Consider the following 57,671-nt stretch of genomic DNA (forward strand, 5'->3'; position numbering starts at 1 on the left):
TTGATAATTATTGCGTCGCAGTTGTGGATTGATGAATCAAATATTCTTCGATGATTTTCCGCTGATCTTTCGCAACATCGTTTATTAATTCCAATAATTCTTTGATGTTTTTAATTTCGGTCAAATGACTTACGCCAAATTTTCTTTCATCCGAAATCACTTGATTTTCCAATTCGGCTTTTCTTTTTTCTAACAAATCGACAACGTGATCTTCTGGTTTGATGTGGCTTTCGATTCTGGTTTGCTCGTCCAAATCTTGTTGGAACAGTAGGGAAGAGGTTCGCAAAAGTTCAGCCGAAATTCTAATTTTCCAATTCTGGAAATCGATTTCCGGAAACTCGTGACCAGATTTTGCGTATTGTGATAATGAAGCTGTGTAAGCGGTGATCAAATGCGTTGTGGTGACGAATTGATGAACCGTTTCCAGTTTTCTCTGTTGATTTTTCGGATCAGAAATCATCCTTTGAAAGTTGTCGGAAAGATTGGCCAAATCGATGATGGCATTTTTTCTTTTCAGTCGGAAATCCTGATCGTCCGGTTCATTATCTAAAAAATGATCCATCACCGATCGGAAATAATCAAGGTTGCTTTTGGAAGATTTTTTCATTAATGCCAAATTCTGCGTGTGCTCCCAAACCGGCAAAATAAAATAAGCGACTAAAAACGTCACGATTCCTCCAATCGCCGTATCCAGCAATCTGTCTTTGAAAATAAGATTGATGTTTCCGGGTCTTAAAAAATTGAAAGACAGGAAAATATAAATCGTCATAAAGAGAACTGCCCAAAAATAATTGGACTTCAACAAACTAAAACAAATAATCATACTCACAAGAAGAATGACCAAAAGCGCAGTTGACTCATCCACAAAATGTAGAATGATATAAGCGATAATTGCACCAGCCAAAGTTCCAAAAAAACGGACTAAATTTCTGTGTTTCGTGGTGGAATATGCGGGTTTTAAAATGGCAATGATGGTAATGAGAATCCAATAGGAATGCCCAATCCCAAGAATTTCAAATTGAGAAACGATGTAACCGATCAGCAATGCTATAGTGACTCTGGTTGCGTGGCGGAAATGTCCGGATTTCAAAGAAAAGTTGGAAAGAAAAACTTTGAAATTCAGTTTTTCTTCTTTTGGTAAAAACTTGGAATAATCTAATCCTGATGACAAACTTTTCGCCAATTTTTTGTCCTGAGAATTGACTTTGAGAATCGTGTTGACTTCATCTGTGATTTCTGTAATTCTCATCAAAACCTGACGCATCATCATAAAATCTTCCAAAGTTTCGGAGGAGAATTTTTTTGAACGATAATCGAAAAACTCGTCGTAGATTTTCTTCAGTTCATTATCGAAATTCGTGATTTCTTTATAAGGCAAACCGCTTTGGAGAGAGATTCCGAGATTGGTAATTTCGTCTGCCATTACGAGAAGATAATCGTGGATATTTTGAAGCAAAACCGTATCTCCAAAAGTCTGATTCATCTTTTTATAATCATTTTCGGAGGTCAGAAGTTTGTCGTAAAGATCGATGGAATTCAGAAACATCAACATCAGAATTCTACTTTGAGTGGTAGATTCGTTGACGATTTTTCTGGTTTTGAAAACAATTTCTCTCGTGTCCTCCTGATGGTTTTTAATCTTGACTTGTTGAGAAATCAGTTGATTTAATAACGCATCAAAGTCCGGATTTTTGGTGTAATATTTTGCTTTGATTCTGAGATAATCTGCCAATTCCAAATAATTCTCGCCAACCACTTGACCCGCCAATTTATATGGTTGCAATCTCGAAACAATCAAAAAAACAATGAAAAACCAGAGACAACCCAAGAAAAATATGAATGAGCTTTTGAAAATATCTTCACCCGTGAGATGTCCATCGATAAAGATACTGAGGACAACAAGTGCGATGGATCCGAAAGTTGCCAATCGCATCCCATAAACGCCAATCATCGAAAATAAAAATCCGAAGAAGATGATTTGAAGATAAACGGCAATCGGAAATTCCTTGAGCAAACTTGCCAAAAGTGCAATCAAAAAGAAACTGACAACAGAAAGCAGAAGTGTGTTTCTCCTTCTGATGTAAGGTCCCGGCTGATCTGTCAATCCCACAAAACTGGTTCCGAGTGGAAACAAGAAAAACTCCTTTAGCAAACCAAACTGCGCCAAGATGATACTTGGAATCACGATTGCCAAAGCGATTCTGGCTCCGGAATAGATGTATTGGCTGGTGAGAAATTTTTTGAGTTCGGAACTGTAGTTCATTTTGCAAATTTACAGAAAGTAATGGTTTAATGAGATATTGAGGATTTAAGATAAAGTTAATTTTAAATTTAATCAAAAAAAAATGCCAAAGCGAAAAAGCTCTGGCAAATTATTTTTTTGATGACATATCAATCATCATTTATCGATCATCAATTATGACTAATAATCCTGAGCGTTGTAAGTTTCGCTACCGATGTTCCAAGTCAATCCAAATCTTAGGGTGTTATCCAAAGCTGTATTGATTTTTGAAGTATTGATCAAATAAGAAAGATCCAACCCGAAAGATGCATATTTGAAACCCACACCAACTGTGGCGTATTGTCTTGCACCTTGCTCCGGCGCTTCTGCGAAATATCCAGCTCTCAATGCAAAAGTCTCATCATAAGAATATTCTGCCGCACCACTGAACATAATACTTTTCTTGTTTTTGAAAGATTTCCCGATTCCATCAATTGGACCAACGTTTGGAACTTCGCCAGTTACTTCGTCTGGCCCAGGAACCAATATTTTAGAAGCTTCACCACTTAAGCTGAAACGGTTCATATCATCGATTAATAAGTCATAACCAAGACCCAATCTTGCCATTGTAGGAAGGTAAGATCTAGATTCCTCATCACCTGTATAATCTAATTTTGGACCCAAATTTTGGATTGCCCAACCTCCTTTCACACGACCTTCATATCCACTGATACTCTCGTGTTTTGGAGACATATAGTAACCGGAAACATCTACTGCAAAAGTATTAGCAGGTTTGAAACTGCTGTCTGAATTGAAACTCCCGAAATCTGAACGGATGAATTTACCAGTCACTGCCATAGAGTAGTTGTCTGTCAATTTCAAACCGTATGCGATATCAATTGAGAATTCGTTTGGTTTTACAGTTCCGTTGTCACGTACGTTATTACCAGCATCCAACTCAGTCAAGTTCACTTCTCCCATATTGAAATAGTACAAACTCGCACTCAAAGTAGAACGCTCGTCATCTCCCAAGAAAGTGTAGAATGAACCGTAAAGCAAGAAAACATCACTTGTCAACTTACTCATATATGGTGTATAACTTACGCCGACACCGGATGAAGTCTTAGCAAACGGATATTTTGCCGCATTCCAGAATTGAGAAAATACATCTGTAGAGGTTACAACACCTTGGTCTCCCATACCACCTGCTCTTGCATCTGGAGAGATTCTTAAAAACGGCGCTCCTGTAAGTACAGGTTGTACACCGCTCTGAGAAAAAGCAAAAGCACTCACGCCAATTCCTAATCCAAGAAATAATTTTTTTGTTAAATTCATTTTTGTTCTTTTAAGGTAAAATTTACCGATATATTGATGTTTTATTTTAATAATACCATTTTTTCAACAGCAGTCGCACTTCCTGTGCATTTTTCCTGATTTTGGCTGCGTGCAAATATCTTAAAAATATATGTACCTTTTGCAACGGTGTCGCCAAAATCATCTTTTCCGTCCCATTCAATTGCTTGTCTTGGTGTTCTGAAGCCTTGTAGGAAAGGTTCTGCAGAAACAGAAGTTGAAAGTGTTCTTACTATTTTTCCTGTAATTGTGTAGATTTGAACATTCACATCCAGCGCATCATCACAATTATGCTCAAACTGAACGTATGTTTTGTTTGTAAAAGGATTTGGCCAGTTCAAAAGTCGGTTGACTTCCAGTTTTTTCTCGGATTCATCTTTTACTACAAAGTTTAACGTAGATGAGGTAGAATTATTGTTGATGTCCCAAACTTTAAAAACCAATTGATGCTCGCCTGGCGTCAGATTTCTAAGTGGGAAAGTGACGGATCCTTTTTGATAATCTTGCAGATTGCTTGTACAGCCGTTTCCATCGCCAGATGAAAAATAATCATTCACAGAAGTTGTGTTGATCACATCGCCATCCAAAACGAAAGTAATATCGTGACCAATTCCTGCACCAGTAGAATTGATTCCCATATTATCTCTTACACAAGCCAATAGAACAGGGTTTTGATCCGCAATTCCACCATTCGCAAAATTGGTATTATTAAGATAAAGATTCACTGCTGGTGGTTCAGCATCATTGATTCCGTCTGGGTTGATGTCTCCTAAAGATTGTACTCTGTTGGTAAACACGTCGAAAGCATTCGGGTTTGGACTTGTTCTGTTGAAGTTGTCTGCATATGCCAATATTCTTCCGTTTCCAACTTCATAATTAATGTCTTTAGGAACATAGAATTCTACAGTGTAAACCCCATTGACTACAGTTCCAGATGCTTTTACAATAGCACTTGGTTCTTCATCAAAAGTCAGTTTATTGTTTAGAGCCGAATAGTTGTCATTATTTAAAGTTGTTTTTTTAATTTTCTTATCAAAGATATTAATCGCCACACGTCCGTTGAAAGTTTCATCCGTCGTTGTTCCATCTGCTTTTACCACGTGACCTTTTATTTTTACAAAATCCAAAGCTCTGATTTTTCCCGGAACAGGAGTTTCCACCTCATCAATTTTTAATAATCTTTTCGGTCTGCTCAGTTTCATTGCCGGATCTCCCAAGAAGTTTACTCTCAATGGATCAGAAGAGTCACCATAGCTCGATTTATATTGTCTTTTTGCAAGAAGGTGTGCGTCTCCCAGTGGCATAAAATCATCACTATAAAGCTTGAAAAGATTATCAGTAAATAGAAGTGTGAACTTTCTACCATAATCTACTGTAATGGCGCGGCTGGAAGTAATCATTGTTGCAGCACCGCCCGTAGAATGTTTCATCAACTGTTCTCCTACAGAACTTGTGGAAGGCTCATCCCACAACGTAAATTCGCAAGTAATGGTCGAAACCAATGGAAATCTGCTGTAAACCGAAGTGAAGTTGTTGAAACCCTGAACCTCAGTAGAAGTTAAGACTCTTTCCTGCGCCCAACCATTGATTCCACCATGTCCGAAATAGAAAAGATACAAACTGTTCCCAACATCATTCGTAATCGCTTGATTAATCTGAGGAAATCTCTGTCCACCAGCGCTCGTAACTGCCGGGAAAGCATCCAGATACAATTTTCTGATGTTGTACTCTGGTTTGTCTGTATTGGTTTCGAAGTTTTGTTTAATGGCATAATCCACTAGGAAATGGAAAGGCCCTGGAATGACAGTACCATCAGCTCTTGTAGGTCCGCTTCCTTCAAAATCATCATCCGCAACGAAATCCAGTTTCATTCTCCATTCTCCAAAAGGCGAGGATTGGCCAGGAAGTGCGTTGTAATAAGCCAAAGTTTTATCGATCATCGTTTTGGCTTCCTGCACATTGGCTGCTGGGAGTCTTCCGATTGGAAGATCTGGAAGATTCTGATAAAGATATCTTTCTGTTTGTGGTTTTGTCATCACAAAATAATCATCACTCACGTAGGAACTCTTCACATCTGCACTGGCTTCACTTTGATAACTTGGAATTACATCTGTGTTGCCAGCAATTCTGTTTTTGAAGTCATAAGAAGTATCTCCTATTAATAGAACATATTTAAGAGAGCCAGAAGTTGTATTTAATCTGGTGATAAAATCACGGATTGCTGTAATGTCTTTGCTTCCGCTGCTGAACTCATTATAAACCTTGTTGACATCTACAATCTGAACATTGTAACCGTTTTTGGTCTGATGATAAGTGGCCAATCTCTGAGCCTGATTGATGTAAGCCGGCTGTGTAAGGATCAGATAATCTACATTGCTAAGCGATGCAAGATCCTGATTTTCAATTTTTGCAACAAATATTGGGTCAAAACCAGAATCGTTGCGGAAAGCAACAAATTCATTGTTAAAAGTCAGGCTGTTTGCCAGATATCCAAAGTTGAAAACAGAATTCTGACTGTTTTTGTTGGTTACTCTTTTGGCATTTGTTACATCGGAGACATCCCAAACCTGATCCATTCCTGCGGCATTGCTGATGGAGAACCCATACAATTCATTTGTGCCTTCTCTGATGTCAAATTCTCGGAAATTCATCTGAGTATTGTTGAAGTTCAGATTCTCTTTGTACTGTACTTCTGCATAATCAAAGTAAAATTTCGCAATAGGATTGGAACTGATATTGGTTGTGTAATTAAACTTAATACTGGTTCCGCTTTGGTTGCTCAATGTTCCCTCAGATCTAAGGGCAACAAAACTTTCGGAATTACTAGCCAAAGATTTTTCATCTGTAAAAGTATTGACATTCACAGTGATTCTCCCGGATTGTGCTTCACGACCTACAACCTGCGTTCGGAATCTGATAGCATCATTTGGATCTATGGGACTTCTGGTATTAAAAACGATTTCACGATTTCCTGTGATGACATCGCCCGTCCAGATTCTTCCCAGTTTTTCAAGATTAAATTTTTCTTCATTAATGACTTGATAATCATCATAACGCGTTATCAATTCGGCAGGCAAACTGTTGTCCACCGTCTGAACTCTTTTACCCGGTCCAATATCGAAATTGATGAAGTAATAAGAGAAATCTTCGTAAAGATTCACAAAATTGTTAGAAGAATCATTTCTATTGTCAATTCTTTTGTTACCGTTTCCGTTTCCAACATCGAAGAGGTTATAACCATTAGGGCCTTGTGCGTAGAAAAGGGCATAATCGTTGTCATTCCAAACGCCGTCATCTTCGCCTATCACTTGGATGGCATCTTCCTGCAGGGCGCTGTAACGGAAATCCTGATTAAACTCTGGCAACATCAATCCACCATTACCATAGATACGGAAATTTTTTGGATTAATGTTCGCAGAATTAATTCCGTTTTGCTGCAAAAACTGTTTTGTGATTTTGAATATTCCGGATTTATCAACTTTAATTTTATAAAAAGTTCCAGATTTCAGTGGATTTTCTGTAGTTCCGGATTTATTAGCGCCTTTATATAAGGCAGCACTTTTTTCACCAGTTTCGGTAATATTAAAAGAAATTAATTTATAGATTTTGTTATTTTCAACCTTCAATGCCTCTACATTAATGCCCGCGCTTTCTGCTTTTTCGGTTTCATTGTAGAAATAATAAACACTGCTTTTCGGTTTTGTAGAAATTGAGTTGATTTTCAAATCCTTAATATCTTTTGCAGGAAGCGCTTCCCAAACAAACTGATCCAAAGAAACCTGATTGGTCGTTTTAATATTAAGATTTACAAAGATAGAATTGGGCTCTACCTGATAATTGTAATTGCTAAAGAAAGGATAAGTTACCACTTCGGATCCGTAATCCATTTGCTTGTAACCATCCCAAGTCAGAGAAATCTTTTGAGAATAGCTAAATACAGAAATCACGCTAAGGACAAAGATGTAAAATTTGAATTTCATCAAAGGTATTTTAATTAGAATACAAAATAAACGAATTTTTTAAAAAAATGGTATATAATAAAATTAAATTATCTGCGTTTTATCAAAAAAAGGTAAACAATATTTGATTAATTAAAGAATTTACTTTTTCTTTGTACTTTGAAAATTTCTATATCAGATTATGAAAAAAATAAGGTTGTTTTCGATCATTACTTTAAGCTCTGCATTACTTTTGGTAAGCTGTGGAGGTGGTGGTAACACTAAAAAAGGTGGTGGAACAAAAGGGTTTGTAAGCAAGACCGGATGGAAACCAAACGAAAAAGATGGTTGGTTCTTCTCTGGCAAGCAACAAAAACCTAAAGCTTGGCCAGGAATGGTGTATGTGGAAGGCGGTACTTTTACCATGGGATTGGTAGAAGACAACGTAATGCACGACTGGAATAACACACCAAGAAGAATGCAGGTAAGTTCGTTCTTCATTGGAGATACAGAAATTACAAACTCAGAATACAGAGAATATACAACTTGGCTTAAGTTCGTATTCCCTTCTTCTGATCCTAGCTTCAAGCATATCTACTCAGGATCTTTACCAGATACTTTGGTTTGGAATAATAAATTGTCTCGTAACGATTACGCAGAAACTTATTTCAGATCACCCGAGTTTGATTACTATCCAGTAGTTGGAGTTTCTTGGTTGCAGGCTACAAAATATTGTGACTGGTTGACTGAGAGAGCTAACGAAAGAGCCCTTATGAAACAAGGGGTGATAGCAAAAGATATCTATTCTGGCGACAAAGCAGCGACTGCAGGTGCGACTTTCAATATGGATAAGTTCAAGTCTAATGATGCAGAACTTGATGCTTACGTGGATAAAGAAAAACTTCAGAAAAGAAGTGGTATCAAAACTTCCAACGAAAGAATTGCTGCAGCCAACAGAAATGCAGTTTCTGGAATTGTGGAAAAATTCAGACTTCCAACAGAAGTAGAGTGGGAATTTGCTGCACTTGGTCTTCAAAAACAAAGAGATTATAACAACTACCTTGGTAAATCTACTCAGATAGAAAGCATCAAAGGTAAAAAAGGTAGAAACCGTGGGATGTATCTTGAGAATTTCAAAATGGGACGTGGAGATTACTCTGGTGTTGCAGGCTGGAAAAACGACGGATCTCCAACTACGGCTGATGTGAAACAATATCCTTCCAACGATCTAGGAATCTACGGAATGTATGGTAACGTTGCAGAATGGGTAGCGGATATCTACAGACCGATGATTGATGAAGAATTCAGTGATTTCAATTATTTCAGAGGTAATGTTGTAGTACAGGCTGTGAAAAACGAAGATGGATCTTACAAAAAAGTAGGAAACATGGAAATCAAATATGACACTCTTGCAGATGGTCGCTTGGTTTACAAAGGATTGCCAGGAGAATTTGAAAAGAAAGTTGTAGAAGATAACAGAAACTACAGAGATGGTGACTACCAATCTTCTTTGGATGCAGGAGGAACGGCGCCAAGTGATAGTACAGAATACAATATGTACAACTCTGTGAAACCAACTTTCATTGTTGATAAAAGCGGAAACGTAGTTCTACAAAAATCTAAAAAACAAGCAACTTCCCAAATCAATGATTACAGTAGAGTAGTGAAGGGAGGTTCTTGGTTAGATTCAGCATATTGGTTGGATCCAGGTCAAAGAAGATTCAAAAACCAAATGAAAGGTTACGGATGGATTGGTTTCCGTGTAGCACAAGATGCTAAGAACAACAAAACAAAACGTACAAAAAGATAATTCTCAAGTACGACAATTAATACAAAAACAGCAGAATTTCTGCTGTTTTTTTGTTTCAAATCAACCCATTTGATTATTTTTGAATTATGAATATAAGTGAATTTTATCCAATCTATCTGCAAAGCAAAAACGTTGTGATAGACAGCCGCAAAATAGAAGAAGGCAGTATTTTCTTTGCCTTCTCTGGAGAAAATTATAACGCTGCGGAAAAAGCCAAAGAAGCGATTGAAAAAGGTGCATTGGCAGTGATTGTAGAAGATGAAAACTATTACGATCCGGAGAATCATATCTTTTATGTTCCTTCAACGTTGATATTCTTACAACATCTATCCATATTACACAGAGATCAGCTTGATATTCCAATCATTGGTCTTACGGGAAGCAACGGGAAAACTACAACCAAGGAATTGATCAGTACAGTTTTGTCCAGCAAGTTCAAAACGCAATTCACTTTTGGAAATCTTAACAACCATATCGGAGTTCCTTTGACTCTGCTTTCCATCAGAAAAGAACACGAGATTGCAGTCATAGAAATGGGTGCAAATCATCAGAAAGAAATCGAAATGCTTTGCGAAATTGCAAAGCCAAGCATTGGTTACATTACCAATTTTGGGAAAGCGCATCTTGAAGGTTTTGGCGGTTACGAAGGTGTAATCAAAGGTAAATCTGAATTGTATAATTATTTGATTCATAACAATCAAACAATTTTGGTTAATGATAATGACGCCATTCAAAAAGAAAAAACCGAAAATTACGCTTCAAAAATAACATTCGGAACATCAAATTCTGATTATCAATTTCAAGCAATCTTCAAAGATCATTTTGTTGGAATTAAATATAATGAAACCGAAATATTCTCCAATCTGACTGGAAAATATAATTATGATAATATCTCTGCCGCAATCGCTTTAGGATTACATTTCAATTTGAGTATCGATGAGATAAAGACGGCGATAGAGAATTACATCCCATCCAATATGCGTTCTCAGATTCAGAAAAAGGGAGAAAAAACTTTGGTTTTGGATACGTATAATGCCAATCCGAGCAGTATGCAAGTCTCTTTGGAAAACTTCAAAACATTCGAAGGTAGTAAAATTGTTATCATTGGCGATATGCTGGAACTGGGCGAAGAAAGCCAGAAAGAACACCAGACGATTTTGGATTTTGCACAATCTTGTAATTTCGATGAGATCATCACAGTTGGACCTCATTTCAAATCCGTTTATCCATCAGTTAATGCGTTTCTGAATACGTCAGAATTGATTGAAAGATTACAACTGATGCCAATCAAAGAAGAAAATATCTTGCTGAAAGCTTCCCGAGGAATTGCCTTGGAAAAGATTATCGAGTTTCTATAAAAAACAGCAAATCCTCAATTACGATTGAGGATTTTTACTTTTAAAGTCATTAAGAATTAGCTTAATATTTTGGAAAGTTGAAGGCAAAATCTCGCTTTCTATTTCTTCCTCATTTTTCCATCCCACTTCGGTGATTCCTTCTTCTATTTGCGGTTTCGGTGTTCCGGTTCCGTTGTAGAACATCTCAAACCAATAAGTTGTTTTCAGGACTTTGTCGCCATTTCTTTCCGTGTAGATGTGATAAGTTGAGTTGATGAAATCCTTCAGTTCCAGATCAAAAATCCCGCATTCTTCTTCCACTTCTCTAACGGCTGCAAGTTCTTTGGATTCGCCTTTTTCAATTTTCCCTTTCGGAAGATCCCATTTTCCCAAACGATGGATGAATAGGATTTTATTTTCAGGATTTAAAACAATACCACCGGCTGCCTCGATGTTTCTGAAGAAACTTTTGAAGTCTGCCCACAATTGCTCAATGTCATTATGATAAATATTCAAGCCTTGCGATGCCGTATTCGTCAGTAGATCTACCGCAAATTCAAAGCTATGCGTTCCATCGTAATTCAATGTTTTAGGGCTGTCTTGAGGCTCTTGGCTCAAAACTATTTTTTTTTCATTGATAAAAACTTTATACATTTGTACGGCTTTTGATATAAATACAAAAATATAAAAAATGAATTTAGAAGGACGAAAAATTATAGTAAATAAATCTTCATCAGAATTGGCAGGAATGCTGAAAAATCCAGAAGATTACAAAGATCTAATGCCAGATGGTCTTCAGAAGTTTGAAACCAGCGCGGACGGATTCAAATTTGGATTGAAGGGAATGCCGGAAATTGCGTTGAAGATTGATAATGTGTCTGATAAAGAAGTCGTTCTGAAATCTGCTAGCTCAAGCTTGGATTTTGCTTTGACAGGAACAATGAATCCTTTGAATGAAAGTCAAACCGAAGTTCAGTTGTTATTTGAAGGGAAATTCAATCCTTTTATCAAAATGATGGTGGAAAAACCACTTCAAAATTTCATCAATTCTTTGACAGACAAGATTGAGCAACTGTAGAATTTGAATTTACAATCTTAAATACTAAACCTTTTAGAGTTCAAAATTCTGAAAGGGTTTTTCGTTATATTAAATCCAATTTATTATTTTTATTGAAAACTTAAACGATGAAAACCATTAATGAGATTTTAATTTGGGGTATTATTTCAGTAATAGTAATGTTTTTATTAAATGTTTTACTTGAAAATATATTACCAAGAACATTTAATTTTTGGATTTATGATTCGCTTTCAAGTCTAATAATTTCTTTGGTTCTGATAATTTTGTTTTTGATATTAAAGAAAGAGTGTGCTGGATTTGAATTGTTTCTAAGATATTCTTTCGCTAATTTTCTAATTATTACAGTTTATAACTTTGTGTATGCACTTAAAATTAGCTTTGACGAAGTGAGATTTTGTGTACAAGAAAAAATATCTAATGAACAGCTTTATCAAGCCTGTTTTGCTTCCAACTTTTTGGTTTTTATTTCCACACTTTTCTTTTTGATTCTATTTAAAGAAAAAAATGTGACAGTTTTTACTAAAAATTCTGTGATTTATATGATAATGGTTTTGATTCTGATATTGGTTTTTAGAGCTCAGGTTTTGTTTGCAAAAACAATTGATTCTATTCTGACTATCTTATAAACTAATTAGCAAATCAATCCGGACGAGTGATCCGTCAGACTTCCGGTTGCTGATGACAAAACATTATTGAGATTCTGTAATCTCAAAACGCCCATAAAAGCAAAAATCAAAGCTTCTTTATATTCAATGATTTCTCTCGCGGGAATTTGGATTTCGGTTTTGGTCTTTGCTTTTATTTTTTCAATGAGATAGCTGTTGTAAGCTCCCCCGCCGGTTATCAATACATTTTTAATTTCAAATTCTTCCAATATTTTCGCAATCTGAACTGCAGAATGTTCGGTGAAAGTTGCCAAGAGATTTTCCGACTTTTGATTTTTCATCAATGGTAAAACTTGAGAATTAATCCATTCGATTCCCAAAGATTTCGGTGCTTTTTCTTGATAGAAATTTAATTGATTCAATTCATTTAAAAGTTCGTAATCGATAATTCCAGATCTTGCCAAATCGCCATTTTCATCATACTTCTTTCCGAGTTTTAAAGCCAAATCATTAAGGATAATGTTGACTGGACAAATGTCAAATGCAATTCGTTTCCCATCTCGTTTCAAAGAAATGTTGGAAAATCCACCAAGATTGAGACAAGCATCAAACTCATTAAACAATAACTCATCACCAATTGGAACCAACGGCGCGCCGTTTCCGCCAAGCAAAACATCTTGACTTCGGAAATCGTAAACGACGGTTTTATTGGTCTTAATTCTAATTGCTCGTCCATCACCAATCTGCAACGTGAATTTGTTTTTTGGTTGATGAAAAACTGTGTGTCCGTGTGAGGAAATTAAATCTAAATTGCTGATACTATTTTTAATGATAAATTCTTGCGTTTTCTCGCCAAGGTAAAATCCATAATCGGAATTGAGTTGCAATAGTCTTTCGCTGGAAAAGTGGATGGCATTTTTCAAATCATCTTCCCAATTAGTGGAGTAGGCGATGGTTTCGCATTTCAGAATCTCAAAAGTCCAATTGGAATTGTCCCTTGTGAATCTGGAATAACAAATATCCAAACCGTCCAGACTGGTTCCAGACATCAAACCGATGGCGTAAAAAGTTGACATAATAAAAAGTATTTATCGAATATCTAAATTCTAATCTCTAACTTCTAAAATCTAAAAATTACTTGCTTGTCGCAGGCAAATTGGTAGAATTGAAACTTCCGGAATTGTTGAAGAAAGTATATTCTGAAAAGTCGTCTTTGGCAACCATTCCGTGTGCACCAACCAAAATATTGCCGTCTTTGTCCGAAACGAAAACGGTGTCTTTGGTGTACATTTTTTTATTTCGCTTGTCCCAATTGATGGTTTCGGTGACGAAAGTTTGTCCTTCTGTCGTGATGATCTTTACTCGGCCTTTTGCAAAATATGAATCTCTTTTGATATTATTTTTAGCATATTTTGCCCAGACTTTCCCAGGAACTTTCGGATTTTTTTTGTCGAAGAATTCCAGATAGATTCCTTTTTTCGCTTCCACGTAAGGCGAATCTATCAACTCGTAACTTTCCAGCAATGGTGCTTTGAATCTTACTTTCACCACGCCAGAATCTCTCTGGATGATATTTGCGTTGTGAATGATTTGTGAAGCGAAATTGGTTTTCTTTCCCTTGTTTACTTTCGTCATATCTTCTTCACAAGACTGCATAAGAAAAAACATCAGCAACAAAAAGAATTGTTGTGATGTTTTTAAATTAAATATTTTGAAACAATAATCTTTCATTAGATTATCAATGTTCGGTTCTTAGTTGTATAGTTTCTTGTTAAACCATTTGTCTGCAAAATTCACACCTATTCTTAGATTGATGAAGTTTTGGCGGATCATATTGTTCTCCAAAGTTCCTCTTTTTCCAACTTCCAGTCCAATATCCAAACTGTTCATACGGTTGATAACGCTCTTTTGGAAAGGAAGCGTAACGCCCGCTGTGATTGCCATTTTGTTGATATTCGTCCCGTTGAGTTGCAGATTTCCTTTTTCGTAGTAAGCACCATAACGGTAAATCACTCTAGAAAAATAAGAACGGAAGTTGTTGAAGTTTGGCAAGTACCAACCTCCCACAGAATATCTGTAAGAATCCTGGTAATAGAATGGCTGACCAAGGAAATTGATGTTTTCTCCTTTTTTATAATCCACCTGAGTTCCTAAAAACCATTTGGTGTCTTTGCCATATCCAACCCCGATAGAAGCTTCTTGTGGTAAGAATTTTTTATCAAAATTAGATTGCTGTTCTACTATGTTTTCGTAAGCTTTCTGTTCTCCTACAAGATAATAGTACGTACTGTTGGTGTACATACTTTTCAAATTTCCGCTGTTGCCAATCGTGTAAGTTGCTCCAAACGTCAATTTGCGGTCATTCGCCAATTTCTTTTGATAAGTTGTTCCCAGCGTGAAATTGAAAGCTTTTACCCTGTAACTGTTAGCATATCCACTGATTAATTCGGCACCTGTAAAAGCTACTTCCTCAATATCCTGAACTTTTCCAAAATAGAAGTTGGATCTCAAACCTACAGCAAACTCTGTATTGATTTGATAAGAAAGCGCCGCTTGAATAGTGTTCAAAGAACCTTCACCACGGAAATTGTGAACTTCCGTTGTTTCGCTGTTCAAAGCTTTGCTGGTTACGATGTCATAACTTTTGGAACTGTATGGCTGGAATCCCATTCCAAATTTTACCCTTTTGGAAATCGGAAAAGCAATACTGATATTTGAAACATAGGTAGAATGTTTTTTCGAATCAATATTATTAAAGTCAGACTTGTAATAATTATTCTCATTCGTGCCTTCAACTTTCAGTGTGGTAAGTTCTAAGTTGGTATTAGCAGCTGGATTTCGGAAATTGAAACTGTTGTTAAAATCCCAAATATAAGCCGTAGAGATGCCTCCCATAGAATTGATCTCAACTGTATTATCATATTTCACATCTCCAATCCCATAAGCGCCGTACGGTGAGTTTCCAATACTTTGCGCATTAAGGAAATATCCTGCAACCAATGATGATAAAACAAAAATTCTTTTCATAAATTGATATTGATTGTTTTTTTTAAAGTCAATTGTCATCGCTCAAACGCCAGCTGTGGTTTAATAATTGGATTTTAGCGACTTTTTCCTTTAAAATTTCAATCCGCAAATATCTTAATTAATAATGAATTGCAAAAATATATTTCGGTTAAAGTTTGTTAAGGGATGGGCATTATAACTTGAAACTGAACGTTGGAATATTTGATATATTTTTCAAGAACTTAAAAATTGAAATCTTCCATCATCAGACATCCAACTTCCTGCTTTTTTCTATCTTTGTCATTATGAAATGGGAACAGATTATCGGTCAGCAATCCGTAAAGAATCTTTTGAAAGACAGCATCCGGGATTCCAGAGTCGGGCATGCGCAACTTTTCGTAGGCGAAGAAGGCTTTGGCGTTTTACCTTTGGCTTTGGCAATGGCTCAGGAGATTTTCGAGAAAGAGAATCCAGCTTCTGCTCATAAAATTGAGAATTTGAACCACCTCGATTTGCATTTCAGTTTTCCGGTTTTTACAGAGAAAAACGTATCGTTGAGCAAACGTTTTTTCGATAATTTCAGAGAGATGGTTCTGCAAAATCCATATGCATCATTCGATGATTGGACGAGTTTCTTGGAATCGGAAAACAAACAGTTTTTCATTTCTGCAGACGAGGCAGAGGATATTGGACAACGATTCACACTCAAAAGTTTCGAAGGTGGAAGCAAGATTCTCATCGTTTGGCGAGCTGACAAAATGAATGATGCGGCTGCCAACAAAATCCTGAAATTCCTGGAAGAACCACCGAAAAATACCTATATTATTCTTTGTGCACCAAGCACCAATGATATTCTGCCAACCATCTTGTCCCGATGTCAGTTGGTTAATATTCCGAGAATCAATGACGAAGATATACTCAAGAGCCTGCAAAATGTAGAAGCGGCAAAGGAAATAGCGTACGAATCTCAGGGCGATTGGAATCTTGCAAAATCATTATCAGAAAACAATGTAGTGACATCTGAGTTCGAAACCTTATTTATACAATGGGTTCGGAATGCCTTCCAAGCGAAAAAGAAACCCGAAGTTCTGCGAGAAATTGTAAAATGGGCGCGCCAAATCTCAGAATGGAATCGTGAGAAGCAAATGAAATTCCTCAATTATTGTATTGAGATTTTCCGTTTGGCAATGCTTCAGAATTATGGTAATGATAATTTGGTTTACAAAAAACTGAGTGAAGGGAATTTCAACTGGTCAGCATTTTCAAAATTTATTCACGGAGCCAATATCGTTTCCATTGTTGAAGAAATCACCGATGCTTCTTACCATATTTCCCGAAATGCAAATTCCAAAATCGTTTTGACAGATATGGGGATTAAATTAACGAGATATATTCATAAGGCTTCGAGTTGACCTGTATTAATCAGTTTGTACTCTATTTAGTAATAAAATAATTCCAATCTTTGAACAGTAATATCCGAATTTCCTTACAATGAATGATAAAAGAGAAAACATACTTTCCGCTTCCATAGAACTGCTTGTATCAAAAGGTTTGCACGCCATTACCGTTGCCGAAATTGCAGCCAAAGCAAAAGTGGGAATTGGTACTTTCTACAAACATTTCAAAGACAAAGAGGATTTGGTGCAACAAATGTGGATTTGGCAAAAAAAAGACGAAGCCGATTATATTTTTAAAGATTATTCAGCAGAAAACTTATCTGTTCGAGAGCAGTATTTTTTTCTTTGGGAAAGAGTCGTTCGCTATTTTGTTGAGCATCCCACAGAGTATTATTTTTCTTATCAATTCGCTTCGTCCAATATTTTAAATGACGAAATCAACAGCATTGCGATGAAGAGATTTCTCGTTTTTGATGAACTCTACGAAGAAGGTTTAAAACAAAATCTATTCAAACCTTTGAAAGCTAAGCATCTGAGATTGTTCACGTTCAGTACAATCAATGGCTGGATTCTTTGGGCAAAGGATGAGCAGATTCCGTTTACAGACACTACGATTCAATTATTTTTACAAATGTCTTGGGACTCAATAAAAAATTAACTTTTTTTTAAGTTCTTTAACTGACTGAATATTCATTCAGTTTTTATAAATTTGCAATCTAATTTTAAAATACTTACACAAATGTCTAGAAACGACTTAAACGGAAAAGTAGTGTTGATCGCAGGTGGTGCAAAAAATTTAGGCGGACTTTTAAGCCGTAATTTTGCAGCTAAAGGAGCAAAAGTTGCGGTACATTACAACAGCGACAGTACAAAAGCAGATGCTGAAAAAACTTTAGCAGATATTACAACTGCAGGAGGAGAAGCCTTTATTTTTCAAGCAGATTTAACCAAAGTTGAAAATATTTCAAAGCTTTTTGAAGCTACAAAACAAAAATTTGGTGGTATTGATATCGCCATCAACACGGTTGGAATGGTCTTGAAAAAACCTTTCTTAGAAACCACAGAAGCCGACTATGACACGATGTTCGACATCAATTCAAAAGTTGCTTACTTTTTCATTCAAGAAGCTGGAAAACATTTGAATGAAAATGGGAAAATCAATACGATTGTAACTTCTTTGTTGGCGGCTTACACAGGTTTGTATTCCACGTATGCAGGAGCAAAAGCGCCAGTTGAGCATTTTACGAGAATGGCTTCAAAAGAATTTGGGGATAGAGGAATTTCAGTTTCTGCAGTGGCTCCGGGACCTATGGATACGCCGTTTTTCTACGGACAAGAAGCTCCGGAAGCAGTCGCTTATCACAAATCAGCTTCAGCTTTGGGCGGTCTCACAGACATCAAAGATATTGCGCCTTTAGTAGAGTTTCTCGTAACCGACGGATGGTGGATTACAGGACAAACTATTTTTGCTAATGGAGGCTACACAACTAGATAAAATTATTAATTTAGCGTAATTGAAATGGATTGTTGTTTTTCAATAATCCATTTTTTTAATTAAAAAAATACTTTATGATTTTAAAATTAATTAATTCCGCCCTTATTCTCGTTGCCGTTTTTATGGGCTTAAAACAAGGTTACGCAATGTTTTCCGGAAAACCCGAAATGCTTGAAATGTTCAGCAAATGGAATTTTTCTAAAACTGCCGTGATGATTAACGGAGCAGTAACGATGATTGCAGCTTTATTAATTCTCTTCCCAAAAACTTTTGTCTGGGGAAATTTTCTGATGGCTGCAGGAATTTTAATGATTATTTGCCTACAATTATTAAACAAAGATTTGAAAGGTGCAGCGATAGAAATTCCGTTTCTCTTACTGAATCTTGTAATTATTTACTTGCAACATCCACTAACAAAAACGAATTAATTCAATAAAAATTTAAACTTAAAAAATACAGAAATGAAATACAATTTGAAAATCAACGAAGAGTTACAACCAATTTTAGACGTTTACACCAATCAACCCGCACCACCGGAAGGAATGCCTTTGCAAGAAGTTTTCAGAGGTGCACTGCAACAAATGGCTTCTCAAATAAAAGTGAGCAGTACGGATGAAGTTAAAGTTGAAGACAAATTTTTCACTAACAGTGACGGTCTTGAAACCCAAATCAGAGTGTTCACACCGACGGCTGGAGAAGCTCAGAAACCTTTGCTCTATTGGATTCACGGTGGTGGAACAATGAGTGGTTTGCCAGAACAGGAAGACCCGGTTTTGTACAATTTGGCTTTGGAATTGGGTTGCGTGGTAACTTCGATAAATTACAGATTGACGCCCGAAAATCCTTTCCCAAAACCATTAAATGATTGCTATGAAGGTTTGTTGCACGTAGTAAAGAACGCTGCTGAGTTCAATATTAATGCTGAAAAAATAGTTGTTGGTGGCGGAAGTGCAGGTGGACTTTTGACGACTTCAGTTTGCATCAAAGCAAGAAACGAAAACGGGCCGAAAATTCTGTTGCAATTGATGCAATATCCAATGCTAGATGACCGCGACGATTCTGACAGTAACAAAGAAATTACCAGCGTTGGCGTTTGGGATTCCTGGATGAACCATTACGGTTTTCAATGTTACCTGAAAGGCGTTCCAGAAAGCGATTACAACAAAGCTGTTCCCAACCGTATGGAAGATTTGAGCAATTTGCCAAAAGCATTTATCGCCGTTGGAACGATGGATTGTTTGCGTGATGAAGGCATTGAATATGCTCAGAAATTATCCGCTTCCGGTGTTCAGGTTGAGCTCCATATTTTACCAGGAATGGTGCACGTTTTCGATGGAATTGCTCCGGAAATCTCAATGTCAAAAGATTTCTGGAAAGCCAAAACCAATGCTTTGAAAAGAGCTTTCGAAGCGTAACCAATCAGCAATTTAAATCGAAATATTAAATCCGAAAGACAATGATTATATTGTCTTTTGGTTTTTAAAATCAATACTACATTCACGAATAATGAAAAATAAATTTATCATTATTTTAACTGTATTCTGCTTATTAACAGCTTGCGGACAGAAAAAAATCGAACAAAATAAACCTATCAAAACCAAAAAAAAACAAATAATGGATTTAAATAAAATCACCAACCAAACCGTAAAAAAAGCCATCGAAGCTTTACAAGAAAACGATAAAACTAATTGGTATTCGTATTTTACAAAAGATGCCGTTTTTACCGACGACGGAAATCAATTAAACTTAAAATCATTTTTTGATAATGCTTTTAACCATAAAGAAAAATTCCTAAGTATTGATAAAGTAGAAAATGAGGGCAAAAATTTAGAAGGCAATTTCTTCGCTGGACAATGGGGAACTTTCAGAACGTATTTTAATTTCCACATCAACGAAGAGGGAAAAATAGAAAGATTAGATATTGGACAAGCGAAATAAATTGTTTATAAAACAAAAAAGTTAGAGCTTTTTTTCAATTTAAATTGAAAAGTTTTGTTAACCACATTGACACATTTTTTTCATCTAGTTTTGAGACAAAATAGTAGTGAGTTTAGTCCTATTTTATCTTTTTAAAAGTGAATATCGCGCTTTTTCTTGTGTCTATGTGGTTTTTGCTAATTTTTTAAACAAGCTATTAGTTTGTGGTGATTTTTTATTAAATTTAAACACACTAAAACCTTGAAAATGAAAAAGATAATTCTATTCGCTTCCGTTGCATTCGCGTGCGGTGTTTTGTTTGCCAATATTTTCAATTCGATGGTTATTTTTGAGGCTGCGAAGAGTGACATTCCAAATTCCATCGTTGCTGCGAGAGAATATTTCAAAACTGTGAATCCTGGAGATTTCTTCAAAATATTTTCTCCTGCTGCTCAGATTTTGACATTATTATCATTGATTTTGTTTTGGAAAACGGCGAAGTCTGCCAGACTTTTTCTCGGAATTGCTTTGTTGTGTTATATTTCAGGAGATATTTTTGCCTTCACATATTTTCATCCTCGGAATGATTTGATGTATCTTTCTGAGCCAATCCTTGATACAAAAACGCTTAAAGCGATTGCGTCAGAATGGAGTTCTATGAATTGGTTGAGATCATTTATCCTTTTTGTTGGCGTTGTTTTTTCATTCTTGTCTGTCGATAAAATTTATTCTGCAAAACAATAAATTTTTGCTTCAATAAGTTTTTTTCTTTTAATCACCCTTGAATATTAGCATTTTAGATTTTATTTATGATGTCTATAATGTGTTAATAAAAAATTAATCAAACAAATGTTTGATTGAGTCTGTTTTTTGATTTAACTTTGCCTGGTCAAAAAATTAATTATGCCAACAAAAGAAGAACATATAATGATGGTTGCAGAGAAACTCTTTGCTGCCAACGGTTATAATGGAACTTCGGTACGAGACATTGCGGCAAAAGCCAAAGTGAATGTTTCGATGATCTCCTATTATTTCGGTTCTAAGGAAAACCTGATGGAAACACTTTTCCGTTGGAGAATGGAAGAAGGACTCAACTTTGCCAAACATATTGTTGAAAATAATGACTTGAACGAGATTGAAAAGTTGGATGCTTTTGTAGATAATTTTGTCAACCGTGTTCAGAAATTTAAAGATTTCTATCTCTTGATTCACACGCAGCAAGTCATTAGCCAAAACAAAAATATTCAGAATTTTCTTAAAGATTCGAAAATCAATTACATAGAAATCAATCAAAGAATTGTAGAAATTGGTTTGGAAAAGGGGATTTTCACCAAAAGACCGTCGTATCATCTTTTGCAATGCACCATTTCCGGAACCATCTTCAACGCGATGCACGGCATCAAAATGTACAAAGATTATCTGAAGAAAAATAATTCAGATTTTGATGAAAAACAATACGAAAATCAATATTTCCTAGAAGCTGCCAATCACGTGAAAGCAATTGTCCGAGCTTTGATTGGCTATCAGGAAAAATAATAAATCTCAAATTACAATTATCATAATGCGAACAATGAATAAGCTATTGACAGCTATTATTCTTGTTGTAACTTTTGGTGTGCTTTCCGCTCAGGAAAAACGTAAAATAAGTTTACAAGAAGCAGTTAAATTAGGAATCGAAAACAGCAAATATCTAAAAATAGATCAAGCTCAAATCGAAGAATCCACAGCCAATCTTTTGGCAGCGAAGAACAAGCAATTGCCGGAGCTGACGGTTTCTGGAAATTACTTGTACTTGCCACTAGAACCAAATGTTGATCTGAAAATCCCAGGAATGGCTGGTGGCGGACCAAAAGTGAGCAACGTGCTTTATGGCTCAGCGAATCTTTCGGTGCCGATCTATGCTGGAGGCAGAATCAAATATGGAATCAAATCGGCTGAATATCTCGTAGAAGCTTCCAAACTGAATGCTGAAAACGACAAAAATGCCATTGCCTACAACATTTCCCAAGCTTATAATAATTTGTTCAAAGCGAATGAAGTAGTGAAACTCTTGAAAGAAAATTTGACATCGTCTCAAAAAAGAGATGAGTCTTTCATTAAACTAGAAAAAAATGGCGTGATTGCCAGAAACGATCGGTTGAAGGCGCAACTTCAAACGTCGAATATCGAATTGCAATTGATGGAGGCGGAGAACAATTACAGCATCGCCAACATCAATATGGATTTGCTTCTCGGACTTCCAGACAACACGGAAATCGAGGTTGATTCTAATTATATCGGAGAAGACGATCTTGGAAAACCAGATGATTATTATTTGAATTTGGCGAGAGAAAATCGGAATGACATCAAAGCTTTGGATTATCAAAGAAAAGCCGCAGCGCTTGGAAGCAAATCTGCAAAAGCGGAACATCTGCCTTCATTGGCTTTCACTGGTGGATATGTTGCCGCAGACATTCCAAAACTTTTGACCATCACCAATGCTGTAAATGTCGGCGTTGGAATCCAGTACAACCTTTCGAATATTTGGAAGAAAAATTCAAGCTACGTCCAGTCAAAAGCCAAAGAACAAGAATTGGCAGCCAACAATGATTTGCTTAATGACAATGTGACTTTGGAAGTGAAACGCGATTATCAAAATGATCTTTTCGCCCACAAGAAAATCGATGTTTACCAAAGAGCGCTGGAACAAGCTGAAGAAAATTACCGAATTACATTAAACAAATACAACGCGGGTCTGGAAACGATCACAAATCTTTTGGATGCGGACACTGCAAAAATCACTGCAAACGTCAACGTCATCACATCAAAAGCTGATGCGGCTTTGGCTCACAAAAAATTATTACAAACAACTGGAACGATTAATAATAATTGATTCAAAATAAACTTTAATTAAACTTAGAACATAAAACTTTAAACAAAATAATGGCACAAGACAATATAAAATTCGAACAGGGAGAAGTTCCTGTAAAAAAGAAAAAAAGCCCGGTTTTCTACATCATCGTTACTGTTGCGGTTTTGGTGGCAATTTTTTTTGGTTTTAGAGAATATCAATACAGCCAGGTTCACGAGGAAACTGACGACGCACAAATCGCTGCAGACATAAGTCCCGTGATTTCCAAAATTTCTGGTTATGTTTCAGAAGTTAAGGTTAAGGACAATCAATTCGTTAAAAAAGGCGATACACTGATTATTCTTGATAATAGAGATCAGAAAATGGCAGTTTCTCAAGCAGAAGCCGCTTTGGGAACAGCACAAAGTAATGTTACATCTGCGCAGGCAGGCTCTCAAGCTGCAGCTTCAGGAATTAATAATTCTAGAGCAGCAGTCCAAACCGCTAATGCACAAATCGAGGCAGCAAAAGTAAATGTTTGGAGAACAGAGCAGGATATGAAAAGATATTCTGAATTGGTGAAAGACCACAGCATCACGCAACAACAATTCGAGCAGGCTTCTGCCGCGTATCAATCCGCTCAAAAACAATTGCAGGTTTTGGTAGATCAAAAAAATCAGGCGAATGTGGAAACGGGTGTTGTAACGTCTCAGTCCAATGCGACTTATCAAAACATCGGTGTTGCCAATTCTCAACTGAAACAAAGACAAGTGGACGTGGAAAATGCAAAACTTAATCTTTCTTACACCGTAATTACCGCTAAAGAAAATGGCTATGTTTCTAAAATTCCTGTTCAGGTAGGACAGTTTATCCAAGCTGGCTCACAGTTATTCAGTTTGGTAATGAGCAATCAAAAATGGGTGGTGGCAAACTACAAAGAAACTCAGGTTGAAAAAATGATCGAGGGTCAAAAAGTAGAAATCGAGATCGATGCTTATCCGGGACAAAAATTTCAAGGGACAATCAGTTCATTCTCTCCTGCAACGGGTTCTGCATTTGCATTGCTTCCTCCGGATAACGCAAGTGGGAACTTCGTAAAAGTGGTACAGAGATTACCAATCAAGATCACCTTCGACAATCTTAACGAAGATATTATGAAAAAACTACGCGTTGGGATGAATGTTCAAACTGTGGTTTCATTAAAATAAAAAATTAGGAAGCTGGAAGTAGGAAGCACAAAGTTTTAAAACCTCCATCCTCCAACTTCCATCTCCCAACTCAGAAATTATGCAAGACGATTCATTAGTAGAATATGGATTTCGCAGGGTGATTGTTACCGTTACTGCCATCGTTTGTGCACTTTTGGAAATTGTGGATTCCACGATTGTGAATGTCGCTCTAAACGAAATGAAAGGTAATCTCGGCGCCACGTTGTCCGAAGTAGGCTGGGTGATTACAGCTTACGCCATCGGAAACGTAATCATTGTTCCGATGACGAGCTGGCTGTCTCAGCAGTTCGGACGTAGAAATTACTTTGCCGTATCCATCATTATATTCACAGTATTCTCTTTTCTATGTGGCAATGCGACCAATATTTGGGAGCTCGTTTTTTTTAGATTAATGCAGGGGATTGGCGGTGGAGCACTTTTGGTGACCTCACAAACAATCATCACAGAATCTTACCCGGTAGAAAAAAGAAGTATGGCTCAAGCAATCTACGGATTGGGAGTTATTATCGGTCCCACTTTGGGTCCACCTTTGGGAGGATATATTGTTGACAATTACAGTTGGCCGTATATTTTTTACATCAATATTCCTTTGGGAATTATCGCAACATTATTGACATTACAATTCATCAAGAGTCCAAGATTCGCAGAGAAACGTTCGGCTTCGGATGTCGATTGGTTGGGGATTGGATTGTTGGCAGCCTTCGTAGGTTCATTGCAATATATCTTGGAAAGAGGTCACGAGGACGATTGGTTTGAGAGTAAAGCGATTGTGGTTTTAACAATCACAGCCGTAGTTGGATTTGTATTATTCATCTGGCGGGAACTTACCTTCAAATATCCGATTGTAGAACTCCGTGTTCTCAAAAACGGAAATCTAAGGATTGGAACGATTATGTCGTTCGTTTTAGGATTTGGTTTGTATGGCTCTACGTTCATTGTTCCGCTTTATACGCAGAGTATTCTGGGTTGGACGGCGTTACAATCTGGAGCTTTGATGATTCCGGCAGCGCTGACAACCGCTTTTATGATGCCAATCATTGGAAAACTTTTGACCAAAGGCGTTAAGCAACAGATATTGGTAGCATTAGGATTATTAATATTCTTCATCTACAGTTTCTGGGGCTACAAAATCATCACGCCAGACACAGGAAAAGACGCTTTCTTCTGGATGCTGATTGTGAGAGGAATGGGACTCGGATTATTATTCATTCCGATTACATCATTGTCATTGAGTACATTGAAAGGTCCTGAGATTGGACAAGGCGCCGCGTTCACAGGAATGATGCGTCAGTTGGGAGGTTCATTTGGTATCGCTGCCATTACAACATTCATTGCCAACAGAAGTCAGCTTTATAGAAGCAACCTTGTGGCTCATCTAGATGTCAATGATTTAGACGTTCAGCAGCGCGTTGCCGGACTCAAAGCCAGCTTTATGGCAAAAGGAATGTCGGCGGACAAAGCACTTCAATCCGCTTATCAAATCTTGGATTACGGCGTGACAAAACAGGCAACAGTTTTATCGTATATGGATGTTTTCCTTTATTTGGGGATTGCTTTCCTGATTTGTATTCCGTTTGTGTTGTTCGTGAGAGAACGAAAAGGCAAAGGCGAGAAAATCGATCTCAGCTCAGTACATTAATATTTATTTTTAGTTAATTGTGTAAAACTCAGGATCAGAAATGATTCTGAGTTTTTTTGGCATCAATTTTTCTGCTAATCTGCTAATTCTGAATCACTTCAAAATCAAAATTATGATGCCTCTCTATTCTCAGATCATTTATTTATTTTTAATTGCAATCCCTATTTCTTGCGTCGTTTGGACGGTGACGCAGGAAGAGATTTTCCGAGAACCAAGAGAGTATTGCCAAAAAGTTTGCGGAAGTGCGCAATCTATCGTGAAGCGAAAATTCTTTTACCTCTTTACTTGCGAATATTGTTTCAGCCATTACATCAGTTTTATTTTTCTTGTCATCACGCAGTACAAGCTACTTTACGAAGATTGGCGCGGTTATCTTCTCGCATTTTTCGCCTTGGTTTGGATTGCCAACTGGAATATGAGTCTTTTCGGCTACCTCAGACAAAATCTAAAAGTCGAGAAAATCGAAGCCAAACTAAAAGACATCGACCTCAAAGACGTCCAATCAGAAAAACAATAAATCAAATTTTCAGGAGCCGGGAACCTGCTCTCCGTTGCAATCTTTTTTGCATCACGATTGGTCAATCAAAAGTTCTCAAAGCCTACGCAAAAAAGGATTTCCTCTACGATCAGGGCTATGGGATTCGATTATCTTCCAACTTCCCAAAATCATTTTCAACATTTCCCATCTTTATTCTTTTTACTTTTTTTCTTGTCTCTTTATTTTTTTAAATCCATCCCAACTTTGTCGCCATCGCACAAGCTTCCGTCATATTCCCGACGCGCAGTTTTTCAAGAACATTCTGTCGGTGCCGATTCACCGTATTGATGCTGATAAACAAAAGTTCCGCAATTTCTTTGCTTCGTTTTCCATCCTGAATCATCTTCAAAATTTCCTTTTCCCGAACCGATAAAAACGCAGAATTCCCAGCTTCCGTCTGATGAATCACCGAACCATTCGCTGTGTTGATAATCATCCCGTGATGAAGTGAAGAGTTCAGAAAATCAAAATGATAGAGACAAAGCGCCAGTTCTACATTTTTATCATTTGCGTTGGTGAAGTAAAACATCTTGTGGAGAATCGCTTTTTGGTTTAGATTGTCGGCAATTCTCAATCTGCTCACCACGCAATAATCTTTGTGCGCTTCAAAAGGAATCGTTTTGATGAACTGAAAAAACTGAAGCTCCAGCAAATGTTTCTGCAAAACATCTTCATTATCTAATTTTGCAAAAAGTTCCTCTTCCCAAATGCTTTCAATCTCCTGAGTATCATCTTCCTGAAAAATATTTAATTCATCCGCTAACTTTCCCGAATAGACATAACTTTTATTATTTTGAAGGTCGCTCAGAACAGCAATTCCATTTTCCAATTCAACAAAATTTCGCGCCATTTCCTGACACTTTTTCAAATGCAGATTTTCGCTGTCAAAAACGTTAGAGAATTCTTGTTGCAGAAGTTTTTCGTTGAGGTCGGATTGGATGGTTTTCATTTTGATGTGCTAGAAGATCATTATCAATTTTCGACAATATTTATTCTTGTCGTATTCATATTTTTTACCAAAACCCTCTTTATTAGGGACTTCTTTATAATCGTATCTAATGAAATCTCCAATAACCTTCGTCTTGTAATTAAAAGATTTTAATAATTTTAAATTCTGTAGATGATAATACATTGGTACTATAAATTCAAAATATTTTAATTCTTTCTTTTCAAATACATAATAGTTTATAACATTATATCCGCCATATTCAAATCCAGCATCAATCACTACTTTTCCATTTTCTAAAATTTGAGGAAAGTTATTAATCGTGTAGATTACTTCATTATCAGTATTAAATAATAAATAATTATTAACTTCGAATGCATCTATTTTGAAAATATAAAAGTTAGCTTTTTTATCGACTAATTTTATTTTGGTTTTTTCATCACAAAATGTAAGATTTGTAATACTATCTCTATCATAGTAATTTGAATTTATACAGTGTTCTGTTATTTTATTTGGATATTTTTTTTGAAATATTTTATTTAGTTCTATATTTTCATTAGTCTTGACTTTATCTTTTTGTATTGTGTCCTTATCAGTTATATTGTAGTTTTCAAGACTTAAAAATTTTAGATTCATTCTGGTATTTGAATTTATACTATAATCAAATTCTTCACAGTTAAGTTTTGGTAAATCAGATTGACCATATATATTTAAATGAATAAAAAGGATTAATAAAATTGATAAGTTTTTCATAGTTATAACATTTTGCAATATTTCAAATGTGTAAATAAATTGGTTATAAATCAGTATTGATTCCTGAGTTTTAAGCTTGTAAATTTGCCCATTATCAAAGTAAAAATACAATGAATAATCTGAACGAAAAAGAAAAAATGTTGAGCGGAGAAATATATGATGCTTCCGATAAACATCTCATCAAAGAAAGAAATCTTTCCAAAGATCTCTGTTTTGAATACAATCATCTCCAACCTTCAAAACTCAAGGAGAGAAAAGCATTAATCAAAAAACTCTTCGGCAAAACCGAGAAAATGTTCCACATCGAGCAACCTTTTTACTGCGACTACGGCTACAATATCGAGATTGGCGAAAATTTCTACACCAACGTGAATGTCGTGATTCTGGATTGTGCAAAAGTCACTTTCGGAGACAACGTGATGATTGCGCCCAACTGCGGATTCTACACAGCCGGACATCCATTCGACGTCGAACAACGCAACAAAGCTTTGGAATATGCCTATCCAATCACGGTTGGAAACAATGTTTGGATTGGCGCTGGCTGCAGCATTCTTCCAGGTGTTACAATTGGAGATAACACCGTCATCGGCGCTGGAAGTGTGGTGACAAAAGATATTCCGTCCAATGTTTTGGCGGTTGGAAATCCTTGCAAAGTCATCAGGGAAATTTAATTTTTTTAATTAAATAAAATAAAAACCTCTCAGAAAATTAGATTTGAGAGGTTTTTTTTAAATTGAAAAACAGATTCTAAAAATTGATCTTTCTAAATCATCGAATCAAAAAATCTGTCTCTATTCTCACCCAATCAAATCCAAAAACTGTTGCTCATCTAGAATTTTAATGGTTCCGATGTCCTGCGCTTTTTTCAGTTTGCTTCCTGCTTTTTCACCTACCACCAAGTAGTTGAGGTTTTTCGATACCGCAGAGATATTTTTTCCGTTGTGTTTTTCCACCATTTCTTCGGCAGATTCTCTTGTGAAAAGTGACAATTTCCCGGTGAAAAGAAAGGTTTTTCCTTCCAAAACATTGGACAAAACGACATTTGTATTTTCGCCTTTTTCCAACTGAACGCCGTAAGATTTCAAACGCTCAATCATCAAGATGTTTTCAGAATTCTGGAAAAACTCTACAATGCTGACCGCGATTTTCATCCCGATATCTTCAACTTGACAAAGTTCCTCCAAAGTCGCATTTTTCAAGTCATCAATCGTATTGAAATTCTTGACCAATTTCTTAGCAACCGTTTCCCCAACGTGTTTGATGCCGATTCCAAACAAAACTTTCTCAAAGGCAATTTCTTTAGATTTCTCAATGCCATCCAAAATATTCTGCGCCGATTTTTCAGCCATTCTTTCGAGTGGAAGAAGCTGTTCTTTTTTTAGTGTATAAAAATCAGCAGGATTTTCAATCAATTTTTCTCGGTAAAGTTGCTCGATTGTTTCACCGCCAAGATTTTCAATATTCAAAGCTTTTCTGGAAACATAATGAATCATTCTTCCCACAACTTGTGGTGGACAATGCAGTTCATTAGGACAAAAATGAATCGCTTGATCTTCTATTTTTACCAACTCAGTTCCGCATTCCGGACAATTTTTGATGTATTGGATTGGCGTCTGCAAAAGCGTTCGTTTCTCCGTATTCACGCCAACAATTTTTGGAATGATTTCTCCTCCTTTTTCCACATACACAAAATCGTGCTCGTGCAAATCGAGTTTTTTTATGATGTCTTCGTTGTGAAGCGACGCCCGTTTTACAGTTGTTCCGGCTAATAAAATCGGTTTTAGGTTGGCAACAGGCGTTATGGCTCCGGTTCTTCCGACTTGGTAAGAAACACTTTGCAATTCGGTTTCCACTTTTTCTGCCTTGAATTTATAAGCCATTGCCCAACGCGGCGATTTTGCGGTGTAACCGAGTTGTCTTTGTTGTTTCAAAGAATTCACTTTTAAAACAATTCCATCAATTTCGAATGGTAATTTGTGCCTTTCTGTATCCCAAAATGTGATGAATTCTTTCACTTCATCCAGCGTTTTACACAATTTTGCTTGGTCTTCCGAAACTCGGAAACCCCAGTTTTTTGCTTTTGCCAAGATTTCCCAATGCGTATCTGCTGGAAATTCATCCGAAATATATTGATACAAAACTGCCGACAATCCACGTTTTCTCACTTCTCCGGAATCCTGCATTTTCAGACTTCCGCTGGCTGTGTTTCGTGGATTCATAAACAAATCCAAGCCTTCTTCTTCACGGGTTTTGTTGATTTTATCGAAGTTTTTTCTTGTCAGATAAATTTCGCCTCGGATAAAAAATCGGTTCGGGAAATCGCCTTTCAAAGTCAAAGGAACATCAGAAATCGTTCTTACATTATTAGTGATTTCATCGCCTTGAAAACCATCGCCGCGTGTTACAGCTTGAGACAATTTCCCATTTTCATAAAGAATGGAAATCGATGCGCCGTCATATTTCAACTCTGCCACAAATTCTACAGGTTCATCAATGGTTTTGATGATTCGTTTTTCCCAATCTTCAAGATCATCAAAATCATAAGAATTGTCCAAAGAATACATTCTGTATTGATGCTTAACGGTTGGAAAGTTCTTTGTAATGCCGCCACCAACGCGCAAAGTTGGAGAGTTAGCATCAAAAAATTCAGGATGCGCTGTTTCCAGTTCCTGAAGTTCTTTCAGTTTTGTATCGAATTCAAAGTCAGAAATTGTATTATTATCAAGCACATAATAATTGTAATTATGCTGATGAAGTTCTTCTCTCAGAGATTCTATCTTTTGCTGAATGTTTTCGGACATCGGGAAATTATTTAACGCAAAAATAACCAAAACAAGGAGAATGACTAAAAATAAAATGAGTAATTTGGTCTATGAAATTTTGAATAATGAAGAAAGTATTTTGCCTTTTATTTCTCACAACGACTATGTTTATCAACGCTCAAACAAAAATCATCGCCCATCGTGGGTTTTTCCAATCAAATCCGCCAACGTCTGAAAACTCTATCCAAGCCTTAGAAAATGCACAAAAGCTGAAAGTTTACGGTTCAGAATTCGATGTTCATATGACAAGGGACGGAGAATTGGTGATTTACCACGACGAACATCACGGAAAAATGGAAATTGCGGAAACCAATTTTTCTGATTTAAGAAAACTGAAATTATCCAACGGAGAACAACTTCCAACTTTGAAAGATTATCTGAAACAAGGGAAAAAAGATACGTCCGTCAAATTAATCATCGAAATCAAACCCACCAAATCCAAAGAACGTGAAAACGAAATGGTCACCAAAGTTCTGAAAACCGTAAAAGACCTCGGACTCGATCACCAAAGCGATTACATCTCATTCAGTCTTAATATTTGTAAAGAAATTAAGAAACAAAATTCGTCTGCAAAAGTTCAATATTTGGAAGGGAATCTTTCGCCAAAGCAAATCAAAGAAGAAGGCTTGGACGGATTGGATTATCATTACAGCGTTTTTCAGAAGAATCCGACTTGGATTTCGGAAGCCAATTCTCTTGGTTTGATTACCAATTCCTGGACTGTAAATGATGTTAAAATCTACGAAGAACTCAAAAATCAAGGAATCAATTTTATTACGACTAATATTCCCGACCAATTGAAAGATAAATAAAGGATTTTTTCTTAATTCAAAAATACTTCGAGAGCCTTAGTGTTACAGTTCTAATATTAATTTTTGTCACATTGAACTTGTCGAAATATCCAAACATTGTCAGTCTGAGGCTCTCGAAGATTTTTTATAGAATCTCTCAATGATAAACTTGTATTAAATCATAAGACTTTATTCGGATTTTAAACGTGTGTTTGGTAAATTTGCCCCTTCAAATTTTATATATCAGATTATGAATCTTAAAGGTAAAAATGCCATTATCACTGGCGGTGGAAGAGGACTTGGAAAAGCTGTAGCTCAGATTCTTGCCAAAGAAGGTGTGAATGTTGGTATCACAGGAAGAAACGAAAATTATCTAAAAATAGCAGCCAACGAACTGAAACAAACCGGCGTAAAAGTAGCTTACGCAGTTTTCAGTGTTGATAACGAATTAGAAGTAAAAGCCGGAATCGAATCTTTGGCAAATGAATTAGGCGGAATCGATATTTTGGTCAACAATGCAGGAATTGGCGACTTTGGAAGCATCGAGGAAATGCCGTCCGAGACGTGGGAACAAGTGATTCATACCAATCTTTTCGGTGTTTATTACACAGCGAAAGCTGTTTATCCGTTTTTGAAAGAAAAAGGACAAGGTGACATCGTGAATGTCGCTTCCACAGCTGGTTTGAAAGGCGGACCCAATATGTCGGCTTATGCGGCTTCCAAAGCAGCAGTCGTTTCTCTCTCGCAGTCGATGATGGCGGAATGGAGAAAGCAGAATATCCGTGTCATTACATTGACACCGAGTACAATTGCTTCCGATATGAGCATCAACGGTGGTTTGACAGACGGTAATCCGGACAAAGTTCTTCAGCCGGAAGATTTCGCAGAATGGGTGAGAGATATCCTGAAAATGAACCGCAGAGCAATGATTGCCAGTGCGTCAATTTTCTCAACCAATCCATAAAATAATAATGATGGCAGCTTTTCCGCCCTCCGTTCCCGCTATTTTTTGCCGAGGCTAAGGCCATACAAAAAATGAGCTCCACTCAGGTCGGGCTGCGAGCAATTCGATGTTATAACCCTTTCAGAATTTCAAACTCTGAAAGGGTTTTTTATTAATGCAAAACGACTTTTTTCCATTAATAAAATTAAAACTGTAACAATCCAAATCAATCAGAAATAGTAAAATCTAATATTTACATAATTTCCATTATCATTTTTTTATTCATAATTCTTATCTTTATCGAAATCAAATAAAAGATATGAAGAGACACTCATTTATCGCAATGTCGGCTGTGTTTTTTGCCGCTCAGATTACATTAGTCAATGCCCAAACCAAATCCGAAGAAAAACTAAATCCCATCGTTCAAAACTTTGTGAATGAGGCGAATAATAATTCCCAACTGGAAGATATGGCTTTTGAACTTCTGGACGGCATAGGTCCTCGTCTAGTAGGAACGCCGGAAATGCTGAAGTCTAATGAATGGAGCGCCGATAAGTTGAAATCGTGGGGAATAGATGCCAATCTTCAGCAATTTGGAACGTGGAAAGGCTGGCAGCGTGGAACTACGCACGTGGATATGGTCTATCCAAGAACCAAAAGCTTATCCGCAACACAATTGGCTTGGAGCCCTGCTACCAAAAAAGCGGTAGAAGCAGAAGTCGTAGTTCTTCCAAAAGTATCTTCCAAGGCCGAGTTTGACAAATGGTTGCCATCTGCAAAAGGGAAAATTGTTTTGATGGCGCAATATCAAAAAATTGGTCGTTCGGATGAGCAGATCAAGGAATTTGCAACGCCGGAACTTTACGATAAACTGAAAGCAGACAAAGACAAAGCGAGAAAAGACTTTGCAGATTACATCAAAAATATTGGCTATGATAATTCAACATTGCCAGAAGCATTAGAAAAAGCGGGAGCTGCAGGTATTGCGATTTCCAACTGGACAGGCATTCATAGCACCAATCGGATTTTCGGGGCTAAAACCAAATCTATCCCAATGTTCGATATCGAATTGGAAGATTACGGAATGCTTTACAGAATGGCGGAAAAAGGCGCAAAACCAAGAATCAAGGTGGATGCGCAATCCAAAGTTTTGCCAGAAGCCAAATCCTTCAATACCATCGGAATGATAAAAGGCTCAGAAAAACCAAATGAATATGTGATTCTTTCTGCTCACCTGGATTCTTGGGACGGCGCTCAAGGCGCAACGGACAACGGAACAGGAACGCTGACGATGCTGGAAACAATGAGAATCCTCAAAAAATATTATCCTAATCCAAAGCGTACCATCGTGGTTGGACTTTGGGGAAGCGAAGAACAAGGCTTGAACGGTTCCAGAGGTTTTGTGGCAGACAATCCGGAAATCATCAAAGGAACTCAAGCGGTTTTCAATCAAGACAACGGAACGGGTAGAGTGGTGGATATCAGCGGACAGGGATTCAAAGATTCTTACGCATACATCGGAAAATGGCTGGATGCCGTTCCTAAAAAAGTGAAAGACCATATCAAAACCAACTTCCCGGGAATGCCTGGCGGAGGCGGTTCGGATCACGCTTCTTTTGTAGCAGCGGGCGTTCCAGGATTTTCTTTGAGTTCCCTCAATTGGGGCTACTTCGGTTACACTTGGCACACAACCAAAGACACGTATGACAAAATTGTTTTTGATGAATTGAAGAATAATGTGATTCTGACAGCAACTTTAGCCTATATGGCTTCGGAAGATCCAGAATTCACCAGCCGTGAAAAGCGAGTGATGCCAAACAATGAAAAAGGCGAAACCGTAAAATGGCCGGAACTGAGAGAACCTAGAAGAAGTAGTAAGGATTATTAATCTTACAGAAATTAGAAGTAAGAGTTTAGAAATTAGACCCAACTTTAAATTAATAAGCAAAGCGACAAATTATTTGTCGCTTTGCTGTTTTTATGCTAGATGTTTAATTGAAATTTACTTGAAGAATCTATTTTTATTCTAATGACTCTTTCCGTTTCAAAACCTTTCCGCGTGGTTCATTGCCTTCATAGAGTGCAATGTCAGAATGTAAAAATTGAGCGGCTGCGGCAGAATCTTCCACTTTTACCGAACTTCTTTCTATCATTTCGGATTCGAATGGATTTAATACGCTTTCACGAAGTCCTTTTTCTCTCCAATTTGACTTGGGTTGGCATTGTTTGGAGATGGAGCGAGCCAAGGATAAAGCATCCAGCAAAGCCTGATTGGCACCTTGTCCTTTGAACGGACTCATCGGGTGGGCAGCATCACCGATTAAGGTGGCTTTCCCAAAAGTTTTCATTAATTCCGGATTCAGTAATTCTCTGTCATAAACAGGATATCCGGAAACTTGGTTAGCTAAAGTCGCTTCCAGAATTTGCGGAATTGGTTTGTGCCAATTTGTTCGTAGGATGGCTTCTGCTTTCAGTGCTTCTGAGCCTTTTGCGCTTAATATTTTAGCATCTTCCTCAGACATCGGGAAACTCAATTGCCACATGATGGAATCTTTATCAAAAGGCATGATATAAATCCGTTCGTTACCATTTGCTGTCTGGAAAACTGTTGCCGAATCCAGCAGAAAATTATCAGTATTTTCTAAAGCATTCAAAGAGCAAATTCCTAAAATCACAATACAACCTAAGTAACGCAAAGGTGAATGGTCATCATTAATCAATATATTTCGCACGGCACTTCGGATACCATCTGCACCGACAATCAAATCTGCTTTTTCAGTTTTTAATTCATTATTGATTTGAAAGTTGAGGTCTATTTTACCATCGTTATTTTCATTAAAATCAATGAGTTGATAACCCCATTTTATCTTGTCATTACCACCTAATTGCTCAATGAATGCTGAACGGAGCGATTGTCTGGCAATATGGATATTGGTTTTTTTAGGACTAGCCTTTGTTGAATTTTCCATCCATTTTCGCATTCCCCATTCAGCAACCACTTTTCCGTCGGTTGTATGTACCAAATGTCGGGTAGAAACCACACCTTGTTCCAAATTAGAAATTCCGAATCCGTCAATCACTTTGCTGGCTTGCTGTAATGTAAGTCCGTAACCTTGAGAACGTTCATTAAAACTATTATCCCGCTCATAGATGGTAAACGGAATCCCACGGTGCAGACAAGCCACAGCCAATGCAACACCACCAATTCCCCCACCGACGATGGCAACGTGAGGTAGATTTTCGGTATCTGGAGCTGGAAACGCATCAGCAGAAATCAATCCCGAACCAGAACAGTCGGAACAAGTGTAATGATGTGCCATCGGACGAGTAGGAGCAGTTCCTTCGCCGTTGGTTTTTTCAAAATGTTCCAGTTCAGATTGGTAGCGGAGTTTTACACTTTTTTTGATTCTTCGCTTCTGTTTCCCGAGACCCTGGCATGCTTTGCAAATGGTAAAACAAGGTGTTTTGATTGGCATATTTTGGTGTTCGCAAGTACAAACTTAATAAAATGAATGTAATTTCAATTTTGATGTGGGTTACAAAATCATCGTCAGTTGAATTCTTTTTCTAGCCTCATCCACTTCTGTTACTTTGACTTGCACATGCTGATGTAGTTTCACTACCTCATTCACATCAGAAACAAAACCGTCTTTCAATTGGGAGATATGTACAAGTCCGCTTTCTTTGATTCCCAAATCTACGAAACATCCAAAAGCCGTAATGTTATTCACAATCCCGGGAAGAACCATTCCGACTCTAATATCTTTGATAGATCTTACGGTTGGATCGAACTCAAAAACCTTGGCTGCTTTTCTCGGGTCAAGTCCTGGTTTTTCCAATTCTTTCAGGATGTCTTTGATTCCCAGAATCCCAATTTCCTGTGTGGTATATTTTTCAGGATTAATCAGTGAAATTTTTTCTTTATTTGAAATTAAATCTTCGGTTTTAAGACCAAGATCTTTTGCCATTTTTTCTACCGTTTTATAGGCTTCCGGATGCACGGCAGAATTGTCCAGTGGATTTTTAGCATTTTTAATTCGGACAAAAGCTGCGGCTTGCTGGTAAGCTTTTTCGCCCAGTCTTGGCACTTTTTTAAGCTCTTTTCTTTCGGAGAAAGCGCCATTTTCTGCACGGTAATTCACAATGTTCTCTGCCATTTTTTCACCAATTCCTGAGACATAACTTAGCAAAGACTTGCTTGCAGTATTCAGATTGATGCCTACAGAGTTTACGGAACGGATGACGGTGTTGTCCAGTTCTTCTTTTAGTTTAGTTTGATCCACGTCGTGTTGGTATTGCCCCACACCAATGGATTTTGGATCGATTTTCACCAATTCTGCCAAAGGGTCAGATAGTCTTCTTCCGATAGAAACTGCGCCACGCACGGTCACATCATAGCTCGGAAACTCATCCCTGGCAATTTTACTCGCCGAATAAACGGAGGCTCCTGCTTCTGAAACCACAAATACTTGGATAGGCTTATCGAATGCTATTTTCTTAATGAAGAATTCGGTTTCGCGGCTGGCTGTTCCGTTGCCGATGGAAATGGCTTCTATGTTGTAAGCATTCACCATCGAGCGGATTTTTTTCATCGCCATTCCCGTTTCATTTTGTGGGGCGTGCGGGTAGATGTTTTCGTTGTGGAGAAGGTCGCCTTTCTCATCCAGACAGACCACTTTGCACCCACTTCTATAACCTGGATCTATTGCCAGAATCCTTTTTTCTCCCAATGGTGAAGCGAGGAGCAACTGCTGCAGGTTCTCTGCAAAAACATCAATCGCTTTGATGTCTGCTTTTTCTTTGGCTTCCTGCAAAGCTTCATTGGACAATGCGGGCTCCAGAAGTCGTTTGTAGGAATCAGCAATGGCCAGCTCTATTTGTTTTGTGGATGAATTGTTGCTCTTGATTATGGCGTTCTCGATAAGATCCAGCGCTTCATTTTTATCAATATCTAGGGATGTTTTGATGAAGCCTTCATTCTCTGCACGCAACATGGCAAGGAGTCTGTGGCTGGGAATTCTGTTCAGGGCTTCTTCCCACTCAAAATACTGGCTGAATTTCTGTGCGGCTTCATCCTCCTTTTTCGCTTTTACAACTTTGGAAGAGATCGAAGCTTTTCTTTGGAACAATCGTCTCAGATTCTTGCGGACGTAAAGATTTTCATTAATCCATTCTGCGATAATATCTCTTGCACCTTTCAAAGCTTCCTCTTCATCGGCGACATCTTGGTTGATATATTTCGAAGCGAGATATTCAATGTCGTCGTTTCTCTGGCTCATAATGATCTTTGCTAAAGGTTCTAAACCTTTTTCTCTTGCAAGATCAGCCTTGGTTTTTTTTCGTTTTTTATAAGGCAGGTAGAAATCTTCCAATTCCTGCAAATCAAAACTTTGTTCGATTTTTTGTTTGAGTTCTGATGACAAAGCATTTTGTTCCTCAATAGATTTCAGGATGCTTTCTTTTCGTTTGATGAGGTCTTCAAACTGCTTATTTAGTTTGAAGATGTTTTCTATAGCTACCTCATCCAGGTTTCCGGTTTTGTCTTTCCGATAACGTGAAATAAATGGAATGGTGCAATCTTCTGATAAAAGTTGAAGCGTACTTTCTATGCTTTTGGTGGGTATGTTAAGTTGTTTTTGGATATATTCTGAAGACGTCATTTCTTGATTTTGAATAGCGAAATTACTCTTTTTAGAAAGAAAAGTAGGCGGATTTTTAGCTCTGCATTATTTTTCTATTAAAATAAGCGGCGATGATTTTATATCAAAACAATAATTATTCAGTTTTATCTGCATTTTAAAATCTGTTTTCTAAGGAGTCTATCAACCAAAAATCGGGACATTACCAAGAATAACCTGATAATGCCCCGATGAAAAATTGAATTGATAACTGTAAAATCTTTCAGCTTTTAAGACCTTAATAAAAATCTTTCTCTGAAAGTTTTGGTAGTCTGTTTTTATTTAATGGAGACCTTCTGAGAGACTGCTCCTTCTGGTGTTTTGATCCACAGGATGTACAAACCTTTTTGTAATTTTTCCTCCGCAAAAACAAATTCTGAATTTCCGGACGACAGTTTTGTACTCTTTTCGGCTACCAATTTACCAGACATATCAAAAAGCTTGAAAGTGCTTTCACCACCAGTATTAGACTTCACAGGGATGCGGAAAGTACCATTGGATGGATTAGGATACACAGCTCCGATATTTCCTTTTTGATTAAAATCTACAACCGCCATATCATCCAGCTCCACAATCGGGAAAATGGCGAAATGGATGGCAGGCTGATAGTTTTCCAGATTTTCTGTGCGGAAGTCTTTCCAAGTAGGTGTTGCACCGTGGCTATGCCAGCGTACCACATTTCTCCCGTAGTTGGCTAAATCGCTCTGAGTTCTTGTGCCATCTGGCGCATAAGTCAGTGCCAATGTTTTTGTGCCCAAACCACCGTGCGAGTAGTCTCCCAAACGGAATGAAACGAAAAAATTTCCCGAGATGTTCACCGGGTTTGCAAACTGGATAGACTTGAGACTTCCGTCCACGGGCACATCAGCATAAGACAAGTTGTAGTTGGCAATCTGAGCACCTGGCAATCCAGATCCTGCCACATTGTAGGCTCTGTAGGCGGCCATCACAGATCCTGCAGTTCCATCTTGCCCTACGTGTATGGCAGAGACACCAAATAGTTTACCAGTTCCCTGGATTTCATACTTTTCACCAAATTCCTCGTCTCCATAGGCATTGATACCACTTAGATAGCCGTCACCATCTTCGTATTCTTCTACGATGGGCATAATCACGGTTGGGTCAAAATGTTGAAGGGTGGTTTGTTGTGCCATAACGAAGGATGAAACAGCGGCTGTCAAAAGAATAAAGCTTCTTTTTTTCATAATGTAAAAAAATTAAAATGTTGATATATTACTGTGTACGCTACACAATGTTTTCTTGAATAAAATTGATAGATATGCATATAGACAGAGCCATTGCTTGTGACAGAATTATGTCAAAACAACAGTCCATAAAAAGGTCTTAGAAATCAAAGTTCTAAGTGTAGAAGGGAATCATAAGATTTGCGCTTGCCATAGGTTTGATGGCAGGATTTTTACACGATAAATTGGTCGAGAAGAAAGCGTGTGCTGCCAATGTATACCCAGATTTGTAAGCTGGCTATAAAAGGAATTCTAGGCTTGCAAAATCATATTAGGAAGCTTTGCAAACGCAATCTCTCATTTCTGGACAAAGCAATGCAATACTGTCTTAGCAAAGTAAGTGTAGTAGTTGGCTGTTGTCAGAAGTAAAAATAAATCTTATGAAAATAAAGAAGGTGGACCCCGAAGTCCAAAATGATGAATGAAAATCTCTACCGGTGTACCAGAGGCAGTTTCTGTTTTTAACTGGGCAACTTCTGCAAACTTTACAGAAAGATGATGATCTGCAATTGCCGGAATGTAAGCTGGGAACTGATAAAGATTGTGACTGCAGATGTGACAATGCTGATGGTCCGCTTCTGCCTTAGATGTTTTGAAAGATATTCCGCCAACATTATTTTCAGCAGAAAACGACTTAGAGGCGGGCTCATTGTTGTAACCGGTTTCAAAATGGGCTTGCACATGTTCTACCGCATGCCCCAACTGGAATATTTGTGAACTTACAAATATCAGAAGGAAAAAAAACGAAAAGTATTTCAGTTTGCTTTTCACAATAGCCAGAGCGGTATTTTGTCTGTCAAAAATAAACAATTATGCTTAATAAAGCCTGTAAATACTGGAAAAATTTTCAGAAATATGAATGTATTTTTAATAGTAAATCTTTTTTCTTAATTCAACCGTAGATTGATTCTGTAAACTAATACCAATCGATGTAGATTTATATTCTGTTTTATTGGTTTTTATTATTCTTGATAAGATCGATTGTTGAAATTAAAATATTTCAAATAGGTTTTTAAGGTTGATTATCTGTAGTTTAGTATTGATTTGTATTGATTTTTTTTATTAATTTTAAATCAAACAAAACACATAACCAATGAAAAATCAAACAAACAATCTGTTTTCGTATGTACAGCTCTTTTTTGAAATGTTTGCAGAGGTAATCTCCCTTCTGAGACAACTCGCAAATCAAAAAAAAGAAACCGAAAAATCCTATGACAGTACCGATGTCAAGATTCTTTTGAAAATCAGTGACAGCACCTTCTACCGATGGTGCAAACAAGGAAAGCTACAATACAAAAAAGTAGGAGGCAAGATCTATGTCTCCAAAGACTCTGTGGACAATCTCTTGCGGTAGCACTGTTGTTTTTATGTATTTTCAAAGTGTTGACTCTCATAGATTTTGCTGGTTTAAAAATTCTGGCAAGTTCTATGAGTTATTTGAGTGTGCTTTCTTGTCAAGTCATTATCTTTTTTGTCTGCGTCATTTTTGAGAGCTATAATAATTTATCCTTTTTGATTTTTATAAAAGTCAGCCTTTTTATAGATTAAATCTAATGCCTTTCTTCGGATCATCTTCGGGCATCCTTCGGATCGACTTCGAAAAAAACATCTTTTTTCCGAAGAAGACCCGAAGAAAAGTAGTAGTTGATCCGAAGGATTGTAGAAAATACCAGTCAATTGTATTCAATGGTTGTCATAGGCGGTCAATACCAGTCAGGGGTGTACAGACTGCTGTTTTGTATCATAACTTCGTTTGACAAATCAATTAAATTTATTAATTATGGCAACATTTAACAAAGGAATCCTTGGTGGATTCTCCGGAAAAGTAGGAACTGTAGTAGGCGCCAACTGGCGTGGCAAAGACGTTATGCGAAGTCTGCCAAAACCATCACAAAAAGAGCCTACCGAGAAGCAACTTTTGCAACAGGCAAAGTTTAAACTGGCGGTGGCTTTTCTGCAACCGCTGAAAACCATCCAGTCCCAATATTTTGGGTCAGGTAGTGGGGTGAAATCCCGAGTGAATATGGCAACGTCCTATACCATAAACGAGGCGACGCAGGTGGTGGCAGGCGTTCCGGAGCTGGTGTACAACAAGGTGCTGATTACCAAAGGTGAGCTCACAGGCTTCCAAAATGCCATCCTATCTACTCAGGCTGGTGGTTTTCTAGAGCTGGAATGGGAAGACAATAGTACACAAGGCAATGCCTCGCCAACGGATGAGGTGAGTCTGGTCTCTTACTGCAAGGATTTGAACGATTTTCAAATCTTTGAAAGTATTGTGATGCGCTCCGACCTAATAGCGGGTGTCACCCTCCCGAGTTTCTGCACCGGAAAGTCGGTGGAGGTTTGGGCGTTCCTCAATACCGAGAAGAGAACCTTTGCAAGTAACAGTTTTTATCTGGGCGAGCACACGGTACTGTAAATGAAGAAATCCACTTGAGAGAGTGGATTTTTTTTGTTCTATTAAGGAAATGAAAAAAGGCGAGTTGCCCCGCCTTAAATGTTTTCACAACGGAATAATCCTTATTGTGAATTGCTTTCGGATACAAATGTAAATATTAATTATTTAATCACTTTACGGTTTTCCGTATTTATATGAAATAATTTCTATTTAATTTTAGGAATTTCAAATAAACTACTTAGCTATGGTAAAAAATATACTTGGATTGGACTTGGGAACGAACTCGATTGGTTGGGCATTGATAGAGATAGATGATAATGGAACTCCCATAAAAATAATAGCAATGGGTTCAAGAATCATCCCAATGTCATCAAACGACAGAGATGAATTTGAAAGAGGTTTGTCTATTACTAAGAATCAAAATAGAACAGTCAGCCGAACTCAAAGAAAAGGCTATGACCGAAAGCAACTGAAAAAAAGCTATCTGAAAGAAATTTTGAATAAGTATAATATTTTTCCATCAGAAGAATTATTAAAGCTCCCAATGCTTGATTTGTGGAAGCTCAGAAGTGATTCCGCTAATCCAAATGAAAATATTTCTGCGGAGCAATTGGGACGTATTTTATATATGCTCAATCAAAAACGTGGTTACAAATCAGCAAGAAGTGAAGCTAATGCAGACAAAAAAGACACAGATTATGTACAGGCAGTAAAAGGAAGATATGCTCAATTAAAAGATAAAAATCAGACAATAGGACAATTTTTTTATGATGGACTTTATAATGCCAGTGCAACTGATTCTTATTTCAGAGTTAAGGAAGAGGTTTATCCGCGAGAAGCATACATCGAAGAATTTGATACAATTATCAATGTACAAAAAGATAAACACGATTTTCTTACAGAAGAGGTTATCAATCAACTAAGAAATGAGATTATCTATTATCAGAGAAAACTCAAGTCACAGAAAGGGTTAGTCAATATTTGTGAATTTGAAGGATTTGAGAAAACTATATTTGATAAGGAAAAAAATAAAAATAAAGTTGTTTTCGTAGGTCCTAAGGTTGCTCCCAAAACCTCTCCATTATTTCAGTTATGTCGTATTTGGGAAGTTGTCAATAATATTTCATTAAAAATCAAAAATCCTGAGGGAAGCAAATATAAATGGGGTGATAAAATTCCGGATTTAAAAGAGAAAGAAATAATAGTTGATTATTTGTTTAAGAATGCAAGTTTAAGTTTTGAAGATTTACGTAAAATTCTAAATCTAGAGAAAGGAAGTGTATATGTCAATAAGCAGATTCTTAAAGGAATAAAAGGCAATGAAACGTATTCGGTTCTTCAAAGTATTTTAGGCGATGATGAACTTTTGAATTTTAATGTTTCAATTATTCCATCAAATCATACTTCAATGTTGGTAGATAAAAAGACTGGAGAAATATTGGAAGAAAGGGCAGGTCTTGAGCTGGATGCTTCTTTGGAAAAGGAACCTTTGTATCAGCTATGGCATACAATATATTCTTTGAAGGATTTGGATGAATGCAAAAATGCCTTGATAAAAAGATTTGGCTTTGATAATGAAATTGCGGAACAATTGTCCAAAATCGATTTCAATAAACAAGCATTCGGAAATAAATCAAATAAATCGATGCGGAAAATTCTGCCTTTTTTAATGGAGGGTTATGATTATTCTCAAGCTTGCAGTTTGGCAGGCTATAATCATTCTAATTCTTTAACAAAAACAGAAAGAGAACAACAAATTACTTTAGATAAATTGGAACTTCTTGCGAAAAATAGTTTAAGACAACCTATTGTCGAGAAGATATTGAATCAGATGATTAACGTGGTCAATGCAATTATTGAACAATACGGAAAGCCTTCTGAAATAAGAGTTGAGCTTGCCCGTGAACTTAAACAAAGTAAAGACGAGCGAAACAATGCTGATTTGCAAAATTCCAAAAATAAAAAGCTTAATGAAGAAATTGGTAAACGATTGGCTGAATTGGGATTGCCTGTAACCAAGAGGTACATTCAAAAATATAAATTCATTTTTCCGTCACTCAGTAAAAATCTGAAAGATGCTCAGGTTAATAATCAGTGTATCTATTGTGGAGAAACATTTAATCTGAGTGAAGCTTTAAGTGGTGATGCTTACGACGTTGACCACATTGTTCCAAAGGCATTGTTATTTGATGATTCTCAGACTAATAAAGTTTTGGTTCATAGAAAATGTAATTCCACAAAAACCAATCAAACAGCTTATGATTATATCGCTACAAAAGGAGAAGAACAGGTTCGTGTTTATTCTGAACGTGTAGATGATTGGTTCAAAAGAGGGATTATTTCGTACAGTAAAATGCAAAGGCTTAAAGTTTCACATAAAGAATATCTTGAACGTAAAAGCTTGAAAAAAGAAACTGAAACAGATAAAAAACTTTGGGAAAACTTCATAGACAGACAATTAAGAGATACTCAATACATTGCTCGTAAATCGAGAGAAATCTTACAGAAAGTTTGTAATAATGTGACAACAACGGAAGGTGGAGTTACAGCTAAACTTCGCAATGTTTGGGGATGGAATGATGTTTTAATGAATCTGCAAATGCCTAAATATAAGAACTTGGGACAAACCGTTGTGAAAGAATGGACAAGTGACCACGGCAAAAGGAAACACCAAAAAGAAGAAATAGAAAACTGGACCAAGAGAGATGACCATCGCCATCACGCCATTGATGCTTTGGTAATTGCGTGTACAAAACAAGGATTTATTCAGCGTATCAATACTTTGAACTCTAGTGAGACTAGAGATGAATTTAAAAAAGAAATTGAGGAGCATAAAAAACGATTAGGCAAATCTTTTAGTGAAGATGATTATGAGCATTTGTACAGAGAAAAATCTACTTTATTGGACGATTATCTACGCTCACAAAAACCTTCAATATTCACTACAAAATATGTTGAACAAGAAGCCGATAAAGTTCTAGTTTCTTTCAAGGCAGGTAAAAAAGTTGCAACGATAACAAAGTTTAAAGCAACTGGAAAAAATAAGGAGGAAGGCGTTATTGTACCAAGAGGAGCACTACACGAACAGTCTGTGTATGGTAAGATTAAAATCATTGAAAAAGATAAGCCTTTAAAATATTTATTTGAAAATGTAGATAAAATTGTCAATCCAAAAATTAAAAGTTTAGTTGAGGAAAGGCTTAATAAGAATAAAAATGATGCAAAAATAGCTTTGTTGTCTTTAAAGAAAAATCCAATCTTTCTGAATGACGAAAAAACAGAAATCCTAGAGAAATCATCTTGTTATAATGATGCAACTGTATTGAAATATAAATTGCAGAGTTTAAAAGCAAATCAAGCAGATGATATTGTCGATGAACGAGTTAAGTTCTTAGTAAAAGAGAGATTAGCTCAGTTTGGAAATAAGGAAAAAGAAGCCTTTAAGGATACGCTGTGGTTCAACGAGGAAAAACAGATACCAATCATAACGGTTCGTTTATTTGCTCGTCCCGATGCTAATAATTTACAGGCTATTAAAACCGATGAAAATGGTAAAGGAATTGGGTTTGTCGTGATGGGTAACAATCATCATATTGCTATTTATGAAGATAAAGACAGTAAACTTATTCAGCATAGTTGTACATTTTGGCACGCAGTAGAAAGGAAAAAATATAATATTCCTGCTGTCATCAAAAACTCATCAGAAGTTTGGAATCAAGTATTAGACATAAAACTTCCAGAATCATTTTTAAATAAATTACCTGCCGATAATCTCAATTTAAAATTCAGTATGCAACAAAATGAAATGTTTATTTTGGGTTTATCACAAGAAGAATTTGACGAAGCTTTGAAAAATAATGACAAATCGTTATTGAGCAAGCATTTGTATTTGGTTTGGAGTATTGCTGAAGGAGATTATTGGTTTAGGCATCATTTAGAAACAAAAAATACAGAATTAAAGAAAACTGACGGAGCAAAGGAAAGCAGAAGATTCTTTAGATTAAGTTTAAAAGGGTTTAATGATTTAACTCCTGTAAAAGTTAGATTAAATCATTTAGGAGAAATTACTAAAATCGGAGAATACTAAAACTTATGATAACCCGCTCCATCTACATCGGCAATCCCGCTTACCTCAAACTCAAGGACGAGCAAATGTACATTATGGAACCTTCGTCCAACGAGATGAAAGGCAAAGTTCCGGTGGAAGATTTGGGATTGCTGATGTTGGACCATTTTCAGATTACAATTTCACATCAGTTGATTCAGAAAATGATGGGGAAGAATGTAGTAGTCATCAGTTGCGACAGTCAGCATTTACCACACGGCATAATGTTGCCATTGTATGGTCATACAGAACATTCGGACAGGGTAAAAGACCAGATGGAAGCCAGCGAACCACTCAAAAAACAACTTTGGAAACAAACGATTGAGTGTAAAATTGAGAATCAAAAAGAGGTATTGGTAAAATTAGGAAATTACTATGAGCCTATGCTGGAGTATCAAAAGAATGTGAAATCGGGCGATATTACCAATATGGAAGGCATTGCGGCACAGCATTACTGGAAGTATCTCATCAGTTTGGATTTCCTGAGACAACGTTTCGGAGATTCGCCCAATCAGTTTTTCAACTTTGGGTATGCGGTTCTCCGAAGTATTGTGGCGAGGGCAATTGTGGAAACGGGTCTGCTTCCAGTGTTGGGGATTTTTCATAAGAATAAATACAATCCCTATTGTCTTGCGGATGATTTGATGGAGCCTTATCGCCCGTTTGTAGATTTGCTGGTAATGGATTGGTTGACAAAGAATCCAAACACTGAGGAACTGACAAAAGATTTCAAAGCTCACATCTTGCAAATTGCAACCAAAGATGTGGTGATTGATGGTAAAACAAGACCTTTGATGGTGGCTGTGAAAACAACAGCTTCCTCACTTTACAAATGTTACACGGGAGAAAAACGAATGATTTCTTATCCTGAGTTCAAATAAATGGACGGTTTGGTCATTGTACTTTTTACATCGCAGGTAATACAATAGAAAATGAATGCCGAAAGGTTTAACGCTTATCGAATTATGTGGGTCTTAGTATTGTACGACTTGCCGACGGAGACCAAAGCCAATATGAAAGATGCGACTCGCTTTCGTAAAAGCTTGATAGATGATGGCTTTACATTGTTTCAGTTTTCGATGTATGTTCGCCATTGCCCGAGTCGAGAAAATGCGGAGGTCCATATCAAACGGGTTAAGTTTATGTTGCCAAAAGCAGGTAAAGTTGCCATTATGTGTATCACAGATAAACAATTTGGTGACATCGAAATCTTCTTTGCCAGGAATAAAGAAGAACCACCGCCGACTTTCCAACAACTCGAATTGTTCTAATTTTCGAATCCTAAATAAACAAAAAATCCACTGAAAATCAGTGGATTAACTTTTGAGGATGTGTTATATCTCAAAGATACTCAAAATTGAAAGCAATTCACAACTACAAACAAGCACGGAATTATGATGCATAAGATGTGTTATATCTCAAAGATACTCAAAATTGAAAGCAATTCACAACAGAAAAGATGCATTGGTATGTTTGGGAATTGATGTGTTATATCTCAAAGATACTCAAAATTGAAAGCAATTCACAACGGTTGGAACTGCAGATTTATATCACTGGCTGATGTGTTATATCTCAAAGATACTCAAAATTGAAAGCAATTCACAACGATAGTGATATCGATGTTAATATGGATGACGATGTGTTATATCTCAAAGATACTCAAAATTGAAAGCAATTCACAACGCGCCAAAGGTTGGTAACTCCATATCTGATGATGTGTTATATCTCAAAGATACTCAAAATTGAAAGCAATTCACAACACAACAGAACGAAGGAAGATGCAACAAATTGATGTGTTATATCTCAAAGATACTCAAAATTGAAAGCAATTCACAACGGATTTACCATACTTGAAAACAAATCCTTTGATGTGTTATATCTCAAAGATACTCAAAATTGAAAGCAATTCACAACAAGTAATAAAACTTATCCAATTATCCGGATGATGTGTTATATCTCAAAGATACTCAAAATTGAAAGCAATTCACAACTCACAAAGCTTTTTAATATCTAAATCTGATGATGTGTTATATCTCAAAGATACTCAAAATTGAAAGCAATTCACAACTGCAGGAACTGATTTCTTTATGACTGATAAGATGTGTTATATCTCAAAGATACTCAAAATTGAAAGCAATTCACAACCATTTTATAATATGATTCTAAGTTTTTAGAGATGTGTTATATCTCAAAGATACTCAAAATTGAAAGCAATTCACAACGATAAATTCCTTTGAGAAGCGCACAATATTGATGTGTTATATCTCAAAGATACTCAAAATTGAAAGCAATTCACAACGCAATATCAGATCAATATTCTGAACAAGAAGATGTGTTATATCTCAAAGATACTCAAAATTGAAAGCAATTCACAACGACGATTATGTTGATATTGAATTCGGGACTGATGTGTTATATCTCAAAGATACTCAAAATTGAAAGCAATTCACAACCATCTAACTAAAACCCCTTCATCGGTATATGATGTGTTATATCTCAAAGATACTCAAAATTGAAAGCAATTCACAACAAATAAATTCTTTTATTAGAAAAATACCTTGATGTGTTATATCTCAAAGATACTCAAAATTGAAAGCAATTCACAACATATGAAATGGAAGAAATGATTCACGACAAGATGTGTTATATCTCAAAGATACTCAAAATTGAAAGCAATTCACAACCGGGCATCCAACTGAAATTTTCAATAGATGGATGTGTTATATCTCAAAGATACTCAAAATTGAAAGCAATTCACAACAGAAGTATTTGAAGCCTTGAAAAAAGAAGCGATGTGTTATATCTCAAAGATACTCAAAATTGAAAGCAATTCACAACAATCACAATACGTTGTCATTACGGTTTATAGATGTGTTATATCTCAAAGATACTCAAAATTGAAAGCAATTCACAACAATTGATTACTTCTGGGTAGTAAAACAAGCGATGTGTTATATCTCAAAGATACTCAAAATTGAAAGCAATTCACAACTTGTAAAGTCAATCCATTGGTAGTGTATTGGATGTGTTATATCTCAAAGATACTCAAAATTGAAAGCAATTCACAACTTATGCTGATTATTCTATCAGGTTTCATTTGATGTGTTATATCTCAAAGATACTCAAAATTGAAAGCAATTCACAACACAAAACATTGTATGATAATTGCAGTAGTTGATGTGTTATATCTCAAAGATACTCAAAATTGAAAGCAATTCACAACGGATTTACCATACTTGAAAACAAATCCTTTGATGTGTTATATCTCAAAGATACTCAAAATTGAAAGCAATTCACAACATACGATAGTTGACGCTGAAAATGAAGTATGATGTGTTATATCTCAAAGATACTCAAAATTGAAAGCAATTCACAACACACTTTACAACCGTTAACGACAGTTTCTGGATGTGTTATATCTCAAAGATACTCAAAATTGAAAGCAATTCACAACTATCAAACCCTTTTGTATCGCATTTTGAGAGATGTGTTATATCTCAAAGATACTCAAAATTGAAAGCAATTCACAACGCTGATTGAGGAAGAGCAAAATAAGGAGTAGATGTGTTATATCTCAAAGATACTCAAAATTGAAAGCAATTCACAACGAAGTTGAGAATGTTGCTGATGCTGAGAATGATGTGTTATATCTCAAAGATACTCAAAATTGAAAGCAATTCACAACATTATGTAGATACTTTAAAAATTGCTTATAGATGTGTTATATCTCAAAGATACTCAAAATTGAAAGCAATTCACAACGGTCAAGGGTTGGAAACGTAAGGATTCAAGGATGTGTTATATCTCAAAGATACTCAAAATTGAAAGCAATTCACAACTAATGATCTCAAAGATCTGCAAGGTTCTGAGATGTGTTATATCTCAAAGATACTCAAAATTGAAAGCAATTCACAACGGCATTGCCTCCGCGAATTGCTCCTCTTTCGATGTGTTATATCTCAAAGATACTCAAAATTGAAAGCAATTCACAACAGGATCTTCATTGCAGGAAAAAATTAAAAAGATGTGTTATATCTCAAAGATACTCAAAATTGAAAGCAATTCACAACTTTATCAGGAGTTTGGAAGGGTTCTTATGAGATGTGTTATATCTCAAAGATACTCAAAATTGAAAGCAATTCACAACTAAAAGTCCAAAGCTTCCAGACTTTGTTTCGATGTGTTATATCTCAAAGATACTCAAAATTGAAAGCAATTCACAACATGTCTTTGAAGACAACGGAAATCGACGGCGATGTGTTATATCTCAAAGATACTCAAAATTGAAAGCAATTCACAACCTATCATTCAATTTATTGATATGTTGGACGGATGTGTTATATCTCAAAGATACTCAAAATTGAAAGCAATTCACAACTAGGAAGTGGTTCAGGATGGCCAAGTAGTGGATGTGTTATATCTCAAAGATACTCAAAATTGAAAGCAATTCACAACACACCACCGCAAGGGTCAATCCAAGAAATCGATGTGTTATATCTCAAAGATACTCAAAATTGAAAGCAATTCACAACTATCATGGGCTTCTACAAAATTTCCAGGACGATGTGTTATATCTCAAAGATACTCAAAATTGAAAGCAATTCACAACATCGTTGATTCAGTAATGTGCGTTTTGGCTGATGTGTTATATCTCAAAGATACTCAAAATTGAAAGCAATTCACAACCACAAACTTCTGAGGCCATTTTGTAGGATAGATGTGTTATATCTCAAAGATACTCAAAATTGAAAGCAATTCACAACTAAAATTAGTATCACTAACAAAATCAATGAGATGTGTTATATCTCAAAGATACTCAAAATTGAAAGCAATTCACAACTTTAAAGCGCTCCTTCTCGTCACAGTCGGAGATGTGTTATATCTCAAAGATACTCAAAATTGAAAGCAATTCACAACGTTTTGATGTCAACGGAAATATTTTCGCCTGATGTGTTATATCTCAAAGATACTCAAAATTGAAAGCAATTCACAACACTAATCGTGATGTTCACGCCTTGCGTTGTGATGTGTTATATCTCAAAGATACTCAAAATTGAAAGCAATTCACAACTTGAGCAATATCTTCCAGCTTTATTTCTTTGATGTGTTATATCTCAAAGATACTCAAAATTGAAAGCAATTCACAACATTAGTTCAGTCAATGCAAATATTACCAACGATGTGTTATATCTCAAAGATACTCAAAATTGAAAGCAATTCACAACATATTTTTTTGCAGTTGCTTCAACAATTAAGATGTGTTATATCTCAAAGATACTCAAAATTGAAAGCAATTCACAACCGGTCGCCAATGTTGCACAAACCGCGGCGAGATGTGTTATATCTCAAAGATACTCAAAATTGAAAGCAATTCACAACACCCGAACATCGCCGCAATCGCCGCAATCGGATGTGTTATATCTCAAAGATACTCAAAATTGAAAGCAATTCACAACAGCACCTTTGCCCGACCACACTCTTCCGACGATGTGTTATATCTCAAAGATACTCAAAATTGAAAGCAATTCACAACCACACGCACAGCCGTTTCAATGAAAGGCGTGATGTGTTATATCTCAAAGATACTCAAAATTGAAAGCAATTCACAACATCCAGAGCTTACACCGATACGAGTTACCGGATGTGTTATATCTCAAAGATACTCAAAATTGAAAGCAATTCACAACTAATGATCTAAAAACTTTTGCGGACCAAAAGATGTGTTATATCTCAAAGATACTCAAAATTGAAAGCAATTCACAACAGCATTAGCAAAAGCAACCGCAGAAGGTGCGATGTGTTATATCTCAAAGATACTCAAAATTGAAAGCAATTCACAACTTGCTAAGAATTATCCCGTTTTCAGCTGGTGATGTGTTATATCTCAAAGATACTCAAAATTGAAAGCAATTCACAACTGATGTTGTTAAAGGATTATTGATTGATAGGATGTGTTATATCTCAAAGATACTCAAAATTGAAAGCAATTCACAACCGGATTGGTAGCACCAAATGGACCAGTAACGATGTGTTATATCTCAAAGATACTCAAAATTGAAAGCAATTCACAACAAACGCAAAGCAAGGCTTAGCAAAAAAACTGATGTGTTATATCTCAAAGATACTCAAAATTGAAAGCAATTCACAACTCCTTTGATGGGTGATGATTCTAAAGCAAAGATGTGTTATATCTCAAAGATACTCAAAATTGAAAGCAATTCACAACGAGTGATACAGCTGTAAAGATTCTGGCATCGATGTGTTATATCTCAAAGATACTCAAAATTGAAAGCAATTCACAACTGTTGTTGTTTGGGCAAATGAGGCATTGGTGATGTGTTATATCTCAAAGATACTCAAAATTGAAAGCAATTCACAACTCAGTTTTTATAGTTTCTTCGCAGGCTCCAGATGTGTTATATCTCAAAGATACTCAAAATTGAAAGCAATTCACAACTAAATCGTTCGCTTTCATTCTTATATTTTGGATGTGTTATATCTCAAAGATACTCAAAATTGAAAGCAATTCACAACAAACGAATATTTGCGAATGGTCTCGAAAAGGATGTGTTATATCTCAAAGATACTCAAAATTGAAAGCAATTCACAACAGTAAAATTAATCAAGACTTCGGTTCCTTAGATGTGTTATATCTCAAAGATACTCAAAATTGAAAGCAATTCACAACATTCTGACGATGCGGAATAATACGAAAAGAGATGTGTTATATAATCGCCAAAACAAAATGTCAAAAAAAACAAATCAGAACGTCCAAAAAAAAACACTCTTTAAATAATCTTTAAAGGGTGTTTTCATCAAACATTCAAAGAAAACCTCACGCTCTCACCGCTCAACAATTTACCAGTCAAGTCTTTGTTATTATCATATATATGAACATTGCCAATAAACAATGTTATCGATCTCAAAGGAAGATTGATTTGTCTACTAATTAAATACAAATGATACAGGTCGGCTGGAAGTCCTAAATTAGCATCAGAGCTTCTCTGATAGGCTGATAAAACCAATTTTCCTTTATCAATCTGAAACTGAATAAGACTTAAACAAGGCTGTTGGTTGCTCTCAGTATCGTTCTTTCCGAGGAATAAAACATAATTCTTACTATTTCTCTTTTCCCTATTTATTTTCTTTATCAAGTCCGGCAACTGCTCAAAGTATGTTGGATATGAATTAACAAATCTTTCTCCAGACTGAAACAAATCAAGCTCTGTTTTAAGCTTATTCCGTGCTATTCCATGCCCTTCGAAGATTTCCAATAAATCAACTGGTTTTAATTCTAGTTTTTCATTCAAAAGAAAAGTAATATTACCTTTCTTATTTTCTTGAATTTTGCCTTTTTTTAGGACTTTTTCTAAAATTTTGTGATACTTATTCATTTTTCTATATTTGCATCTCTCACCTTTTAACAGCAAAAACCCCTAACAGAAGACTTTTGTCCTCCGCTTGGGGTTTTTGCTCTAAATTTAAAAGGTGAGATGTTTAAATTGCGGAGGACGTTTTTTTTCCTCCTATTTCTTTTAACGTGCAGCACCAACGCAATTGGCTGGCTGGACACGGATTTCCAAAGTAAATCCTAACTTTCCGCTGGTGTTTGATAAATTGACTTTATCACATCTATCAACTCAATGTGCGTTTCCTTTTTATCAAAATAACCCCACTTATCGTGGCTTTCTACAGCTGATTGAAAAAGATCAGACATCTTTAATTGTGTAGTCTTAGAGTGGCGAATACCAAAGTAGAAATCAAACGCTGGCATTAACTGATATGGCGAATTTTCTAATGTTATTTCAGCATCTACGCTCTCGTAAATTGGATTCTCATTTTCGTCGACTCCAATTTCAATATCTTTTTTAGTTTGAAAGTTCTCATTAATGACAGGAATTTGATTTAAAGTGACTATTGCCAAATAATCATTACTGATTAACCAATCTCTGTTTTTTACTTTTGCAGTCTCCAACTTTAAAATACTATTATCTAAAGAATCAACTGTAATTACCTCAGCTGTTACGTACCAGCGTTTTTCACGATAAATCGGTAAATCTGAGACATATCCTATAAGTCTCACGCGCCCATTAATATCATCTGATATTTGAAGTATTTCCGGATAATCCAATTTTAGAGTTTGGATTAGATTTTCTAAGTTGATTTCTGTTTTCATAATAATTCTAATTTTAAACCGTGAATTTCAGCCGGAGATAAACCTCTGTTATATATTTTTAAATTTTGCAAGTAGCCAACAAAGGGAAATGAAGAGGCATTTCTTTGCCCAATAAAAAGAATGTTGTTGACAAAATTTCCTGTGTTATCAAAACTGGAAATAACCACAGACGGCATTTTTTTGCCATTTACATAAAAATTAATTTTTTCCGAAACATTCATTTTTGAACGGTCAAATTCAATAATAAAATGATTCCACTCAATGAAATTAAATAACATAGCACTTGATGCAATTTGAGTCTGCCTCATTGCCGCTTGAATGCTATTTGCTGAAGAATTATTATTAATCACATTGAAAGCATTATTACTCATAAGCGTTGGCGACATTTCAAAAAGCACAGCAGTTGAAGTTTGCGCTGATTTCATCCAAAATGATAATGTAATCTTATTTGAATTTACAGGCAGATTAGATGGTGTTCTCACGCATCCAGCTGTAAATAGTAAACATTGAGTTCCCGACTTGCGACCGTTAGAAAAATCAGCGTTTCCAGTTTTTATTCCGTGCAGAGAATTTATTGATTTATCTAATAAATCTCCATTAAAATCATAACACAGAATGTAATCTTTTGGTAAACTTCCGATACTATTTATAAATCTTCTTCTTCCCATAATCATTTATTAACTACCGAAAATCTTCCTAATGGAGAACTTCCACCACGTTTAATCACAATGCTATATTCACGCACTTTCAAAGCATCAGGATTATCACTGTAAGGATCTGCTTCCAGCCAAGATGGGAGGGTGATTAAAGAGCCAGTCAAGGTCATAGTCAAGCTACAAGTGCGATTTGTCGCAATCATATTGGCAAACGAAACCGCAGTTGGCGCAGTTGCCGTCAAAGCGAAATGACTACCTGCTTTCAAATCAATCGCATAACTTCCAGAAATTGTAGCTTCAACTCGCACACCAAGAACATCATGCTCTAAAACCAATGATGCTAAACTTCGCCAAACTCCCGAAGCATCAGCATAACCAACAACGCCGTCCTTTCTACCAAGCTCCCACGGCACAGGCGTGCCAATATTTTCTGTCAAAACTATAGAGTTGGCTTTTACACGCCCATTAACATGCAATTTCTCATCCGCTGTCATCTGCCCAATTGCCACAGCACTGGCGATACTTTGCGTTGGTGTCGCTGTTTTATCAACTTTTCCGGCAATCTCAGCGTTTTTCAGATCAGACAACCCCAATGGATTTCCAACATTGCCAGAGCCTTTCAATGTATTATCCGTCACAACCACCGTCATTGACTCTGATGTGCCAACTTTTAAGATATCAAGTTTATCCGTGGTTTTATTGTATTTCGCAAAAATCCAAGTTCCCGGCTTTAATGTGTAATCTTCTGAAAAACCGACCAACCAATCAACCGTGCCATTTTGCTGTAGAAAAACATTTTCCGGTGTGTCATTTTTGATTAAAAATTCGATTTCTCGACTCTTGTCAGTCAAGCGAATTCCACGAACATTGTATATCGGATCCACAGGATCAACTCCACTCAAAAATGTTCTTGTAATTAAAAATCGAGTGCGAACGTCGGATTTCTCTAATGTCAGAGTTGTGGATGAAAATACATAAGTTTTTTTCCAATTGTCTTCCGCTTTTTCTTTGAAACCAGTCAACATCTCCGGATCAATAACATTTCCTTCTGGCGTTATCAAAATCAATCTTACGTGAAGTTCCCCAGCATCCAATGACGGTTCTTGCGGTTCACCGCTTTCAATACCTTCTTTAAGAAAGAAAAGACCGGTTGCGTTTTTTGCAACAACACGTAAAAACTTACTTCCTGCGGTAACTGAAGTGAATAAAAAACTGTCCGGAAAATCTCTAACCAAAATTTGTCCATCAATTCTAACCTTATTCGAACCGCTCTCGTGGACAGCAATGCTAACTCTATTGTGAGTAGCTGTGATAGATCCGATTTCCAAAACCTCATTACCAGCAATCATAAACGGCAACTGGTGTGGCGGAACTACACCACCTACCAAATCGGCTTTTTTAGTCAAAGTTTGAGTGAGATTCGTAACATCCTCCATCGGAATCTTATCGTCTTTATGGCGAAACGAATCCAGCCAAGCCCAAAACTGGTCTTGGTTTGGTTTTTTTAAGTTTCTAAACCACTCTTTGATTATATTGATATCTACTTTTGCCATTGTCTTTTTAGTCAAATCCGATAAAACGGATATATTTTACAATTCTAGAAGGTTGAATATTCGAGTGTGGTTGTCCGCCACCTTTAGAACCCGTTCTGGCTCCACGGTAAGAATTTTGACCGTTGGCGTCAGGTGGATAAGTTCTTTTCCCAACCAAACTTCCACCACCATAATCATTGTAAAGCGCTTCCGAACCTTGATCGTGGTAATGATCTGGAATTTGACTCAAATCAAGTGTTACCTGCTTTACGCCAACCGTATTTCCAAGGCTTCCAAAATTGGTATCTCCAGAATTGTGACCAACGGGAACATTTCCACGCATATCAGTATGCTCCACCCAACCTTCTGGAATTTCATCGCCCGGTCTATCCCATATTGCCACCAATCCAATTGGCGTGGCTTTCTCAACTTTTATCAACCGATCTTCTAACTGGAAAAGATTGAGTGGTCTGCGGAAATTTACCCACGGATAACTAATGGTAGCCTCGCCAAAGGTTGCATAGCGTGTATAAATGACAGGTTTTTGTGAACCATCCTCAAAACCTCTTAAATCTGATGTCTCAACGATGGCAACATTGGTCGATATTTGACCGCCAACAAATGGCAACAATTCGCCATTGATATGCACAAAACCGTCAGTAACATTTCCACCGCCACCAACTTCACAGCCTAAAATAATAGCGAGGTCTCCAGCCATCGCACCGTGAACGTTGAAGTTTTTGTAAGCTTCCTGCAACGCATCTAAAATTTGCGTTGACATCGGAAACCCGCCAGTCTGATTAAAATCTATTTTATTCATTTAAAATCTTATTACTTTATATCGTTTGCTTGCCAATTTGTAGAAATCTACTAAAGCTGTCATCGCATAGATTGAGAAAACTAAATCTGTTGGTACTTTGACAATGAAATCAACGCCTGTATCTTCATAATCTTCGTCGCCGTGCAAGTACATCGTGCCTAGCCACTTTGGTTTTTGTTCGCCATCCGTATAAATATATTGGCGAGTGTAAGCATTTCCGGATGAAATTTCGATTCGTCTGAGTGATGGATCAAACCTGTCGTTTAAAGCCTTTCTCAAATAGCAGATTTGACTGTTGTGCGCCAACTTGTAGAGATTGTCACTCCGAAATTGTAGCCACTCGTAATGCACGCTTTCAATGCCATCAACCATCAGCTCCAGCCACGCTGTCATTAATTTCCCTCGCAGAAA

General features: G+C 36.6%; 46 protein-coding genes and 1 CRISPR repeat array (2 of these 47 cut by a window edge). Of the genes, 26 read left to right on the plus strand and 20 right to left on the minus strand.

Features of this window, described 5'->3' with window-relative positions; translation table 11 throughout:
• Window positions 1-32: the 3' portion of a 4'-phosphopantetheinyl transferase family protein gene (locus B0I22_RS01065; RefSeq protein WP_133942760.1), read on the plus strand. Its footprint begins 580 nt before the window's first position; the window shows 32 of its 612 coding nt (coding positions 581-612); the start codon falls outside the window, past its left edge; the stop codon is at window positions 30-32.
• Here B0I22_RS01065 and B0I22_RS01070 read toward each other — a convergent pair.
• The 3 genes from B0I22_RS01070 to porU all read right to left on the minus strand — a co-directional run bounded on the left by B0I22_RS01070 (window position 8) and on the right by porU (window position 7,554).
• Window positions 8-2,263, minus strand: a complete 2,256-nt coding sequence (locus B0I22_RS01070) for an FUSC family membrane protein (RefSeq protein ID WP_133942761.1) — start codon at window positions 2,261-2,263, stop codon at window positions 8-10. The two genes, B0I22_RS01065 and B0I22_RS01070, sit on opposite strands and share 25 nt — an antisense overlap.
• 159 nt (window positions 2,264-2,422) lie before the next feature.
• The gene (gene porV, locus B0I22_RS01075; RefSeq protein WP_133942762.1) at window positions 2,423-3,556 is read right to left on the minus strand and encodes a type IX secretion system outer membrane channel protein PorV; all 1,134 of its coding nucleotides are present in this window, start codon (window positions 3,554-3,556) and stop codon (window positions 2,423-2,425) included.
• Between the two features lie 41 nt (window positions 3,557-3,597).
• On the minus strand, window positions 3,598-7,554 hold the full coding sequence (gene porU, locus B0I22_RS01080) for a type IX secretion system sortase PorU (RefSeq protein WP_133942763.1): 3,957 nt from the start codon (window positions 7,552-7,554) through the stop codon (window positions 3,598-3,600).
• Between the two features lie 160 nt (window positions 7,555-7,714).
• On the opposite strand from porU, the gene gldJ reads away from it, so the two are divergent.
• Together gldJ and B0I22_RS01090 are read left to right on the plus strand one after the other, a co-directional pair.
• Complete coding sequence (gene gldJ, locus B0I22_RS01085; protein WP_133942764.1) at window positions 7,715-9,322, plus strand: gliding motility lipoprotein GldJ; 1,608 nt, start codon at window positions 7,715-7,717, stop codon at window positions 9,320-9,322.
• Between the two features lie 86 nt (window positions 9,323-9,408).
• Window positions 9,409-10,680 carry a UDP-N-acetylmuramoyl-tripeptide--D-alanyl-D-alanine ligase gene (locus B0I22_RS01090; protein ID WP_133942765.1) on the plus strand — a complete coding sequence of 424 codons (1,272 nt, stop codon included), beginning with the start codon at window positions 9,409-9,411 and terminating at the stop codon, window positions 10,678-10,680.
• A gap of 18 nt (window positions 10,681-10,698) precedes the next feature.
• Here B0I22_RS01090 and B0I22_RS01095 read toward each other — a convergent pair whose 3' ends face one another.
• Entirely contained in the window at window positions 10,699-11,313 is a 615-nt protein-coding gene (locus B0I22_RS01095; RefSeq protein WP_133942766.1) for an NUDIX hydrolase, read from the minus strand.
• A 37-nt stretch (window positions 11,314-11,350) separates the two neighbouring features.
• Here B0I22_RS01095 and B0I22_RS01100 point away from each other — a divergent pair, with 37 nt between their 5' ends.
• Window positions 11,351-11,737, plus strand: a complete 387-nt coding sequence (locus B0I22_RS01100) for an SRPBCC family protein (RefSeq protein ID WP_133942767.1) — start codon at window positions 11,351-11,353, stop codon at window positions 11,735-11,737.
• Window positions 11,738-11,844: 107 nt separating this feature from the next.
• Complete coding sequence (locus tag B0I22_RS01105; RefSeq protein ID WP_133942768.1) at window positions 11,845-12,363, plus strand: hypothetical protein; 519 nt, start codon at window positions 11,845-11,847, stop codon at window positions 12,361-12,363.
• 5 nt (window positions 12,364-12,368) lie between these two features.
• On the opposite strand, the gene B0I22_RS01110 is transcribed toward B0I22_RS01105, so the two are convergent.
• From B0I22_RS01110 to bamG, 3 genes are all read right to left on the minus strand, one after another.
• Complete coding sequence (locus B0I22_RS01110) at window positions 12,369-13,418, minus strand: anhydro-N-acetylmuramic acid kinase (protein WP_133942769.1); 1,050 nt, start codon at window positions 13,416-13,418, stop codon at window positions 12,369-12,371.
• Window positions 13,419-13,476: 58 nt separating this feature from the next.
• Window positions 13,477-14,010 (minus strand): LPS export ABC transporter periplasmic protein LptC, encoded by a 534-nt coding sequence (gene lptC / locus B0I22_RS01115; protein WP_425459588.1) that lies wholly within the window; start codon window positions 14,008-14,010, stop codon window positions 13,477-13,479.
• A gap of 84 nt (window positions 14,011-14,094) precedes the next feature.
• A complete protein-coding gene (gene bamG / locus B0I22_RS01120) occupies window positions 14,095-15,369 on the minus strand; it encodes a BamG family beta-barrel-assembly machinery protein (RefSeq protein WP_133942771.1) in 1,275 nt (424 codons plus the stop codon).
• A gap of 284 nt (window positions 15,370-15,653) precedes the next feature.
• Between bamG and B0I22_RS01125 the strand changes: the two genes are divergently transcribed.
• The 12 genes from B0I22_RS01125 to B0I22_RS01180 all read left to right on the plus strand — a co-directional run bounded on the left by B0I22_RS01125 (window position 15,654) and on the right by B0I22_RS01180 (window position 26,372).
• The gene (locus B0I22_RS01125) at window positions 15,654-16,760 is read left to right on the plus strand and encodes a DNA polymerase III subunit (protein ID WP_133942772.1); all 1,107 of its coding nucleotides are present in this window, start codon (window positions 15,654-15,656) and stop codon (window positions 16,758-16,760) included.
• 79 nt (window positions 16,761-16,839) lie between these two features.
• Complete coding sequence (locus tag B0I22_RS01130) at window positions 16,840-17,403, plus strand: TetR/AcrR family transcriptional regulator (protein ID WP_133942773.1); 564 nt, start codon at window positions 16,840-16,842, stop codon at window positions 17,401-17,403.
• 81 nt (window positions 17,404-17,484) lie between these two features.
• Window positions 17,485-18,240: an SDR family oxidoreductase gene (locus B0I22_RS01135; RefSeq protein WP_133942774.1), complete on the plus strand. Its 756-nt coding sequence runs from the start codon at window positions 17,485-17,487 to the stop codon at window positions 18,238-18,240.
• A gap of 74 nt (window positions 18,241-18,314) precedes the next feature.
• Window positions 18,315-18,668 (plus strand): DoxX family protein, encoded by a 354-nt coding sequence (locus tag B0I22_RS01140; RefSeq protein ID WP_133942775.1) that lies wholly within the window; start codon window positions 18,315-18,317, stop codon window positions 18,666-18,668.
• A 33-nt stretch (window positions 18,669-18,701) separates the two neighbouring features.
• Window positions 18,702-19,655 carry an alpha/beta hydrolase gene (locus tag B0I22_RS01145; RefSeq protein WP_133942776.1) on the plus strand — a complete coding sequence of 318 codons (954 nt, stop codon included), beginning with the start codon at window positions 18,702-18,704 and terminating at the stop codon, window positions 19,653-19,655.
• A gap of 199 nt (window positions 19,656-19,854) precedes the next feature.
• Window positions 19,855-20,178: a hypothetical protein gene (locus B0I22_RS01150; protein WP_246022124.1), complete on the plus strand. Its 324-nt coding sequence runs from the start codon at window positions 19,855-19,857 to the stop codon at window positions 20,176-20,178.
• A gap of 246 nt (window positions 20,179-20,424) precedes the next feature.
• Entirely contained in the window at window positions 20,425-20,901 is a 477-nt protein-coding gene (locus B0I22_RS01155) for an anthrone oxygenase family protein (RefSeq protein WP_133942778.1), read from the plus strand.
• 159 nt (window positions 20,902-21,060) lie between these two features.
• Complete coding sequence (locus tag B0I22_RS01160; protein ID WP_133942779.1) at window positions 21,061-21,693, plus strand: TetR/AcrR family transcriptional regulator; 633 nt, start codon at window positions 21,061-21,063, stop codon at window positions 21,691-21,693.
• A 34-nt stretch (window positions 21,694-21,727) separates the two neighbouring features.
• On the plus strand, window positions 21,728-23,029 hold the full coding sequence (locus B0I22_RS01165; RefSeq protein WP_246022125.1) for a TolC family protein: 1,302 nt from the start codon (window positions 21,728-21,730) through the stop codon (window positions 23,027-23,029).
• A gap of 50 nt (window positions 23,030-23,079) precedes the next feature.
• On the plus strand, window positions 23,080-24,195 hold the full coding sequence (locus tag B0I22_RS01170) for an HlyD family secretion protein (RefSeq protein ID WP_133942781.1): 1,116 nt from the start codon (window positions 23,080-23,082) through the stop codon (window positions 24,193-24,195).
• Window positions 24,196-24,274: 79 nt separating this feature from the next.
• Entirely contained in the window at window positions 24,275-25,855 is a 1,581-nt protein-coding gene (locus B0I22_RS01175) for a DHA2 family efflux MFS transporter permease subunit (protein ID WP_133942782.1), read from the plus strand.
• Window positions 25,856-25,967: 112 nt separating this feature from the next.
• The gene (locus B0I22_RS01180) at window positions 25,968-26,372 is read left to right on the plus strand and encodes a hypothetical protein (protein WP_246022126.1); all 405 of its coding nucleotides are present in this window, start codon (window positions 25,968-25,970) and stop codon (window positions 26,370-26,372) included.
• Between the two features lie 208 nt (window positions 26,373-26,580).
• Here the strand turns inward: B0I22_RS01180 and B0I22_RS01185 are convergent, their stop codons facing one another.
• Together B0I22_RS01185 and B0I22_RS01190 are read right to left on the minus strand one after the other, a co-directional pair.
• A complete protein-coding gene (locus B0I22_RS01185) occupies window positions 26,581-27,342 on the minus strand; it encodes a response regulator transcription factor (RefSeq protein ID WP_133942783.1) in 762 nt (253 codons plus the stop codon).
• Window positions 27,343-27,351: 9 nt separating this feature from the next.
• Window positions 27,352-28,092, minus strand: coding sequence for a hypothetical protein (locus tag B0I22_RS01190; protein ID WP_133942784.1), 741 nt, complete (start codon window positions 28,090-28,092; stop codon window positions 27,352-27,354).
• A 110-nt stretch (window positions 28,093-28,202) separates the two neighbouring features.
• On the opposite strand from B0I22_RS01190, the gene B0I22_RS01195 reads away from it, so the two are divergent.
• Complete coding sequence (locus B0I22_RS01195) at window positions 28,203-28,763, plus strand: sugar O-acetyltransferase (protein ID WP_133942785.1); 561 nt, start codon at window positions 28,203-28,205, stop codon at window positions 28,761-28,763.
• 126 nt (window positions 28,764-28,889) lie between these two features.
• On the opposite strand, the gene ligA is transcribed toward B0I22_RS01195, so the two are convergent.
• Window positions 28,890-30,893 carry an NAD-dependent DNA ligase LigA gene (ligA, locus tag B0I22_RS01200; protein ID WP_133942786.1) on the minus strand — a complete coding sequence of 668 codons (2,004 nt, stop codon included), beginning with the start codon at window positions 30,891-30,893 and terminating at the stop codon, window positions 28,890-28,892.
• A gap of 86 nt (window positions 30,894-30,979) precedes the next feature.
• Here ligA and B0I22_RS01205 point away from each other — a divergent pair, with 86 nt between their 5' ends.
• From B0I22_RS01205 to B0I22_RS01215, 3 genes are all read left to right on the plus strand, one after another.
• On the plus strand, window positions 30,980-31,726 hold the full coding sequence (locus B0I22_RS01205) for a glycerophosphodiester phosphodiesterase family protein (protein ID WP_133942787.1): 747 nt from the start codon (window positions 30,980-30,982) through the stop codon (window positions 31,724-31,726).
• A gap of 229 nt (window positions 31,727-31,955) precedes the next feature.
• Window positions 31,956-32,669: a 3-ketoacyl-ACP reductase gene (locus B0I22_RS01210; protein WP_133942788.1), complete on the plus strand. Its 714-nt coding sequence runs from the start codon at window positions 31,956-31,958 to the stop codon at window positions 32,667-32,669.
• Window positions 32,670-32,967: 298 nt separating this feature from the next.
• Window positions 32,968-34,536, plus strand: coding sequence for a M20/M25/M40 family metallo-hydrolase (locus tag B0I22_RS01215; RefSeq protein ID WP_133942789.1), 1,569 nt, complete (start codon window positions 32,968-32,970; stop codon window positions 34,534-34,536).
• A 133-nt stretch (window positions 34,537-34,669) separates the two neighbouring features.
• On the opposite strand, the gene B0I22_RS01220 is transcribed toward B0I22_RS01215, so the two are convergent.
• The 4 genes from B0I22_RS01220 to B0I22_RS01235 all read right to left on the minus strand — a co-directional run bounded on the left by B0I22_RS01220 (window position 34,670) and on the right by B0I22_RS01235 (window position 40,251).
• Window positions 34,670-36,124 (minus strand): FAD-dependent monooxygenase, encoded by a 1,455-nt coding sequence (locus B0I22_RS01220; RefSeq protein ID WP_133942790.1) that lies wholly within the window; start codon window positions 36,122-36,124, stop codon window positions 34,670-34,672.
• Between the two features lie 60 nt (window positions 36,125-36,184).
• Complete coding sequence (locus B0I22_RS01225; RefSeq protein WP_133942791.1) at window positions 36,185-38,308, minus strand: Tex family protein; 2,124 nt, start codon at window positions 38,306-38,308, stop codon at window positions 36,185-36,187.
• 296 nt (window positions 38,309-38,604) lie between these two features.
• Complete coding sequence (locus B0I22_RS01230) at window positions 38,605-39,531, minus strand: T9SS type A sorting domain-containing protein (protein ID WP_133942792.1); 927 nt, start codon at window positions 39,529-39,531, stop codon at window positions 38,605-38,607.
• 417 nt (window positions 39,532-39,948) lie between these two features.
• Window positions 39,949-40,251, minus strand: a complete 303-nt coding sequence (locus B0I22_RS01235) for a hypothetical protein (RefSeq protein WP_166668149.1) — start codon at window positions 40,249-40,251, stop codon at window positions 39,949-39,951.
• Window positions 40,252-40,663: 412 nt separating this feature from the next.
• Here B0I22_RS01235 and B0I22_RS01240 point away from each other — a divergent pair, with 412 nt between their 5' ends.
• The 5 genes from B0I22_RS01240 to cas2 all read left to right on the plus strand — a co-directional run bounded on the left by B0I22_RS01240 (window position 40,664) and on the right by cas2 (window position 47,347).
• Window positions 40,664-40,924, plus strand: coding sequence for a helix-turn-helix domain-containing protein (locus tag B0I22_RS01240; protein WP_133942794.1), 261 nt, complete (start codon window positions 40,664-40,666; stop codon window positions 40,922-40,924).
• A 426-nt stretch (window positions 40,925-41,350) separates the two neighbouring features.
• Entirely contained in the window at window positions 41,351-41,992 is a 642-nt protein-coding gene (locus B0I22_RS01245; protein ID WP_133942795.1) for a DUF6266 family protein, read from the plus strand.
• 223 nt (window positions 41,993-42,215) lie between these two features.
• Window positions 42,216-46,058, plus strand: coding sequence for a type II CRISPR RNA-guided endonuclease Cas9 (gene cas9, locus B0I22_RS01250; protein ID WP_133942796.1), 3,843 nt, complete (start codon window positions 42,216-42,218; stop codon window positions 46,056-46,058).
• A 5-nt stretch (window positions 46,059-46,063) separates the two neighbouring features.
• A complete protein-coding gene (cas1, locus tag B0I22_RS01255; protein WP_133942797.1) occupies window positions 46,064-46,957 on the plus strand; it encodes a type II CRISPR-associated endonuclease Cas1 in 894 nt (297 codons plus the stop codon).
• A gap of 51 nt (window positions 46,958-47,008) precedes the next feature.
• A complete protein-coding gene (gene cas2, locus B0I22_RS01260; protein ID WP_133942798.1) occupies window positions 47,009-47,347 on the plus strand; it encodes a CRISPR-associated endonuclease Cas2 in 339 nt (112 codons plus the stop codon).
• A gap of 57 nt (window positions 47,348-47,404) precedes the next feature.
• A CRISPR array of direct repeats spans window positions 47,405-52,764; the repeat unit is 47 nt; unit sequence GATGTGTTATATCTCAAAGATACTCAAAATTGAAAGCAATTCACAAC.
• A gap of 127 nt (window positions 52,765-52,891) precedes the next feature.
• Here cas2 and B0I22_RS01265 read toward each other — a convergent pair.
• From B0I22_RS01265 to B0I22_RS01290, 6 genes are all read right to left on the minus strand, one after another.
• Window positions 52,892-53,470: a thymidylate synthase gene (locus tag B0I22_RS01265; RefSeq protein ID WP_133942799.1), complete on the minus strand. Its 579-nt coding sequence runs from the start codon at window positions 53,468-53,470 to the stop codon at window positions 52,892-52,894.
• Window positions 53,471-53,667: 197 nt separating this feature from the next.
• On the minus strand, window positions 53,668-54,252 hold the full coding sequence (locus B0I22_RS01270; protein ID WP_133942800.1) for a hypothetical protein: 585 nt from the start codon (window positions 54,250-54,252) through the stop codon (window positions 53,668-53,670).
• Entirely contained in the window at window positions 54,249-54,920 is a 672-nt protein-coding gene (locus tag B0I22_RS01275) for a LamG-like jellyroll fold domain-containing protein (protein ID WP_166668150.1), read from the minus strand. The genes B0I22_RS01270 and B0I22_RS01275 overlap by 4 nt, the downstream gene beginning before the upstream one ends.
• A gap of 2 nt (window positions 54,921-54,922) precedes the next feature.
• On the minus strand, window positions 54,923-56,461 hold the full coding sequence (locus B0I22_RS01280) for a hypothetical protein (protein ID WP_133942802.1): 1,539 nt from the start codon (window positions 56,459-56,461) through the stop codon (window positions 54,923-54,925).
• A 7-nt stretch (window positions 56,462-56,468) separates the two neighbouring features.
• On the minus strand, window positions 56,469-57,221 hold the full coding sequence (locus tag B0I22_RS01285) for a phage baseplate protein (RefSeq protein ID WP_166668151.1): 753 nt from the start codon (window positions 57,219-57,221) through the stop codon (window positions 56,469-56,471).
• A 39-nt stretch (window positions 57,222-57,260) separates the two neighbouring features.
• On the minus strand, window positions 57,261-57,671 hold the 3' portion of the coding sequence (locus B0I22_RS01290; RefSeq protein ID WP_133942804.1) for a hypothetical protein. 51 nt of this gene lie beyond the right edge of the window; only the last 411 of its 462 coding nucleotides appear in the window; the start codon falls outside the window, past its right edge; it ends in the stop codon at window positions 57,261-57,263.

The organism is Epilithonimonas xixisoli (assembly GCF_004365655.1).
Classification (GTDB): Bacteria; Bacteroidota; Bacteroidia; order Flavobacteriales; family Weeksellaceae; genus Epilithonimonas; species Epilithonimonas xixisoli.

What these genes read in the sequence shown, in the direction of transcription:
- B0I22_RS01070 (WP_133942761.1), bottom strand. Translation starts at nt 2,263, where the DNA reads ATGAACTACAGTTCCGAACTCAAAAAATTTCTCACCAGCCAATACATC.
- porV (WP_133942762.1), bottom strand. Translation starts at nt 3,556, where the DNA reads ATGAATTTAACAAAAAAATTATTTCTTGGATTAGGAATTGGCGTGAGT.
- porU (WP_133942763.1), bottom strand. Translation starts at nt 7,554, where the DNA reads ATGAAATTCAAATTTTACATCTTTGTCCTTAGCGTGATTTCTGTATTT.
- gldJ (WP_133942764.1), top strand. Translation starts at nt 7,715, where the DNA reads ATGAAAAAAATAAGGTTGTTTTCGATCATTACTTTAAGCTCTGCATTA.
- B0I22_RS01090 (WP_133942765.1), top strand. Translation starts at nt 9,409, where the DNA reads ATGAATATAAGTGAATTTTATCCAATCTATCTGCAAAGCAAAAACGTT.
- B0I22_RS01095 (WP_133942766.1), bottom strand. Translation starts at nt 11,313, where the DNA reads ATGTATAAAGTTTTTATCAATGAAAAAAAAATAGTTTTGAGCCAAGAG.
- B0I22_RS01100 (WP_133942767.1), top strand. Translation starts at nt 11,351, where the DNA reads ATGAATTTAGAAGGACGAAAAATTATAGTAAATAAATCTTCATCAGAA.
- B0I22_RS01105 (WP_133942768.1), top strand. Translation starts at nt 11,845, where the DNA reads ATGAAAACCATTAATGAGATTTTAATTTGGGGTATTATTTCAGTAATA.
- B0I22_RS01110 (WP_133942769.1), bottom strand. Translation starts at nt 13,418, where the DNA reads ATGTCAACTTTTTACGCCATCGGTTTGATGTCTGGAACCAGTCTGGAC.
- lptC (WP_425459588.1), bottom strand. Translation starts at nt 14,010, where the DNA reads ATGTTTTTTCTTATGCAGTCTTGTGAAGAAGATATGACGAAAGTAAAC.
- bamG (WP_133942771.1), bottom strand. Translation starts at nt 15,369, where the DNA reads ATGAAAAGAATTTTTGTTTTATCATCATTGGTTGCAGGATATTTCCTT.
- B0I22_RS01125 (WP_133942772.1), top strand. Translation starts at nt 15,654, where the DNA reads ATGAAATGGGAACAGATTATCGGTCAGCAATCCGTAAAGAATCTTTTG.
- B0I22_RS01130 (WP_133942773.1), top strand. Translation starts at nt 16,840, where the DNA reads ATGAATGATAAAAGAGAAAACATACTTTCCGCTTCCATAGAACTGCTT.
- B0I22_RS01135 (WP_133942774.1), top strand. Translation starts at nt 17,485, where the DNA reads ATGTCTAGAAACGACTTAAACGGAAAAGTAGTGTTGATCGCAGGTGGT.
- B0I22_RS01140 (WP_133942775.1), top strand. Translation starts at nt 18,315, where the DNA reads ATGATTTTAAAATTAATTAATTCCGCCCTTATTCTCGTTGCCGTTTTT.
- B0I22_RS01145 (WP_133942776.1), top strand. Translation starts at nt 18,702, where the DNA reads ATGAAATACAATTTGAAAATCAACGAAGAGTTACAACCAATTTTAGAC.
- B0I22_RS01150 (WP_246022124.1), top strand. Translation starts at nt 19,855, where the DNA reads ATGGATTTAAATAAAATCACCAACCAAACCGTAAAAAAAGCCATCGAA.
- B0I22_RS01155 (WP_133942778.1), top strand. Translation starts at nt 20,425, where the DNA reads ATGAAAAAGATAATTCTATTCGCTTCCGTTGCATTCGCGTGCGGTGTT.
- B0I22_RS01160 (WP_133942779.1), top strand. Translation starts at nt 21,061, where the DNA reads ATGCCAACAAAAGAAGAACATATAATGATGGTTGCAGAGAAACTCTTT.
- B0I22_RS01165 (WP_246022125.1), top strand. Translation starts at nt 21,728, where the DNA reads ATGAATAAGCTATTGACAGCTATTATTCTTGTTGTAACTTTTGGTGTG.
- B0I22_RS01170 (WP_133942781.1), top strand. Translation starts at nt 23,080, where the DNA reads ATGGCACAAGACAATATAAAATTCGAACAGGGAGAAGTTCCTGTAAAA.
- B0I22_RS01175 (WP_133942782.1), top strand. Translation starts at nt 24,275, where the DNA reads ATGCAAGACGATTCATTAGTAGAATATGGATTTCGCAGGGTGATTGTT.
- B0I22_RS01180 (WP_246022126.1), top strand. Translation starts at nt 25,968, where the DNA reads ATGATGCCTCTCTATTCTCAGATCATTTATTTATTTTTAATTGCAATC.
- B0I22_RS01185 (WP_133942783.1), bottom strand. Translation starts at nt 27,342, where the DNA reads ATGAAAACCATCCAATCCGACCTCAACGAAAAACTTCTGCAACAAGAA.
- B0I22_RS01190 (WP_133942784.1), bottom strand. Translation starts at nt 28,092, where the DNA reads ATGAAAAACTTATCAATTTTATTAATCCTTTTTATTCATTTAAATATA.
- B0I22_RS01195 (WP_133942785.1), top strand. Translation starts at nt 28,203, where the DNA reads ATGAATAATCTGAACGAAAAAGAAAAAATGTTGAGCGGAGAAATATAT.
- ligA (WP_133942786.1), bottom strand. Translation starts at nt 30,893, where the DNA reads ATGTCCGAAAACATTCAGCAAAAGATAGAATCTCTGAGAGAAGAACTT.
- B0I22_RS01205 (WP_133942787.1), top strand. Translation starts at nt 30,980, where the DNA reads ATGAAGAAAGTATTTTGCCTTTTATTTCTCACAACGACTATGTTTATC.
- B0I22_RS01210 (WP_133942788.1), top strand. Translation starts at nt 31,956, where the DNA reads ATGAATCTTAAAGGTAAAAATGCCATTATCACTGGCGGTGGAAGAGGA.
- B0I22_RS01215 (WP_133942789.1), top strand. Translation starts at nt 32,968, where the DNA reads ATGAAGAGACACTCATTTATCGCAATGTCGGCTGTGTTTTTTGCCGCT.
- B0I22_RS01220 (WP_133942790.1), bottom strand. Translation starts at nt 36,124, where the DNA reads ATGCCAATCAAAACACCTTGTTTTACCATTTGCAAAGCATGCCAGGGT.
- B0I22_RS01225 (WP_133942791.1), bottom strand. Translation starts at nt 38,308, where the DNA reads ATGACGTCTTCAGAATATATCCAAAAACAACTTAACATACCCACCAAA.
- B0I22_RS01230 (WP_133942792.1), bottom strand. Translation starts at nt 39,531, where the DNA reads ATGAAAAAAAGAAGCTTTATTCTTTTGACAGCCGCTGTTTCATCCTTC.
- B0I22_RS01240 (WP_133942794.1), top strand. Translation starts at nt 40,664, where the DNA reads ATGAAAAATCAAACAAACAATCTGTTTTCGTATGTACAGCTCTTTTTT.
- B0I22_RS01245 (WP_133942795.1), top strand. Translation starts at nt 41,351, where the DNA reads ATGGCAACATTTAACAAAGGAATCCTTGGTGGATTCTCCGGAAAAGTA.
- cas9 (WP_133942796.1), top strand. Translation starts at nt 42,216, where the DNA reads ATGGTAAAAAATATACTTGGATTGGACTTGGGAACGAACTCGATTGGT.
- cas1 (WP_133942797.1), top strand. Translation starts at nt 46,064, where the DNA reads ATGATAACCCGCTCCATCTACATCGGCAATCCCGCTTACCTCAAACTC.
- cas2 (WP_133942798.1), top strand. Translation starts at nt 47,009, where the DNA reads ATGAATGCCGAAAGGTTTAACGCTTATCGAATTATGTGGGTCTTAGTA.
- B0I22_RS01265 (WP_133942799.1), bottom strand. Translation starts at nt 53,470, where the DNA reads ATGAATAAGTATCACAAAATTTTAGAAAAAGTCCTAAAAAAAGGCAAA.
- B0I22_RS01270 (WP_133942800.1), bottom strand. Translation starts at nt 54,252, where the DNA reads ATGAAAACAGAAATCAACTTAGAAAATCTAATCCAAACTCTAAAATTG.
- B0I22_RS01275 (WP_166668150.1), bottom strand. Translation starts at nt 54,920, where the DNA reads ATGGGAAGAAGAAGATTTATAAATAGTATCGGAAGTTTACCAAAAGAT.
- B0I22_RS01280 (WP_133942802.1), bottom strand. Translation starts at nt 56,461, where the DNA reads ATGGCAAAAGTAGATATCAATATAATCAAAGAGTGGTTTAGAAACTTA.
- B0I22_RS01285 (WP_166668151.1), bottom strand. Translation starts at nt 57,221, where the DNA reads ATGTCAACGCAAATTTTAGATGCGTTGCAGGAAGCTTACAAAAACTTC.